The organism is Escherichia sp. E2562, from assembly GCF_005781075.1.
Lineage (GTDB): Bacteria > Pseudomonadota > Gammaproteobacteria > Enterobacterales > Enterobacteriaceae > Escherichia.
Genome location: NZ_VATM01000019.1, coordinates 1 through 57,671, shown reverse-complemented (window position 1 = coordinate 57,671; position 57,671 = coordinate 1). Strand labels below are relative to the sequence as shown.

At 50.9% G+C, this 57,671-nt stretch carries 53 protein-coding genes, 1 tRNA gene and 1 rRNA gene (1 of these 55 running past the window's edge); 27 read left to right on the top strand and 28 right to left on the bottom strand.

Annotation, left to right across the window (positions count from 1 at the left end; genetic code table 11):
• On the top strand, positions 1-1,026 hold the 3' portion of the coding sequence (locus FEK43_RS19685) for a PDDEXK nuclease domain-containing protein (RefSeq protein WP_135407976.1). The gene continues 24 nt to the left of window position 1, outside the view; the window shows 1,026 of its 1,050 coding nt (coding positions 25-1,050); its start codon lies off the left edge, out of view; its stop codon occupies positions 1,024-1,026.
• Positions 1,027-1,085: 59 nt separating this feature from the next.
• On the opposite strand, the gene nanQ is transcribed toward FEK43_RS19685, so the two are convergent.
• The 6 genes from nanQ to nanR form a co-directional block, all read right to left on the bottom strand.
• Positions 1,086-1,550: an N-acetylneuraminate anomerase gene (gene nanQ / locus FEK43_RS19680; protein WP_000979882.1), complete on the bottom strand. Its 465-nt coding sequence runs from the start codon at positions 1,548-1,550 to the stop codon at positions 1,086-1,088.
• On the bottom strand, positions 1,547-2,422 hold the full coding sequence (nanK, locus tag FEK43_RS19675) for an N-acetylmannosamine kinase (RefSeq protein WP_135407978.1): 876 nt from the start codon (positions 2,420-2,422) through the stop codon (positions 1,547-1,549). Before nanK ends, nanQ begins: the two co-directional genes overlap by 4 nt.
• The gene (locus FEK43_RS19670) at positions 2,419-3,108 is read right to left on the bottom strand and encodes an N-acetylmannosamine-6-phosphate 2-epimerase (RefSeq protein WP_000054239.1); all 690 of its coding nucleotides are present in this window, start codon (positions 3,106-3,108) and stop codon (positions 2,419-2,421) included. Before FEK43_RS19670 ends, nanK begins: the two co-directional genes overlap by 4 nt.
• 47 nt (positions 3,109-3,155) lie before the next feature.
• Positions 3,156-4,646 carry a sialic acid transporter NanT gene (gene nanT / locus FEK43_RS19665; protein ID WP_135407980.1) on the bottom strand — a complete coding sequence of 497 codons (1,491 nt, stop codon included), beginning with the start codon at positions 4,644-4,646 and terminating at the stop codon, positions 3,156-3,158.
• A 108-nt stretch (positions 4,647-4,754) separates the two neighbouring features.
• Entirely contained in the window at positions 4,755-5,648 is an 894-nt protein-coding gene (nanA, locus tag FEK43_RS19660; RefSeq protein ID WP_130260181.1) for an N-acetylneuraminate lyase, read from the bottom strand.
• 122 nt (positions 5,649-5,770) lie between these two features.
• Entirely contained in the window at positions 5,771-6,562 is a 792-nt protein-coding gene (gene nanR / locus FEK43_RS19655; protein WP_131160901.1) for a transcriptional regulator NanR, read from the bottom strand.
• Between the two features lie 380 nt (positions 6,563-6,942).
• Between nanR and dcuC the strand changes: the two genes are divergently transcribed.
• Positions 6,943-8,310 carry an anaerobic C4-dicarboxylate transporter DcuC gene (dcuC, locus tag FEK43_RS19650; protein ID WP_135407983.1) on the top strand — a complete coding sequence of 456 codons (1,368 nt, stop codon included), beginning with the start codon at positions 6,943-6,945 and terminating at the stop codon, positions 8,308-8,310.
• A gap of 43 nt (positions 8,311-8,353) precedes the next feature.
• Here the strand turns inward: dcuC and sspB are convergent, their stop codons facing one another.
• From sspB to zapE, 6 genes are all read right to left on the bottom strand, one after another.
• On the bottom strand, positions 8,354-8,851 hold the full coding sequence (gene sspB, locus FEK43_RS19645; RefSeq protein WP_064529500.1) for a ClpXP protease specificity-enhancing factor: 498 nt from the start codon (positions 8,849-8,851) through the stop codon (positions 8,354-8,356).
• A 5-nt stretch (positions 8,852-8,856) separates the two neighbouring features.
• A complete protein-coding gene (gene sspA, locus FEK43_RS19640) occupies positions 8,857-9,495 on the bottom strand; it encodes a stringent starvation protein SspA (protein WP_000257293.1) in 639 nt (212 codons plus the stop codon).
• 268 nt (positions 9,496-9,763) lie between these two features.
• The gene (locus FEK43_RS19635; protein WP_135407985.1) at positions 9,764-10,558 is read right to left on the bottom strand and encodes a DUF695 domain-containing protein; all 795 of its coding nucleotides are present in this window, start codon (positions 10,556-10,558) and stop codon (positions 9,764-9,766) included.
• 156 nt (positions 10,559-10,714) lie between these two features.
• Positions 10,715-11,107 (bottom strand): 30S ribosomal protein S9, encoded by a 393-nt coding sequence (rpsI, locus tag FEK43_RS19630; RefSeq protein ID WP_000829818.1) that lies wholly within the window; start codon positions 11,105-11,107, stop codon positions 10,715-10,717.
• Positions 11,108-11,122: 15 nt separating this feature from the next.
• Entirely contained in the window at positions 11,123-11,551 is a 429-nt protein-coding gene (gene rplM / locus FEK43_RS19625; protein ID WP_000847559.1) for a 50S ribosomal protein L13, read from the bottom strand.
• 219 nt (positions 11,552-11,770) lie between these two features.
• Complete coding sequence (gene zapE / locus FEK43_RS19620; protein WP_135407988.1) at positions 11,771-12,898, bottom strand: cell division protein ZapE; 1,128 nt, start codon at positions 12,896-12,898, stop codon at positions 11,771-11,773.
• A 193-nt stretch (positions 12,899-13,091) separates the two neighbouring features.
• Between zapE and zapG the strand changes: the two genes are divergently transcribed.
• The 3 genes from zapG (at position 13,092) to degS (ending at position 16,169) form a co-directional block, all read left to right on the top strand.
• Positions 13,092-13,490: a Z-ring associated protein ZapG gene (zapG, locus tag FEK43_RS19615; protein ID WP_010345273.1), complete on the top strand. Its 399-nt coding sequence runs from the start codon at positions 13,092-13,094 to the stop codon at positions 13,488-13,490.
• Positions 13,491-13,644: 154 nt separating this feature from the next.
• Positions 13,645-15,012: a serine endoprotease DegQ gene (gene degQ, locus FEK43_RS19610; protein WP_130204532.1), complete on the top strand. Its 1,368-nt coding sequence runs from the start codon at positions 13,645-13,647 to the stop codon at positions 15,010-15,012.
• Positions 15,013-15,101: 89 nt separating this feature from the next.
• Positions 15,102-16,169 (top strand): outer membrane-stress sensor serine endopeptidase DegS, encoded by a 1,068-nt coding sequence (gene degS / locus FEK43_RS19605; RefSeq protein ID WP_064529496.1) that lies wholly within the window; start codon positions 15,102-15,104, stop codon positions 16,167-16,169.
• A 62-nt stretch (positions 16,170-16,231) separates the two neighbouring features.
• Here degS and mdh read toward each other — a convergent pair whose 3' ends face one another.
• Positions 16,232-17,170, bottom strand: coding sequence for a malate dehydrogenase (gene mdh, locus FEK43_RS19600; protein ID WP_064529495.1), 939 nt, complete (start codon positions 17,168-17,170; stop codon positions 16,232-16,234).
• Between the two features lie 434 nt (positions 17,171-17,604).
• Here mdh and argR point away from each other — a divergent pair, with 434 nt between their 5' ends.
• Together argR and yhcN are read left to right on the top strand one after the other, a co-directional pair.
• Entirely contained in the window at positions 17,605-18,075 is a 471-nt protein-coding gene (gene argR, locus FEK43_RS19595; protein WP_064529494.1) for a transcriptional regulator ArgR, read from the top strand.
• Between the two features lie 365 nt (positions 18,076-18,440).
• Positions 18,441-18,704: a peroxide/acid stress response protein YhcN gene (gene yhcN / locus FEK43_RS19590; RefSeq protein ID WP_000695690.1), complete on the top strand. Its 264-nt coding sequence runs from the start codon at positions 18,441-18,443 to the stop codon at positions 18,702-18,704.
• Positions 18,705-18,759: 55 nt separating this feature from the next.
• Here the strand turns inward: yhcN and FEK43_RS19585 are convergent, their stop codons facing one another.
• The 4 genes from FEK43_RS19585 to aaeX form a co-directional block, all read right to left on the bottom strand.
• A complete protein-coding gene (locus tag FEK43_RS19585) occupies positions 18,760-19,032 on the bottom strand; it encodes a barstar family protein (RefSeq protein ID WP_001028998.1) in 273 nt (90 codons plus the stop codon).
• A gap of 252 nt (positions 19,033-19,284) precedes the next feature.
• Positions 19,285-21,252, bottom strand: a complete 1,968-nt coding sequence (gene aaeB, locus FEK43_RS19580; protein ID WP_130204530.1) for a p-hydroxybenzoic acid efflux pump subunit AaeB — start codon at positions 21,250-21,252, stop codon at positions 19,285-19,287.
• Between the two features lie 5 nt (positions 21,253-21,257).
• Entirely contained in the window at positions 21,258-22,190 is a 933-nt protein-coding gene (aaeA, locus tag FEK43_RS19575; RefSeq protein ID WP_130223742.1) for a p-hydroxybenzoic acid efflux pump subunit AaeA, read from the bottom strand.
• Positions 22,191-22,197: 7 nt separating this feature from the next.
• A complete protein-coding gene (gene aaeX / locus FEK43_RS19570) occupies positions 22,198-22,401 on the bottom strand; it encodes a p-hydroxybenzoic acid efflux pump operon protein AaeX (RefSeq protein WP_000051841.1) in 204 nt (67 codons plus the stop codon).
• Between the two features lie 182 nt (positions 22,402-22,583).
• Between aaeX and aaeR the strand changes: the two genes are divergently transcribed.
• The gene (gene aaeR / locus FEK43_RS19565; RefSeq protein WP_000440317.1) at positions 22,584-23,513 is read left to right on the top strand and encodes an HTH-type transcriptional activator AaeR; all 930 of its coding nucleotides are present in this window, start codon (positions 22,584-22,586) and stop codon (positions 23,511-23,513) included.
• A 79-nt stretch (positions 23,514-23,592) separates the two neighbouring features.
• Here the strand turns inward: aaeR and tldD are convergent, their stop codons facing one another.
• From tldD to csrD, 8 genes are all read right to left on the bottom strand, one after another.
• A complete protein-coding gene (gene tldD, locus FEK43_RS19560) occupies positions 23,593-25,038 on the bottom strand; it encodes a metalloprotease TldD (RefSeq protein WP_130204524.1) in 1,446 nt (481 codons plus the stop codon).
• Between the two features lie 339 nt (positions 25,039-25,377).
• Complete coding sequence (yhdP, locus tag FEK43_RS19555; RefSeq protein WP_135407992.1) at positions 25,378-29,178, bottom strand: AsmA2 domain-containing protein YhdP; 3,801 nt, start codon at positions 29,176-29,178, stop codon at positions 25,378-25,380.
• Between the two features lie 66 nt (positions 29,179-29,244).
• Positions 29,245-30,714 carry a ribonuclease G gene (rng, locus tag FEK43_RS19550; protein ID WP_000123197.1) on the bottom strand — a complete coding sequence of 490 codons (1,470 nt, stop codon included), beginning with the start codon at positions 30,712-30,714 and terminating at the stop codon, positions 29,245-29,247.
• Positions 30,704-31,297: a nucleoside triphosphate pyrophosphatase YhdE gene (gene yhdE, locus FEK43_RS19545; protein WP_135407994.1), complete on the bottom strand. Its 594-nt coding sequence runs from the start codon at positions 31,295-31,297 to the stop codon at positions 30,704-30,706. Before yhdE ends, rng begins: the two co-directional genes overlap by 11 nt.
• 8 nt (positions 31,298-31,305) lie before the next feature.
• Positions 31,306-31,794: a rod shape-determining protein MreD gene (gene mreD / locus FEK43_RS19540; protein WP_130204518.1), complete on the bottom strand. Its 489-nt coding sequence runs from the start codon at positions 31,792-31,794 to the stop codon at positions 31,306-31,308.
• Positions 31,794-32,864: a rod shape-determining protein MreC gene (gene mreC, locus FEK43_RS19535; RefSeq protein WP_135407996.1), complete on the bottom strand. Its 1,071-nt coding sequence runs from the start codon at positions 32,862-32,864 to the stop codon at positions 31,794-31,796. Before mreC ends, mreD begins: the two co-directional genes overlap by 1 nt.
• 65 nt (positions 32,865-32,929) lie before the next feature.
• Positions 32,930-33,973: a rod shape-determining protein MreB gene (gene mreB / locus FEK43_RS19530; protein ID WP_000913396.1), complete on the bottom strand. Its 1,044-nt coding sequence runs from the start codon at positions 33,971-33,973 to the stop codon at positions 32,930-32,932.
• A 305-nt stretch (positions 33,974-34,278) separates the two neighbouring features.
• Positions 34,279-36,219, bottom strand: a complete 1,941-nt coding sequence (gene csrD, locus FEK43_RS19525) for an RNase E specificity factor CsrD (protein ID WP_130260186.1) — start codon at positions 36,217-36,219, stop codon at positions 34,279-34,281.
• 151 nt (positions 36,220-36,370) lie between these two features.
• Between csrD and FEK43_RS19520 the strand changes: the two genes are divergently transcribed.
• From FEK43_RS19520 to FEK43_RS19465, 12 genes are all read left to right on the top strand, one after another.
• Positions 36,371-37,345 carry an MDR family oxidoreductase gene (locus FEK43_RS19520; protein WP_135407998.1) on the top strand — a complete coding sequence of 325 codons (975 nt, stop codon included), beginning with the start codon at positions 36,371-36,373 and terminating at the stop codon, positions 37,343-37,345.
• 97 nt (positions 37,346-37,442) lie between these two features.
• Entirely contained in the window at positions 37,443-38,447 is a 1,005-nt protein-coding gene (gene msrP / locus FEK43_RS19515) for a protein-methionine-sulfoxide reductase catalytic subunit MsrP (protein ID WP_138158694.1), read from the top strand.
• Entirely contained in the window at positions 38,448-39,047 is a 600-nt protein-coding gene (gene msrQ, locus FEK43_RS19510; protein ID WP_130204508.1) for a protein-methionine-sulfoxide reductase heme-binding subunit MsrQ, read from the top strand. It abuts the gene before it with no gap.
• Positions 39,048-39,442: 395 nt separating this feature from the next.
• Positions 39,443-39,913, top strand: a complete 471-nt coding sequence (gene accB / locus FEK43_RS19505) for an acetyl-CoA carboxylase biotin carboxyl carrier protein (RefSeq protein ID WP_130260190.1) — start codon at positions 39,443-39,445, stop codon at positions 39,911-39,913.
• A gap of 10 nt (positions 39,914-39,923) precedes the next feature.
• The gene (accC, locus tag FEK43_RS19500; RefSeq protein WP_000884639.1) at positions 39,924-41,273 is read left to right on the top strand and encodes an acetyl-CoA carboxylase biotin carboxylase subunit; all 1,350 of its coding nucleotides are present in this window, start codon (positions 39,924-39,926) and stop codon (positions 41,271-41,273) included.
• 108 nt (positions 41,274-41,381) lie between these two features.
• Complete coding sequence (locus FEK43_RS19495; RefSeq protein ID WP_000381170.1) at positions 41,382-41,624, top strand: YhdT family protein; 243 nt, start codon at positions 41,382-41,384, stop codon at positions 41,622-41,624.
• Positions 41,614-43,065, top strand: a complete 1,452-nt coding sequence (gene panF, locus FEK43_RS19490) for a sodium/pantothenate symporter (RefSeq protein WP_130204506.1) — start codon at positions 41,614-41,616, stop codon at positions 43,063-43,065. The genes FEK43_RS19495 and panF overlap by 11 nt, the downstream gene beginning before the upstream one ends.
• Before the next feature lie 11 nt (positions 43,066-43,076).
• On the top strand, positions 43,077-43,958 hold the full coding sequence (gene prmA, locus FEK43_RS19485) for a 50S ribosomal protein L11 methyltransferase (RefSeq protein WP_130260191.1): 882 nt from the start codon (positions 43,077-43,079) through the stop codon (positions 43,956-43,958).
• Positions 43,959-44,286: 328 nt separating this feature from the next.
• Entirely contained in the window at positions 44,287-45,252 is a 966-nt protein-coding gene (gene dusB / locus FEK43_RS19480; protein WP_096915168.1) for a tRNA dihydrouridine synthase DusB, read from the top strand.
• A gap of 25 nt (positions 45,253-45,277) precedes the next feature.
• Positions 45,278-45,574 (top strand): DNA-binding transcriptional regulator Fis, encoded by a 297-nt coding sequence (gene fis / locus FEK43_RS19475; RefSeq protein ID WP_000462905.1) that lies wholly within the window; start codon positions 45,278-45,280, stop codon positions 45,572-45,574.
• Positions 45,575-45,658: 84 nt separating this feature from the next.
• A complete protein-coding gene (gene yhdJ / locus FEK43_RS19470; RefSeq protein ID WP_130260192.1) occupies positions 45,659-46,543 on the top strand; it encodes an adenine-specific DNA-methyltransferase in 885 nt (294 codons plus the stop codon).
• Between the two features lie 83 nt (positions 46,544-46,626).
• A complete protein-coding gene (locus tag FEK43_RS19465) occupies positions 46,627-46,806 on the top strand; it encodes a DUF2556 family protein (protein WP_010345321.1) in 180 nt (59 codons plus the stop codon).
• A gap of 2 nt (positions 46,807-46,808) precedes the next feature.
• Here the strand turns inward: FEK43_RS19465 and envR are convergent, their stop codons facing one another.
• Positions 46,809-47,471, bottom strand: a complete 663-nt coding sequence (gene envR, locus FEK43_RS19460) for an acrEF/envCD operon transcriptional regulator (RefSeq protein WP_135408002.1) — start codon at positions 47,469-47,471, stop codon at positions 46,809-46,811.
• A gap of 395 nt (positions 47,472-47,866) precedes the next feature.
• On the opposite strand from envR, the gene acrE reads away from it, so the two are divergent.
• The 7 genes from acrE (at position 47,867) to FEK43_RS19425 (ending at position 57,184) form a co-directional block, all read left to right on the top strand.
• Positions 47,867-49,024 (top strand): multidrug efflux RND transporter periplasmic adaptor subunit AcrE, encoded by a 1,158-nt coding sequence (gene acrE / locus FEK43_RS19455; RefSeq protein WP_130204498.1) that lies wholly within the window; start codon positions 47,867-47,869, stop codon positions 49,022-49,024.
• 11 nt (positions 49,025-49,035) lie between these two features.
• Positions 49,036-52,140, top strand: a complete 3,105-nt coding sequence (gene acrF / locus FEK43_RS19450) for a multidrug efflux RND transporter permease subunit AcrF (protein WP_135408004.1) — start codon at positions 49,036-49,038, stop codon at positions 52,138-52,140.
• Positions 52,141-52,391: 251 nt separating this feature from the next.
• Positions 52,392-52,613 (top strand): membrane protein, encoded by a 222-nt coding sequence (locus FEK43_RS19445; RefSeq protein ID WP_000825639.1) that lies wholly within the window; start codon positions 52,392-52,394, stop codon positions 52,611-52,613.
• Positions 52,614-53,030: 417 nt separating this feature from the next.
• A complete protein-coding gene (locus FEK43_RS19440; RefSeq protein WP_130204494.1) occupies positions 53,031-54,056 on the top strand; it encodes an amino acid ABC transporter substrate-binding protein in 1,026 nt (341 codons plus the stop codon).
• A gap of 67 nt (positions 54,057-54,123) precedes the next feature.
• A complete protein-coding gene (locus FEK43_RS19435) occupies positions 54,124-55,305 on the top strand; it encodes an amino acid ABC transporter permease (protein WP_131160890.1) in 1,182 nt (393 codons plus the stop codon).
• A gap of 9 nt (positions 55,306-55,314) precedes the next feature.
• The gene (locus FEK43_RS19430) at positions 55,315-56,418 is read left to right on the top strand and encodes an amino acid ABC transporter permease (RefSeq protein WP_135408007.1); all 1,104 of its coding nucleotides are present in this window, start codon (positions 55,315-55,317) and stop codon (positions 56,416-56,418) included.
• 7 nt (positions 56,419-56,425) lie between these two features.
• A complete protein-coding gene (locus FEK43_RS19425) occupies positions 56,426-57,184 on the top strand; it encodes an amino acid ABC transporter ATP-binding protein (protein WP_130219134.1) in 759 nt (252 codons plus the stop codon).
• A gap of 230 nt (positions 57,185-57,414) precedes the next feature.
• On the opposite strand, the gene rrf is transcribed toward FEK43_RS19425, so the two are convergent.
• Together rrf and FEK43_RS19415 are read right to left on the bottom strand one after the other, a co-directional pair.
• Positions 57,415-57,530, bottom strand: a 5S ribosomal RNA gene (gene rrf, locus FEK43_RS19420).
• A 39-nt stretch (positions 57,531-57,569) separates the two neighbouring features.
• Positions 57,570-57,645: transfer RNA gene (locus FEK43_RS19415), tRNA-Thr, on the bottom strand.
• Positions 57,646-57,671: the final 26 nt, after the last annotated feature.

Sequence of the window (57,671 nt, the reverse complement as noted above, 5' to 3'; positions counted from 1 at the left end):
ACCGCAGGCTATCAGCAAATCCACGACGGCATTATTCACCTGGTCGATAGTGCCCGGACGGAAACGGTACGTAGTGTTAACGCGTTAATGACCGCGACGTATTGGGAAATTGGCCGACGGATAGTCGAATTTGAACAAGGTGGTGAGGCTCGGGCCGCGTATGGTACGCAGCTAATCAAGCGGCTATCAAAGGATTTAAGTCTAAGGTATAAGCGTGGGTTCTCTGCAAAAAACTTACGCCAAATGAGGCTTTTTTACCTTTTTTATCAACATATTGAAATTCGGCAGACACTGTCTGCCAAATCTTTGCCTCTGCCCTGGTCCACTTATGTCCGCTTGCTTTCCGTTAAAAACGCTGACGCCCGCAGCTTTTATGAAAAAGAGACGCTCCGCTGTGGCTGGTCTGTTCGCCAGCTAGAGCGGCAAATTGCGACCCAGTTTTATGAGCGGACATTACTGTCATATGACAAATCAGCCATGCTGCAACAACACGCTCCTGCCGAGACGCATATTCTTCCGCAGCAGGCGATACGCGATCCCTTTGTGCTCGAATTTCTGGAATTAAAAGATGAATACTCAGAATCTGATTTTGAGGAGGCGCTGATCAACCACCTGATGGATTTCATGCTGGAACTTGGGGATGATTTTGCCTTTGTCGGTCGACAACGAAGGTTACGCATTGATGACAACTGGTTTCGGGTCGATCTGTTGTTTTTCCACCGCCGTTTACGCTGCCTGCTAATCGTCGATCTAAAAGTGGGCAAATTTAGCTATAGCGATGCCGGACAAATGAATATGTATCTCAACTATGCCAAAGAGCACTGGACGCTACCGGATGAAAATCCGCCCATCGGTCTGGTTCTCTGTGCAGAGAAAGGAGCCGGAGAAGCACATTATGCCCTGGCAGGTTTGCCTAACACCGTTCTGGCAAGTGAATATAAGATGCAGCTACCTGATGAGAAACAACTCGCGGATGAACTCGTTCGAACACAGGCGGTGCTAGAGGAAGGCTATAGACGCCGTTAATTTCAGCGGTTTCGAATTCTGCAGACGGTGTCTGCAGAATCTTTAAAACGAACTAAGTTTTAAGCCATTAAATCAGCCTTAACCTTCACCACAACCTTTTTAATCTCACCAGGTTCGCCAACAACGCATCCCGGTTTATGCGGTTCTCCTGGCATAAACACGGCGAACATTCCCGGTTTTAAGATGATGGCTTGCTCGTTATCAATGGTGCTGCAAAGCTGATAATCATCCTCATGGTGGAACTCTTCACACTGGCGCGCAGTGCCTGCCATGCCAAACAGAATCCGTTCCTCACCGTTTAATAACAGCTGGATATCAATGTATTGCTCGTGCAATTCCGCTTTTTTCTCAACGGGCGATTGAGTGTTAAACGTCATGACATTCATAAAGATATTGTCGCCCTGTAATTCGTAACGACCCGGTGCTTTTTCTTGTGGTCTGGCAGCTAATGCCAGCGTTAACGCGTCCTGTAACGCAGGATGTAATCCGGCAGACGGTAATGACTGTACTTCACCCATCATCATAATTTTTCTCCCTGGGCCAACAGCGCAGCCCCAAGTAAACCTGCATCATGGCGGTAGTGCGCCGCCAGTAAATCAACATGAAATGCCGCTGGCTCCTGCGCCAGATACGTTTCCACTAACGCCAGATACCCTTCTGCCAGACCAACGCTGCCACCGACCACTACACACTGGCAATCAGTTGTGGCTTTAATATCAGCGATCAGCCTTGCAAGCGTACGTGCGGAGCGGTGAATCAGTTGCTGCGCCTGTTCGTCGCCCTGCCCGGCGCGCGTGAAAATGGTTTTCGCATCCGCGCCCATGAGTTCACCCTGCGCTGCCGCTGCAATGCCGCGACCAGAAGCAATCGCTTCCACGCAACCTGTGCGTCCACAGCCGCAGACCGGGCCGTGTGGATCGGCAAGCGTATGCCCGATATGCCCCGCCAGACCACCAGGGCCGGTCAGCAACTTGCCGCCGCTCACTACACCGCCGCCGACGCCAGTGGAAACGGTGATAAACACCATCTCGGTTACATCGCCTTCCAGCGCCTGATACTCCGCCCATGCTGCGGCCTGCGCATCATTAATGGCAATGGTCGGCAAATCAGTAAGTTGCTCCAGCGTTTTGACTAACGGAAAGTGTAGCAATCCACCGAGATTATGCGGATTCAGCGCCAATAAGCTGCCGTCGCGAATAATTCCGGTTGAAGCGATAGCAACCCGCTGCGCATGAGCTTGCAACGGAGAGACTAATGCAGATAAGGCATCACGCAGCGCCTGCGGCGTCTGGCTGGCAGGCGTAGGAAGTTCTCGACGATCGCGGATCTGCCCGTCAGCGCCAATCAGCGCGGCGGCAAGTTTAGTACCGCCGATATCAATCGCCAGTGTGGTCATAGCACCGCCTTTTTCATCGCTGTGTTGTACCACTGGCAAATGTGTTCAAGACGTGTGATAGCAGAACCTACCGTCACCGCCCACGCGCCGTGGCGCATCGCATCCGCCGCCTGAGCAGGCGTGTTGTAACGCCCTTCGGCAATCACCCGACATCCGGCGTCGCTCAACGTTTTCACCAGCGCCAGATCCGGCTCTTCTGGCGTTTCAGGCGTGGTATAGCCAGAAAGCGTAGTGCCAATAATTTCGGCTCCCAGCTTTTGGCATGCCAGGCCGTCTTCCGGCGTTGAGCAGTCGGTCATCGCCAGTAAACCGTGATGGTGAATACGTGCCAGCAGCGTTTCAACAGGCACCGGACGCGGGCGGTCGGTGCCGTCAATGGCGATAATGTCCGCGCCCGCCTGCGCCAGCGCATCGACATCTTCAATATAGGCCGTGATGCGTACCGGAGAATCCTCCAGATCGCGTTTCACAATCCCGATAATCGGCACACTCACCACCGCACGCGTGGCTTGCAGATTTGCCACACCTTCGATGCGAATGGCAACCGCACCCGCCTGCTCTGCCGCTAATGCCATGGCAGCGACGATTTCCGGTTTATCGAGTGGGCTGTCAGGCACCGGCTGGCAGGAGACAATCAGGCCGCCGTTGGCAGCGATTTTTTGATCCAGTTGTGCAAGTAACGACATACATCTTCCCTTAGCGAAAGGCCCGGTACATAGACCGGGCAACAGGATTAACTTTTGGTTTTGACTAAATCGTTTTTGGCGCGGCCAAATGGCACGGCACCACTAAATGGTTTGCCGTCGATAGCGTCATGAGTACGCAATGCTTCCGGGCGCAGCCAACGCTGAACGCGGGAAGGCATATCCAGACCAATCAGCAGGATCACCACAAATGTCAGACTGAACGAGAGCGATGCCAGCGCAGTACCCAGATCCAGACGTTGAGCGATCAACGCACCGATGATTGGGGCCAGTGCACCGCCCAATGCGCCAACGTTGTAGGTAAAGCCCAGGCCCGCTGCACGCTGGTCGGTATCGAAATAACCGCCAATCAGTTTCGGTAAGATCCCGGCGATCCCTTGTCCAAGCATTTGCTGGAAGAACAGTAACAGACCAAGTACCCAGACGTTTGCGCCGCCAATCGCAAATACCGGAATAATCAGCAATTGCGAAGCTAACAGGCTACAAACATAGGCTTTGCGCGTTCCCAGCCAGTCACCGAGGAAGCCGCCGACACAGCAACCCACCGCCGCCCCAAAGCCGCTAAAGAACAGCACATTGGCGACAGTATGCGGGTCATAAGCAAGATCGGTTTTCAGATATGTTGGCAGCAGTGCCTGAATCGGCCACGAGTAGAGGAAAGCAAATAACACAACCACCATCAGCATTACGCCTGTTGGCCAGCGTTTGCCCGTACTCTGTACCATAAAGCTGATAAAGATTGCGGCGCATAACAGCCCGAGAACAGCGACGATTGCGGCATTTTGCAGGTTACCGGCGAAGCAGAACCACAGCGCAGTAGCCGCCGCCAGCGTCATCACGATATTGGCGATGCGATGTTCACCACGGTAGAGAATATCCACCATCGTGCGCACCGGTGCTTTGCCCCCGTGTTTCTCTTTCCAGTCTTCCGCTTCCGGGATGTTTTTCCGCAACCAGAGAGCAAAGATGATCGGTAAGATGCCGATAAAGAACAGTGCACGCCAGCCCCAGACCGGGACTACCAGACTATAGACCTGGGCGGCAACGACAGCCCCCACAGAGAAGCCGGAAATCAGAAAACCACTGGCTTTATTACGCAGGTGTTTTGGCCAGCTTTCAATCACATAGGTGGCGCTGGAACCGTACTCACCCGCCATTCCCATGCCTATCACCAGACGAGCGATAAACATAGTGATGTAACCAGGCGCAAAGCCGCAGGCCAGCGTCCCGACCGAGAAGAGTACGATACTGGTGACCATTGCCAGACGACGCCCGTAGCGATCGCCCATAGCGCCAAGCATCAGGCCGCCGAACCAACGAGAGATGAAGGCTGCGGAAATCAGACTTGCCGCCTGTACCGTTGTCAGCCCGAATTCACCTTGTACTTCAGTGAGTACCAGGGCAATCAAAACGAAATCAAAACCATCAAGTAGATATCCCAACCAGGCAGCGGAAAATGCCCGCCATTGTGCACGGTTGAGATGGCGATACCACGGGATATTCTGGGTTGTAGTACTCATTGTGAGTCTCCCGCGGTGGGCGATGCCCACACGCTTTGGTTTGAAAATTGTAGGGTACAGATGCGCTTATTTCCCCTCACCCGGTAGGGGCGAGCGAGGGGAAAGAACTCACCCGCGCTCTTGCATCAACTGCTGGGCAAGCGCCTTCAGTTCTGGCAGATATTTTTCATCAACCGGACCAAACGGTTTACGGCACAGCGGAACAGACACCACATCCATATAGTGCAGGACGGTTTTCAGGCCACGGAATACGCCAGTTTTAATCAGCAAATCAATGACTTTGTTGCACTCAGTTTGCAGTTTCTGCGCGGTCTGGATATCACCTTCTTTCAGCGCCTTCACGATACCCTGATAGCGCCAGCCCATAATGTTGTAAGTGCTGCCGATACCGCCGTCTGCGCCCGCCAGCAGGCCGGAAGCGAAGATTTCGTCGTAACCGTTATAGAGCACCAGATCCGGATGCTCACGACGGATCTGCTCCATCTGATAGAGATCGCCAGAGGTCTGTTTCAGTGCACCTACGCCAGGTAACGTAACCAGTGTATTGATCTGATCCAGAGTCAGTTTTACCCCGCTCAATGCCGGAATGTTGTACACCACCATCGGCAAACCATCCGCCGAGTCAATGATTGCCCGATAGTGATCGCAGTGTTCTTCAAAGCTGAAAGGATAGTAGAACGGCGTAACGGCGGAGACGGCATCGAAGCCATAACGTTTGGCTGAAGCCGCAAGCTGTTGGCTTTCAGCAGTACTGACGCAACCTACGTGAGCGATTAATTTAATCTTGCCTTTCGCCTCTTCGGCGACGATTTCCAGTACCTGTTCACGCTCGGAAATGCTCTGCACAAAGGCTTCGCCTGTCGACCCCCCCACGTACAAACCGTCGATGCCCTGCTGAATATTGAACTGAACCAGGCGGCGCAGACTCGCTTTGTCCAGTGCTTGTTGTTGGTCAAAAGGAGTCAGGAGTGCGGCCATCACGCCACGTAAATTCGTTGCCATAAATACCTCTGAAGTGATGCTTGTCTGTTGAAACGATATACCTTTATACCTGTTATACCAGATCAAATAAGCAACACATCATACAGAACGCTTATAATGCGATCTGCTTCACTAAAGTGGCATTATTTCTTTTTGTGGATGGTTTGGCCGAAGGCGTGCCAGGTGGCAGAAACGCTGTTGAGATGCGATTGCAACGCGCGATCGGCTTCGTCGGGATCGTGGCGGCGGATCGCGTCAACGATCGCAATATGTTGTTGATAGCTGACGTTATTATGCTCATGCAATGCCTGATCGGCGACCGTTGGGCGCGCGGCGATCAACCAGTCGAGCAAGGCAACGTGGATTGCCTTAAAGATCGGATTACCCGGGATCTCCGCCAGTACGCGGTGGAAATCAACGTCTGAACGAATGAACGCGGCATTGTTATCCAGCGACTGACTGTTGATTTCCAGGGCTTTTGCCAGCAAATCAATTTGTTCATCGGTGGCATGTTCAGCCGCATAGCGCACCAGGCTGGACTCAAAGAACAGACGTAACTGTTCGAAATGGGCTATCCCTCCTGGATGAGAAAGGAAATCTTTCGCCATACCGGACAGCTCGCCGATGATAGTGTCCGCAGAAGGACGCGAGACGCGAGCGCGCTCACCGTTATTTATTTGCACCAGACCTTTACGCTTTAACGCCGCCAGCGCTTCACGCACCGAAGGACGCCCGACGTTAAAGAACGCCATGAGTTCGCGCTCAGACGGCAACTGCTCCCCTTCGCCAAACTCGCGGCGGCGAATCATCTGCTCCAGCTCTTCTTCCACCATTTCGGAGAGTTTTTTACGCGCCAGCGGACGGCTACGCAAGTTGCGACCAATTGCAGGTGAAGAATCTTCGTTTTGCGAATCAAATGCGTTCATAAGGCCCATTCTTTAAGGTCAGTGTGATTAACATCATCAATGACATCCTATCACAGGAATGAAAGCAGGGTGAAACGAAGGGTTTTACTCTTCGTACACCATCATTATCGTAATTAATTTAATAATTAACTTTTGCGAAAAATAAATATAACGCAGATAAAAACATCCCAGCCAAATTATTTACAAGAATATTCATAGACATTATGAATATTATGAATGTGTTCTTGCGAAATAATCATAAATGTATATTTTATAATGAAAAATCCTCTTTATTACGATTAAAAAATTCGACACCAACACCATAAATAGCCTTGTAAAAAATATAACATCATTGTTTTCAATCTGCCATTACTGGGATTGACCATATTCTTTTGACACGGAGTTGAACAATGTTCGGCATAATTATTTCTGTCATCGTGTTAATAACGATGGGCTATTTGATCCTTAAAAATTACAAACCACAGGTGGTGCTGGCCACAGCGGGTATCTTCCTGATGATGTGTGGTGCCTGGTTAGGGTTTGGGGGTGTACTCGACCCCGCCAAAAGCAGCGGCTATTTGATTGTTGATATTTATAATGAAATCCTGCGCATGCTGTCCAACCGCATTGCCGGGTTGGGGCTGTCGATTATGGCGGTGGGCGGTTATGCCCGTTACATGGAGCGCATAGGAGCCAGTCGGGCGATGGTGAGCTTGTTAAGCCGCCCGTTAAAGCTCATTCGCTCACCGTATCTCATACTGTCGGCAACTTACGTCATCGGTCAAATCATGGCGCAGTTTATTACCAGCGCCTCCGGTCTGGGTATGTTGCTGATGGTCACGTTATTTCCGACGCTGGTGAGTCTGGGAGTAAGTCGCCTCTCTGCGGTGGCGGTTATCGCGACCACCATGTCTATTGAATGGGGAATTCTGGAAACGAACTCCATTTTTGCCGCCCAGGTAGCGGGAATGAAAATCGCCACTTACTTCTTCCACTATCAGCTACCGGTCGCCTCTTGTGTCATTCTCTCAGTGGCAATCTCCCACTTTTTCGTGCAACGCGCTTTTGACAAAAAAGATAAAAATATCAATCACGAACAGGCGGAGCAAAAGGATCTCGACAATGTCCCGCCGCTCTATTACGCCATTTTACCGGTGATGCCGTTAATCCTGATGCTCGGCTCGCTGTTCCTCGCCCACGTTGGGCTGATGCAGTCAGAACTGCATCTGGTGGTGGTGATGTTACTGAGTTTGACGGTGACGATGTTTGTTGAGTTCATCCACAAGCATAACTTGCGCGAAACAATGGACGATGTGCAGGCGTTTTTTGACGGCATGGGTACGCAGTTTGCCAACGTGGTAACGCTGGTGGTCGCTGGTGAAATATTTGCGAAAGGCTTAACGGCGATTGGCACCGTTGATGCGGTTATCAAAGGCGCAGAGCATTCTGGCCTTGGTGGCATTGGCGTGATGATTATTATGGCGCTGGTAATTGCCATTTGTGCCATTGTGATGGGCTCCGGCAATGCGCCATTTATGTCATTTGCCAGCCTTATTCCGAATATCGCTGCTGGACTGCACGTACCTGCGGTAGTGATGATTATGCCGATGCACTTTGCCACAACGCTGGCGCGTGCGGTTTCGCCGATTACTGCGGTAGTGGTAGTAACTTCAGGAATAGCAGGCGTTTCGCCCTTTGAAGTGGTGAAGCGGACTGCGATCCCAATGGCAGTCGGATTCGTGGTGAATATGATTGCCACAATTACGCTATTTTATTAAGCCCTTAAAACGACAAAACAGGCCACCTGGGCCTGTTTTTGTTTTACTTCACAACGCGTAATGCCGGGCGACCACCACGTGGCGGTTGCGGCGGTTCATCATCAGGATGATTATCATCATCGCGATCTGGCTTATCGCCATCAATGACCGACATAACGGTTTCATTATCTGCCGATACATCTTCATCATTCATGATGCTGGCATCTTCGTCGTAGGCAGCTTCAGGCTCGAACATCGTGCCTGCGCCATTTTCACGGGCGTAGATAGCCAGCACAGCAGCCAGCGGTACTGAAACTTGCCGCGGGATACCGCCAAAGCGCGCGTTAAAGCGCACTTCATCATTCGCCAGTTCCAGGTTGCCGACCGCACGCGGAGCAATGTTGAGTACGATTTGCCCGTCACGTGCATATTCCATAGGAACCTGCACGCCAGGGAGCGTCACATCCACCACCAGGTGCGGCGTGAGCTGGTTATCCAGCAACCACTCATAGAATGCACGCAGCAGATAGGGACGACGTGGTGTTAGCTGTGACAAATCCATACAGATTAACTCCGGCCCAGACGCATTTCACGTTCAGCTTCGGTTAAGGAAGCAAGGAAAGAGTCACGCTCAAAGACGCGGGTCATATAGCCTTTCAGCTCTTTCGCACCCGGGCCGCTGAACTCGATGCCCAGTTGCGGCAGACGCCACAGCAGCGGAGCAAGGTAGCAATCGACCAGGCTGAACTCATCGCTCAGGAAGTACGGCTTCTGACCGAAGACCGGCGCAATAGCCAGCAGTTCTTCGCGCAGTTGCTTACGAGCGGCATCCGCTTCAGAGGCTGAACCGTTGATGATGGTGTTCATCAGCGTGTACCAGTCTTTTTCGATGCGGTGCATGTACAGGCGGCTTTCACCGCGAGCTACCGGGTAAACAGGCATCAGTGGCGGATGCGGGAAACGCTCATCCAGGTATTCCATAATGATGCGAGATTCCCACAGGGTCAGCTCACGATCCACCAGGGTCGGAACGCTCTGATTCGGGTTGAGGTCAATCAGATCCTGAGGCGGATTGTCCTTTTCCACGTGTTCGATCTCGAAACTTACACCTTTTTCAGCCAGCACGATGCGGACCTGATGGCTATAGATGTCAGTAGGACCGGAAAACAGCGTCATTACCGAACGTTTGTTGGCAGCGACAGCCATGAAAACCTCCAGGTATAGTCAGAATTTTTACTGCTACCAGCCACCAGGTGGCCAGTCAGAAGTTGTGTTACCCAGTAAGGAACGACTCTCTTTGTTCGAAAAACAAACAAAAAATGAGCAATACCCGACATTTGGGCAGAAAATTGGATGATAGTTTACCAGATTTTGCGACCTTTGTGGTGAGTCGATGCCGGAAATGGGGAAAAAGAGATGTTCCTTAGTCTGAAATGCTTGACTTAATCCCCACCAGAAATGTTGTCTATCTCTTTTACGCCGTTGCTATCGGTGCGCCCCAGCCATCAAAACTACCGCCATGCTTTTCAGCCAAATCGGTAAGCTGACATGTAATTTCGGTCATATGCCATTGTTCAGGAGCATCAGTGTTCGTAAATGACGCCATATACCCTGGTTGTTGGTCGTTCATCCGAATGCTCACCAGCGTAATGCCATATGGCAATTCCGTCACGTCCTCCGCAAAAGCGCGTGCAGCAGCTTCTGTCGGCAATGTCGCGTAGTAATCAATGGTGCGTGGAAGAGTCAAATCGTCACCATGTTCCAGCAGCCCACGGCATACGCGGGCATCGTGTATCCAGTTCCAGTCATATTTCGACGGGTACAGGAACTGGCGATAGTAATTTCCGTTATCGTTTTTACTCATACTATAGCTGCAAGAGACTTCCGGGCCACCCGCGAGCAATTTATCCAGCGTTCTTTCCCAGTCCAGATCTTTTTCCGACTGGAAAACAAAATCGCGCCAGCCCTCTTGTGTTACCACCCCCACCAACCAAATCGGTAATGCCTTGCCCCTCTCCTCAAGCCAGTCCTCTATACGATTTAAACGTTGTGTTTCATCAGGCTGCGGTAAACCGTTTTCATAACAATGGGTATAACGCACACGAAAGAACCATGTGTGGTTAAGTCGATCAAATCTTTCGTCCTGAATGGCGCCGATATCAACACGTATGCCCGTGACATGGTCATCCACTGTTGTAATAAAGAACTCCCATTTATTCGACAACGTTAAAGATTCTTTCTTGTTAAACAATGCATTAAATAATCCCATCGCGATATCCTTTTCTACAGTACGTGGAAAATACTATTAAAAAGAGAATAATGCTGAAGAGAGAGGGAAAAGAGGCTGGAATCGGACTTTAGCCATAAAAAAACCCGCCGAAGCGGGTTTTTTTCGCAAATTGTATTCTGCCGAAGCAGAAAGCAATTAACGTTTGGAGAACTGCGGACGACGACGTGCTTTACGCAGACCGACTTTCTTACGTTCAACCTGACGAGCGTCACGAGTAACGAAGCCAGCTTTACGCAGTTCAGAACGCAGGGATTCGTCGTACTCCATCAGAGCGCGGGTGATACCGTGACGGATCGCACCAGCCTGACCAGAGATACCACCACCTTTAACAGTGATGTACAGATCCAGTTTCTCAACCATGTCGACCAGTTCCAGCGGCTGACGAACTACCATGCGGGCAGTTTCACGACCGAAGTACTGTTCCAGAGAACGTTGGTTGATAACGATTTTACCGTTGCCCGGTTTGATGAAAACGCGAGCTGCGGAACTTTTGCGGCGACCAGTGCCGTAGTATTGATTTTCAGCCATTGCCTATAATCCCGATTAGATGTCAAGAACTTGCGGTTGCTGTGCCGCGTGGTTGTGCTCGTTACCCGCGTAAACTTTCAGTTTACGGAACATAGCACGACCCAGCGGGCCTTTTGGCAACATGCCTTTAACCGCGATTTCAATCACACGCTCAGGACGGCGAGCAATCATCTCTTCAAAGGTCGCTTGTTTGATACCACCGATGTGACCGGTGTGGTGATAGTACACTTTGTCAGTACGCTTGTTGCCGGTTACAGCAACTTTGTCAGCGTTCAGAACGATGATGTAATCACCGGTATCTACGTGCGGAGTGTATTCCGCTTTGTGCTTACCGCGCAGGCGACGAGCCAGTTCAGTAGCCAGACGGCCCAGAGTTTTACCGGTCGCGTCAACAACATACCAGTCGCGTTTTACGGTTTCTGGTTTAGCTGTAAAAGTTTTCATTAAAAGCTTACCCAATAAATAGTTACACGTTGGTGAACACCCAAACGTCTTCAATTGTTGAGGTTCACACGACAAAGTCCGGCAAACCTACCCCTTCGAATAGCCTATGCCAGCACACAAAAAGTTTCGGGAAAAAAAACTTTCTTGTAACGTGGGGTCGCAGGATTATAGAGAAGTCGGGGTCAAAGATCGACCCCTTTTTGTGATTTATGGCAGGTTTTACCCCGCCAAATGCTCGCGCTTCAAATACTCTTCGCTCTGCATCTCTTGTAGACGTGACAGGCAACGCTGGAACTCAAACTTCAGTCGCTCGCCCTGATAAATTTCATACAAAGGCACTTCTGCGCTCACCACTAATTTGACATGGCGCTCGTAAAACTCATCCACCAGCGCAATAAAACGTCGCGCTTCGCTCTCCATCAACCGCGTCATGACTGGCACATCAAACAACATCACTGTGTGAAAGAGGCGTGAGAGCGCTATATAGTCATGCTGGCTGCGGGCATCGACACACAAGGTGGTAAAAGAGACGGCAAGCGTCTGATTCTCAGCGCCCATTGTCGCCAGCGGGCGATGGTTGATTTCTAACGTCGGTGAATTTTCGCGTTTCGCTCCCGCCAGCACCAACCAAAGTTTATCCATTTGCGCACGGGTTTCATCATTGAGCGGCGACAGCCATAAATGCGCCTGGGTAAGCGTTCGTAGTCGATAATCGACGCCTGCATCGACATTCATTACATCGCAATACTGTTTAATGGCGTCGATAGCCGGTAGAAAACGCGCTCGTTGCAGGCCATTACGATAAAGCTCATCAGGCGGAATATTTGACGTTGCGACCAGCGTTATTCCGCGAGCGAACAGGGCTTTCATTAAACCGCCAAGCAACATGGCATCGGTAATATCCGAAACAAAAAATTCATCAAAACAGAGGACATCGGTTTCTGCTTTGAAGCGATCGGCAATAATTTCCAGCGGGTCAGTCTGCCCCTGTAATGCAGTCAGTTCTTCATGCACGCGCAGCATAAAACGGTGAAAGTGCAGGCGCTGTTTCCGCTCACCCGGCAAACTTTGATAGAAAAGGTCCATCAGCCAGGTTTTCCCGCGTCCTACACCGCCCCACATATATAAGCCACGCACCGGCGCACTGCTTGCCTCTTCGCGCTTACCCCACAGTTTACCGACTCGCGCCATTAACCCACTCGCCCTCGCAGTGGGCGGCGTGCTGTTGATTAATTCCTGGTAGATAATCTCCAGCCGACTGACGGCCTCTTTTTGTACGTCGTCAGGTTGATGGCTGCCCTCATTGAGCGCCTTCAGGTATTGCGATGTCGGGGTAACGCTTTGCATGATGTTCTTGTTATTCCTTGAATAATCGGTGTGCCGTTGTTCACGGTTGACGAAAAAAAGGCCGTTCTACACTACGCGATATGCAGTCGGGATTCCACTTCTGTGGAATTAACGGTTATAGTGGCATAATCAGCCGCAGGCATGGAGCCTGAAGCCAACACCCTACGGAAACAAAAGACAACGGGAGATGTTCATGACCTGGGAATATGCGCTAATTGGGTTAGTCGTCGGCATCATTATTGGTGCTGTGGCCATGCGTTTTGGTAATCGTAAACTACGCCAGCAACAGGCGTTGCAGTACGAACTGGAAAAAAATAAAGCTGAACTGGACGAGTATCGCGAAGAGTTGGTTAACCACTTTGCCCGCAGCGCGGAATTACTGGATACCATGGCGCATGACTATCGCCAGTTGTATCAACACATGGCGAAAAGCTCCAGCAGCCTGCTGCCGGAACTGTCCGCAGAAGCAAACCCGTTCCGTAATCGTCTGGCTGAGTCTGAAGCCAGCAACGATCAGGCACCGGTGCAGATGCCACGCGACTATTCTGAAGGCGCATCTGGCCTGCTGCGCACTGGCGCAAAGCGCGACTAATTTATTTTGCGGGCGCAGCCATTGCGCCCTCCTCTTCTCTCCCTCCCCGACTATCATTTAATCTGGTGTCTCATTGTTAGCCGTCTGAAAATTCAATAACATCAAACTGTTTTGAATCTCTTTTTCTTATCATTCAGGTACGAGAGCAGGAATAATGAAAAAACAAACCCAGCTGTTGAGTGCATTAGCGTTAAGTGTCGGGTTAACTCTCTCGGCGCCGTTTCAGGCTGTCGCGTCGATTCCCGGCCAGGTTGCCGGTCAGGCGCCATTGCCCAGCCTGGCCCCGATGCTGGAAAAAGTGCTTCCCGCGGTGGTAAGCGTGCGAGTTGAAGGGACTGCCAGCCAGGAACAGAAAATCCCGGAAGAATTCAAAAAATTTTTTGGCGATGATTTACCGGATCAACCTGCGCAACCCTTTGAAGGTTTAGGCTCCGGTGTCATCATCAATGCCAATAAAGGTTATGTGCTGACCAACAATCACGTCATCAATCAGGCACAAAAAATCAGTATTCAGCTCAATGACGGACGCGAGTTTGATGCGAAGTTGATTGGCAGCGACGACCAGAGCGATATCGCCCTGCTACAAATTCAGAATCCGAGCAAATTAACGCAAATCGCCATTGCCGACTCCGACAAACTACGCGTCGGTGATTTTGCCGTCGCGGTCGGTAACCCGTTTGGCCTTGGGCAAACCGCGACTTCAGGCATTGTTTCCGCATTAGGTCGCAGCGGGTTAAATCTCGAAGGTCTGGAAAACTTTATCCAGACCGATGCTTCCATTAACCGGGGTAACTCCGGCGGTGCGCTGTTAAACCTTAACGGCGAGTTGATTGGTATTAACACCGCAATTCTTGCCCCTGGCGGCGGTAGCGTCGGGATTGGCTTTGCTATACCCAGCAATATGGCGCGTACCCTGGCGCAGCAACTTATCGACTTTGGTGAAATTAAACGCGGTCTGTTAGGCATTAAAGGTACCGAAATGAGTGCCGATATCGCCAAAGCGTTTAATTTAGATGTGCAACGTGGCGCGTTTGTCAGTGAAGTACTGCCTGGTTCTGGCTCGGCGAAAGCGGGCGTAAAAGCAGGCGATATTATTACCAGCCTCAACGGCAAACCGCTCAATAGCTTCGCCGAGTTGCGTTCCCGCATCGCCACCACTGAACCTGGTACTAAAGTGAAGCTTGGCCTGTTACGTAACGGCAAGCCGCTGGAAGTGGAAGTGACGCTTGATACCAGCACATCGTCTTCAGCCAGTGCAGAGATGATTACACCGGCGCTGGAAGGCGCAACGTTGAGTGACAGTCAGCTAAAAGATGGCGGAAAAGGCATTAAGATCGACGAAGTTGTCAAAGACAGCCCCGCCGCTCAGGCAGGTTTACAGAAAGATGATGTAATTATTGGCGTGAACCGCAATCGGGTGAACTCGATTGCTGAGATGCGCAAAGTACTGGCAACCAAACCGGCAATTATTGCCCTGCAAATCATGCGCGGTAATGAGAGCATTTACCTGCTAATGCGTTAATGTCATAAACCGGGCATCAGGCTGACGTGTGATGTCCGGTTAACTCGTGATATGCTGCTGCCGTTCCCTTTTTTAATGACGCCTCCATCATGTTTGTGAAGCTCTTACGATCCGTTGCGATTGGATTAATTGTCGGTGCTATTTTGCTGGTTGCCATGCCTTCGCTGCGCAGCATTAACCCGCTTTCCACACCGCAATTCGACAGTGCCGACGAGACGCCTGCCAGTTATAATCTGGCGGTCCGCCGCGCCGCGCCAGCTGTGGTAAATGTCTATAACCGTGGTTTGAACACATCCTCACACAACCAGCTTGAGATCCGTACGCTAGGGTCAGGTGTGATCATGGATCAACGTGGTTATATCATTACCAATAAACATGTAATCAACGACGCCGATCAGATCATCGTCGCCTTACAGGATGGTCGTGTATTTGAAGCGCTGCTGGTTGGCTCTGATTCACTGACCGATCTGGCGGTGCTCAAAATTAATGCCACTGGCGGTTTACCCACCATTCCAATCAATTCTCGTCGCATACCGCACATTGGCGATGTAGTGCTGGCGATCGGTAACCCGTACAACCTCGGGCAAACCATTACCCAGGGGATTATCAGCGCCACGGGTCGCATCGGCCTGAACCCGACCGGGCGGCAAAACTTTCTGCAAACCGATGCATCCATTAACCACGGCAACTCCGGCGGTGCACTGGTGAACTCGCTGGGCGAACTGATGGGCATCAACACACTGTCGTTTGATAAGAGTAACGATGGCGAAACTCCAGAAGGCATCGGTTTTGCCATTCCCTTCCAGTTGGCAACCAAAATTATGGATAAGCTAATCCGCGATGGACGTGTTATTCGTGGCTATATCGGTATTGGCGGCCGCGAAATCGCACCATTACACGCGCAAGGTGGTGGTATCGATCAACTGCAAGGGATTGTGGTTAATGAAGTGTCACCTGATGGCCCGGCGGCTAATGCCGGTATCCAGGTCAACGATCTGATTATCTCGGTGGACAACAAACCTGCAATCTCCGCTCTGGAGACAATGGATCAAGTGGCAGAAATTCGACCAGGTTCGGTGATTCCGGTGGTGGTGATGCGTGACGATAAAAAACTGACATTGCAGGTCACTATTCAGGAATATCCAGCGACCAATTAAGTCGTGCGCTCAAAACAAAAAACCGGAGACGTTGCTCCGGTTTTTTATTATTCGTTAATCAATTACTTATTAACGAACTCTTCGCCCAGGGCGATATCTTTCTTCAGCGTATCCAGCATTCCTTCCAGCGCGTTCTGTTCAAATGCGCTCAGAGTACCGATGGATTTACGCTCTTCTACGCCATTTTTACCCAGCAGAAGCGGTTGAGAGAAGAAACGAGCATACTGGCCGTCACCTTCAACGTAGGCACATTCAACGACACCTTTTTCGCCTTGCAACGCACGAACCAGAGACAGGCCGAAGCGTGCAGCTGCCTGGCCCATGGACAGGGTTGCAGACCCGCCACCGGCTTTCGCTTCAACCACTTCCGTACCCGCGTTCTGGATACGTTTGGTCAGATCAGCAACTTCCTGCTCGGTAAAGCTTACGCCAGGAACTTGAGACAGCAGCGGCAGAATGGTAACGCCAGAGTGACCGCCAATAACCGGAACTTCAACTTCACCCGGCTGTTTGCCTTTCAGTTCAGCGACAAACGTATTAGAACGGATGATATCCAGCGTGGTGACGCCAAACAGTTTGTTCTTGTCATACACACCCGCTTTCTTCAGCACTTCCGCAGCGATTGCTACCGTGGTGTTTACCGGGTTTGTAATGATACCGATGCACGCTTTCGGGCAGGTTGTCGCAATTTGCTGTACCAGATTCTTCACGATACCGGCGTTGACGTTAAACAGGTCGGAACGATCCATCCCGGGTTTACGCGCTACACCTGCGGAGATTAGAACCACATCAGCGCCTTCCAGCGCAGGGGTCGCATCTTCACCAGAAAAACCTTTGATTTTCACAGCAGTAGGGATATGGCTCAGGTCGACGGCCACACCGGGAGTGACTGGAGCGATATCATACAGGGAGAGTTCTGAACCTGAAGGCAGTTGGGTTTTTAACAGTAATGCAAGCGCCTGGCCAATACCGCCAGCAGCGCCGAGGACTGCGACTTTCATCCTAAACTCCTTATTATATTGATAAACTAAGATATGTTGCTCCGCTGCCGCGACCTTAATCCACAAATTAACAGTTTACAATGACCACTTCTCAAGAATGTGTAGTCACGCAAATTTGGCGTTTATGCATTTAATTGACGTAATCAGGAACCTAACTTACGTAATTAACAGCCGCTTATGCATCAGAGCAACATTCCAACAGGTGGTGACAATATACCCTACCGTTCAGCCAAAACAACATCAATTTGATAACAATTAATTTACTTTTAAGCGGAATTTGCGCGCCGTGACGCAGGCATGTTTCTCAATCACGAAATTTGATAAAATCCCGCTCTTTCATAACATTATTTCAGCCTTCTCCAGGGCAGACTGTTTGCATAAAAATTCATCTGTATGCACAATAATGTTGTATCAACCACCATATCGGGTGACTTATGCGAAGCTCGTCTAAGCAAGAAGAATTAGTTAAAGCGTTTAAAGCGTTACTTAAAGAAGAGAAATTTAGCTCCCAGGGCGAAATCGTCGCCGCATTGCAGGAGCAAGGCTTTGACAATATTAATCAGTCTAAAGTCTCGCGGATGTTGACCAAATTTGGTGCTGTACGTACCCGCAATGCAAAAATGGAAATGGTTTACTGCCTGCCAGCTGAACTGGGCGTACCAACCACCTCCAGTCCGTTGAAGAATCTGGTGCTGGATATCGACTACAACGATGCTGTTGTTGTAATACATACCAGTCCTGGCGCGGCGCAGTTGATTGCGCGTCTGCTGGACTCTCTGGGCAAAGCAGAAGGTATTCTTGGCACCATCGCAGGTGATGACACCATCTTTACCACCCCTGCTAAAGGTTTCACCGTCAAAGACCTGTACGAAGCGATTTTAGAGCTGTTCGACCAGGAGCTTTAATCTCTGCCCCGTCGCTTCTGGCGGCGGGGAAAATATTGCATTCTCCATTCATCGCCCTGCTTCCCCATGCCATTCATTTAACGAATAGTGCGTTTTATAGCGACAAAACATTCACACAACGAATACACAGAGCAAAAAACGCACATTTTGCAAAAACACATATCTTATTGAAATAAATGCAATTTCCACTAAACACCCGTATTTTTAATTCACTTTTGTTATAAAAATTAATCTTTTTAACAATTCTCCCTCAATAGAAACAGTTAGCGTGGTATTAATTAGCTCAATAATTAGTGTATACTTAATTTTGTGATATGGGTCACGAAACAAAGGCCCAGCTAAAAGATTATGTCGAGGTAAAAATCATGAAAATCAAAACCACTGTTGCTGCATTAAGTGTGCTCTCTGTTCTCTCCTTCGGTGCTTTCGCTGCCGATTCCATTGATGCTGCACAAGCACAAAATCGTGAAGCCATCGGCACCGTGTCCGTCAGCGGTGTAGCATCTTCTCCAATGGATATGCGTGAAATGCTGAACAAAAAAGCGGAAGAGAAAGGCGCGACTGCTTACCAGATTACCGAAGCGCGTAGCGGCGATACCTGGCACGCCACAGCTGAACTGTACAAATAAACCCTCATCGTCTTGTCCGACGACATTGCCCCCGGTTTGGGGGCTTTTTTTTGCGCTAGTGACGAACATTAAAACGCAAATGCCCTTCCAGCTCTTCCTCCGCCTCATCAAACAGCAATATTAACGCGCCAAAACGCCGACGCGTTTTTTCTCCCAGATGAACAAATTCGATCTCCAGCGGTAGCGGCAGAACATCGTTCATTAATACATCCCACAGTGAGTCGAGATCGCGCACCTTATCTTTCGCCAGACCAAAGGTTTGGCGAAAGTCGCGATAAAAGTCCTCCTGACTCTCAATCTCATCAAAATCAAAGCTATAGATATTCATCTGTTGCCACCGTCACGTTTCGCGGCGAGTTCTGCCGTTCATCGCTAAGTATAGACATGAAAAAACCGACGCTTTTGGCATCGGTTTCTGATTACTGACAAAGTGCACTTTGTTCATGCCGGATGCGGCGTGAACGCCTTATTCGGCCTACCAGGGGGTGCAAATTCAATATAGGCCTGATAAGCGTAGCGCATCAGACAATTTGGAGTATGTCAGCAATCTCAACCGACACCTTTTGGCGTCGGCTTTGACTTAATTATCGGTTAGCGCGTGCTGGTATTTATGCAGCATACCGGTAAGCCGATGCACCGGTTCCGTGACCTGCGGCGGCGCTTGCCAGATGCGTAGTTTTTCCTGGTAGATATCCAGTTCTTCCAGCAACTGACCGAAGTAACGACGGCGTTTGTCATCGCTGCGGGCAGAAATCACATGGTCCGCTGTGCGGCGCATTTGTCGGTGAAATGCCGATAAATCATCATTCACGGGTATCGGCGCATCACGCAATCGCTGGTGAGCGATAATCATCGTTAACGCCAGGCGAAACTTCGGCAAATCGCCGGGAAATTTATTCATCAGCAAAAACAACTGCTGATAAAGCGCTGGCAGATGGTTCTCTTTACGCCGGGCGACATTGGTGGTCATCGCGGAAACAGCGGCAGAAACAAACTGATTAAGCAGCACGCGTCCTGTCCTGTCGCGCGATTTATCCCGCACCAGTAGAATGACGATGAACGCCAGCACACAGCCCACGATTTGCCCCAACGCGCTATCGAGAAACTGACTGAACTGAAAGGTCATCGGGTTATCCAACACGATAATATTAATCGTACTGGCCAGCGCGCCCATCGATCCCAACCGCCGTTTCTGCACTTCAATACCAAGGAAAAATCCCAGCACCGCCAGGCTAAGGCACAGCAGCAACATACTCTGTTGGGTATTGGGGATAATCACCAAAAAATAGAGCAGCCCTAACGGTAGCGCCGCTACCGTGCCGTAGATAAAGTCGATCGCCACCATGCGTGGATTAGGTAAACGCATTGCCAGCGACGTTACGACGGCAATCATCACCATTGCGCCACTGCCGGAGGTCCATCCGGTCCACAGCCAGAACAAAGTCCCCAGCATGCAGGACAGCGTGGTACGCCAGAAGTTGACCATTGCATGATGGCGCTCGGCGGATTCTACTTTTACTTCCGGCTCACCTTGCAGGATCTCTTCTTCAGTGGCGTTAATTTTGGTGTTACTGATAACGCCTCGCTTGAGCAACTGATAACGCGTTGCCGCCGCAACCCAGCTATAAATAGTGATGGGTGTTTCACGTTCCCCGGTCCAGGCAATCACTCGCCGCAGGCGTTTTAGCTGCTTATGGACGTCCTGCGCAGTTTCTACCGGCGTGTCAAAAAATTCGCGGAAGGTATCAGTGATCAACTCCGGGCGCGAGTTCTGAATGAGATAAGTTTCGCAGGACTGGGTGATCAGCGTCAGCGACAACGTGTTGATCGCTTTTAAACGCCGATTGGCACGCGCCCAGCGGGAAGATTCCATGTTCAGATTGCTACGCATCCCTTGCAGCGCCGTGGTGCGGCGAACCAGGTCGCCCCAGGCCTTATCAACAATCTCGCCATCACCATGTTTGATGCATAATTGCATTAGTTGATATTGCGCCACCAGCAAACTTTCCAGCTCTCGATCCACTTCTTGTTTGATCGATCGTGGAGAAAAGAGCAGATCCGCCACAATAGCACACACAATACCAATGACGATTTCACTACAACGTTCAACGGCAAACTGCGGCGTCAGCAGCGGTTCTGGCTGAATGGTGATCACAATGATCAGCGCTGTATAACCGGCAAGCCCCCACGCATAGGAGTTCTCTACTCGTACCAGCGAGGAGAGCCAGGTACAAAAACCGGCCCAGATACAGCACACCAGAATCATCAACAATGGCGCACGGATCATCGCAATGATGATCACCAGCCCGGCAATACAACCGATAAATGTACCGATGATGCGCAAAAAGCCGCGATAGCGGATGGCGCCAGAGTACGGTTCGCCACCGGCGGCAAAGGCAGGACCGGCGGCAACAATCGCCGCAGTCAGAACAGCCCAGCGTGGTGTTTCAAGCTGAAAATGAAAGCCAACAAACAGCGCCAGCACAATGGCGGTCGCCAGTTTTACCGCGAAGCGAATATGTTGGTTAGCAATGGAGAAAATACCCATCGTGATTAACCAAACTCACGCAGGCGATGGGCCATTTTACGGAAGAACGAATCCTGGCTTTCATCGCGATCTTGTTTACCCGTAACCACCACAGTAGCGGTAGTCCCCGCAGGCCAGATGTTATCTTGCTGGTTGTCGAGACGAATACGTACCGGGACACGTTGCGCCAGACGCACCCATTCAAGGTTGGAATCGATGGTCGCCATCCCTTTGTCGTCACGCGTACTGCTGGCGTTAGTGACCCCAGCGGCAACACTATCGACAGTCCCTTTCAGCACTTTATTGCTACCAAGCGGCGTAATTTCTGCGCGATACCCAGAACGTACCCCTTCCAGCTTGGTTTCTTCCATATAGGCCAGCACATAGAAGGAGTTCTGTTTCACCAGCGCTACAGCCGTTGAACCACGCGTAATAAATTCACCGGTATAGACGTTGAGGTTGGTCACCCAGCCATCTGCTGGCGCGCGGATCACGGTACGTTCAAGATCCAGTTTTGCCAGATCGCGGGTTGCCTGAGCTTTCGCTAACTGATGCAGGACTGTTTGCAGCACGTTATTGGCCTGGTCTATCTCTTCGCGAGACATCGCCTGTATGCCGAGACGGTTGCGACGTCCAGCTTCCTGGCGTTTTTCCTGCGCCAGTACCTGATAATAGGCAACATCAGCTTCTGCTTCTTCGAGGGCCTTTTGGTAGCGTGGTTGGTCGATGGTGAACAGTACCTGTCCTTTTTTCACCAGCTGGTTATCATGAACATTCACTTGGGTGATGAGTCCGGAGACATCCGGCGCAATCGCGACCACATCGGCGCTAAAGCGCGCGTCACGCGTCCACGGAGATTCGGTGTAATAGACCCAGGCATTAAAAATTGCGATGAAGGCCAGAATGACTAATACGACCGTGATGGCCGTACGGGAGAATTTTCTTATTAGCGTTTTCACTTCAACCTCAAACGAACAGTCGCGATATCAAATAAAACAAACAGCAATAGAGCGCGGTGTTGAACAGCGCCGGATGCCAGACGAAGTCGTAGATACCTGTTGGCACAAGGACCCGGCGCACCAGCCAGAAAATCGCCAGTGATAAAAGCAATTCGAAAAATATCGGTGGGAAGGACAGCCCAAACACCACGATAACGGGAAACAGACTCATGTTGACCTTGGTTGTATAGAGAGAGCAGGTGTTATTATTTTCAGCATCTGTCGCCGCAGAGAAGGGCATAGAAAGCCGGGCGAGAGCAACATTGCTGTAGATTGATATTTAATATATTAGCGTAACTGTTATGCTGTTATCTATATTATGTGATCTAAATCACTTTTAAGTCAGAGTGAATAATGGAACGACTAAAACGCATGTCGGTTTTCGCCAAAGTGGTTGAATTTGGTTCGTTTACCGCCGCCGCCAGACAGCTTCAAATGAGCGTTTCATCTATCAGTCAGACGGTGTCTAAACTGGAAGATGAGTTGCAGGTAAAGTTGTTAAACCGCAGCACACGCAGCATTGGCCTGACCGAAGCAGGTAGAATTTACTACCAGGGCTGCCGTCGGATGCTCCATGAAGTGCAGGATGTCCATGAGCAACTGTATGCCTTCAATAACACGCCTATCGGGACGCTGCGCATTGGCTGTTCTTCAACTATGGCTCAAAATGTTCTCGCTGGGCTGACGGCAAAAATGTTGAAAGAGTACCCTGGTTTAAGCGTCAATCTGGTTACCGGAATTCCTGCACCCGACCTGATTGCCGACGGTCTGGATGTCGTGATCCGCGTCGGCGCGTTGCAGGATTCCAGCCTGTTTTCCCGCCGTCTGGGAGCGATGCCGATGGTGGTGTGCGCCGCTAAAAGCTATCTCACACAGTATGGCATACCGGAAAAACCCGCCGATCTAAGTAGCCATTCATGGCTTGAGTACAGCGTGCGTCCGGACAATGAATTTGAACTGATCGCGCCAGAAGGGATCTCGACTCGCCTCATCCCACAAGGACGGTTTGTCACTAACGATCCAATGACGCTGGTGCGCTGGTTAACGGCTGGCGCTGGGATCGCGTATGTGCCGCTGATGTGGGTGATCAATGAGATCAATCGTGGGGAGCTGGAGATCCTGCTGCCGCGTTATCAGTCGGATCCACGCCCGGTTTATGCACTGTATACCGAAAAAGATAAGCTGCCACTGAAGGTGCAGGTCGTGATCAACTCACTGACGGATTATTTTGTCGAGGTCGGTAAGTTGTTTCAGGAGATGCACGGGCGCGGGAAAGAGAAGTAATTCATGTGCGTGCCGGATAAGGCGTTTACGCCGCATCCGGCAACCAATGCCTGATGCGACGCTTACCGGCCTGGATAGATTACGCGGTACCGCCAACGGTCAGGTTGTCGACTTTAAGCGTCGGCTGGCCCACGCCAACTGGCAAGCTCTGCCCTTCTTTACCACAGACACCCACGCCGTTATCCAGTTTCAGGTCGTTGCCCACCATCGAAATTTGCTGCATGGTTTCGATACCGGAACCAATCAGCGTTGCGCCTTTCACCGGTTTCGTCACTTTACCGTTTTCAATCAGATACGCTTCTGAGGTGGAGAAGACAAATTTGCCGGAGGTGATATCCACCTGACCGCCGCCGAAGTTCGGCGCATAGATGCCATACTCGACGGATTCAATGATTTCCTGCGGCGTCGATTTACCCGGCAGCATGTAGGTGTTGGTCATACGCGGCATGGGCAGGTGTGCATAGGATTCACGACGACCATTACCGGTCGGCGCCATACCCATTAAGCGAGCGTTGAGTTTATCCTGCATGTAACCTTTCAGGATCCCATTTTCAATCAGCACGTTGTACTGACCCGGCGTACCTTCGTCATCAATCGCCACCGAACCACGGCGATCAACCATCGTGCCATCATCCACTACCGTACACAGTTCAGATGCTACCAGTTCGCCGACCTGGCCACTAAAGACCGAAGTGCCACGGCGGTTGAAGTCGCCTTCCAGACCGTGACCTACCGCTTCATGTAACAGCACGCCCGGCCAACCTGCGCCAAGTACTACCGGCATGGTGCCCGCAGGCGCGGCAACGGCAGAAAGATTGACCAGCGCCATACGCACTGCTTCTTTCGCCCATGCATCCGCACGGACTTCACCGTCTAGATCGGCAAGGAAAAATTCATAACCAAAACGACCGCCGCCGCCGCTGGCACCGCGTTCGCGTTTACCATCTTCTTCGACCAGAACGCTTACTGAGAGGCGCACCAGTGGACGGACATCTGCCGCCAGGGTGCCGTCGGTGGCCGCAACCAGAATTAATTCATAGACGCCACTGAGGCTGGCAGTCACTTCCTGTACGCGTTTGTCGGCTTCACGGGCAACTTTATCGACGCGACGTAAAATATCCAGTTTCTCCTCGCGGCTCATGCTTTGCAGCGGATCAAGCGAGGTATACAGCGGGCTATGCTCTACCGCGCCCAACGTCTGTACTTTGCCATCACCACTGTCACGGACAATGGTACGCGCCGCTTGTGCGCTCTGTTCCAGGGCCAGCAGGCTGATTTGGTCGGCGTAAGCAAAACCGGTTTTTTCACCGCTGACTGCACGCACGCCGACGCCCTGATCGATGTTGTAAGAACCATCTTTGATAATGCGGTCTTCTAAAACCCAGGATTCGTGATAGCTCGACTGAAAATAGAGATCGCCGTAATCGAGGCGACGTTCGGCCAGTTGACCGAGAATCGCGAACAAATCCTGATGTTTCAGGCCGTTCGCCGCTAGCAATTGTTCACTTACCAGGTTCAGACTCATCGTTTTTGTTACTCGTTAGTTACTTCGGTAGAGGATTTTTTACGGCTGTCGGATGCGGCGTGAACGCCTTATCCGACCTACGGTTATGTTCCGGTTTGTAGACCTGATAAGACGCACAGCGCCGCATCAGGCAACGGCTGCCGGATGCGGCGTAAACGCCTTATCCGGCCTACGGTTATGTTCCGGTTTGTAGGCCTGATAAGACGCACAGCGTCGCATCAGGCAACGGCTGCCGGATGCGGCGTAAACGCCTTATCCGACCTGCGGTTATGTTCCGGCTCGTTGGCCTTTGGCAACGATTATCTAATGAGATTGGGGCAATTACGCGCCATCGTCAAATCATTGCGCTTTTTCTTTACGCGGTTGGCGCAATACTTCGTTGATTTGCGGAGCGTCCAACGGACCAGAAATGTGGTAGCGCAAAATGGAGACTTTGCTCCACAGCGGCCCCAGCACTTTACTGGCAGCAAACACCGCCGCACCGACAATGGGGTTAACCGCAAAGGCCGCAGCCACACCCACCGTCGCGGAAATTTCTGGTGCGACAACCGCCTCCATATTCAGATCGCGGCGTACCAGATTTACCGACCCTTTCATGGCGATATCCGCTTCCAGTCCATCCACCAGCGTGTCATCAGTGTGCATAACACCGTCTTTAATCCACGCCGTGCTGCGAATGGAGTCAAAATAGAAACCTTCGCCAAAGGTATCCCTGAAATCAAAGCGCAGCTTTCGCATCAGAGCATCGACGCTCAATAAGCGCAGCAATTGCCCGGCATGTCCGGTGCTGATGTCGGTAATTTCACCTTTGCCCAGTTGAGTATGGATGATGCCATTCAACGTTGCCTCATCCGGCTGCCACGGCGTTTTCCGCCAGTGTAAATCGTAGTCCACATTAAATGACGACTGGCGTATTGGCGTCGTGACACCAAAAAATTCAGCAGCGGCATCAATTTTCTGCCCGCGTAATTTTCCTTTCAGCGAGGTACGTTCATTCCCCGGAGTGTTAACCCATTCACCCTCGGCAGTAAGCCGCGAGAAACCGGTATCAATCAGTCCATTAGCCAGCGTTAACGTATCGCCAGAAATGGTGATATCGCTGTCGATGCGCCCAAATTTTTGCCCCCAGAACCAGCACTCTGCGCAACGTATTTGCGCATTCGGCCAACCACGGAAGCTAATGCGCTCCGTAGTTGGGAAAGGTGACGACGGCGTGGAGTCACCACTGGTTTTCGCCACGCTGGGGTTGTAATAGAGATATTTAATCGTCGCCAGCCACGGCGCGTTATTGCGCATTGCCAGCGTAGCGTTGATTTCACGTCCTTGCGCCTCGACCTGAGTGCCATTTGCCATCGGTTGCGAAACAATACTCAGGTTATTCCATTGCTGATTTCCCAACGACAACGCTGGCGTACGCAACGTAATGTGCTGGGGAAAACTCACCGCACTACCGACTTTATCCGTCGCGCCTTTCTGGAAAAGCGCCAGCCACTCGGCACCATCCATCGATGGCATATTTAACTCAACACCGCTTTGTTCCGGTAACGGTGGAAGCGTTTTACTGTCTGCCGCCCAGATAGCGCGATCGAGCGTCAGTTTTTGACCGAGCAACCAGCGGCTGTTGAAATGGTTATCCGCGCCAGCCTGTCCGGTTAATTCAAAGCTATTGAGGTTGCCATCGACCTTAATGTTAACCGGCAGCGATTCGCCAGCGGGTTTGGCTAACGGCGAAGGTAAGTGACTACTCACATTCTTCAGATCACCGTTCAGTTCTACGTTATACGTTGCGCCAGCATGATAAGGCAGCTCAATGCCCACTTTACCATCCCAGGCCACGCTGCCGCTTAACGCTTCATTCACCGCTTCAGGCAGAACGTCAGTTTTCGCTGGCTGCCAGTTACCGTTGAGATTCACCGCGACCTGGTAGGCTTTCGCCCCTTCTTTGGTGGAAAAATCCACGTTCAGTGGCTGATTAAACCAACTTGCTGTCAGTGGTTCGCTTTGCAGATCGCCATTGATAAAGCTGAATTTACCGCTCAAATTTTTCAGTGTGCTATCAAGTGGTTTGATAAACAGACTGTTATTACGCAGCGTCACTTCGCCTTTCGCTGTAACCAGTTCGCCGTTCAATGGGATATCGAGATGTAAGCGAGCATTCACATCGCCGTCGAGCTGGAGTTCTTGCAGGGTTGCTCCCAGAGAGTCTTTCAGCGGCGTCTCATCAAAGTAAGGACCAACCGCCTTGCCCGGACCTTTAATGTCAGCATCAATCAGCAATTTTTCTTTCGAGTAGTCAGGGATCACTGCGGTGAGATTACTCGCGCGCACGCCGCCCAGATTGACGCCATCGGTTTTCATCCATAAACCGTCGTTTATGAAGTCCAGTTCAATATCGAGATTAGTTAACGCTGGCCAGTCCGGCTGGAAGGCAAACTTCGCGTTACGCAGCGGCACCAGCACCTCAAACTGACCTTCGTTGTGTTTATAGGGGAAGAGTTGCGGATTGCCGCCATAAACCAGCGTCGCGTTATCCGCTTCACCGCCCTGAATTGCGCCACTTAAGTAATCGACTAACTCTTTCCCCATCAGATTTTCTGGGAAATAGCGCCACGCTTGTGAACCATCATCGGTGCTGATACCCGCCAGAATGCCCAGCCAGGGTTCATCATTAGTCGGTTGCAGGTAGCGGAAACCGCCACGTGCATGGACGGCTTTGGCTTTAACATCAATGTTGCGGCCATCAAGCTGGAAACCTTTGTCGTTATTCAGCCAGCTTAGGGTCGCCTTACCGTCAGCAATTTCCAGCGGTGCGCGGAAAACTGTTTCGTAAGGCATTTTCGCCTGTTTCATGGACGCGGTCAGTAAACCATTTTCTACACTACCGGAAAGCGTCCCGGAGAAATGTTCCGCGCCCGGCAGTAATTTCCATTGCTTCCAGGCCAGATCGCTCCACGATGCCTGAAAGCGAGTCTTGTCTGCTGCCTGAAGCGGGATATCCAGCGCCAGGGTGTTGATCTTGCCGCTCGGTTGCGTAGACCGCCAGATGTCGCCCAGCGCAGGTGAAAGTTTTGCTGCCAGCGGACGAATACCTTCCAGCCCCGCCAGTTCCAGATTGCTGGCGCGAATCCGCAGTTCGTCACTGCGTTTATTATTCTTTCCACCAACATCCTGTTCCGGTATCCAGGCCAGCGTCAATGCCCCACTCGGCCAGCGTTTGCCATCCATCGTGATGCGGGTATCAGGAATAGAAAACTGCCAGCCGGGATGTTCACGCGTAATGTGTGCGGTGAGATTATCTACCGCCAGTGAATGCGTTTGCTTCTCGCCCAACCAGCTGGCACCGCCCTGTTTCAGCCAGACGTCACCGCCGGTTACATCGCCTTTGTCGATCGTCATCCAGCCTTCGAGGGAGAACTGCGCCGTTTCCAGCGCAATGTTGTCCTGCATCCATTTACCCAGCCACGGCTTCAGGTCAATATCATCAGCCTGTAGCCAGACGCGACCGTTGCTTAACAGCCCTTCGTCATCACGCAAATCCATGCGAACTTGCATCACGCCGTGCTGCCCGGTGAGGCTGGAGAGACTTACCTGGCCTTCCGCACGGTGTCGACGCGGATTGTTAAGCCAGGTGAGTTGCGGGATCGCCAGTTCGGCGCGCTGACCGGATGGCGTGAGGAAACTGACTTCGCTGTCGCGGAGATCGAAGTGATCAAACTGACGAAGAAACAGGTCGCTGATGTGGCTGGCTTCCAGACCATCATTGCCACCACCGCTGGTGATGGGCGTATTGGTGCGGAAACGCAGTTGCCAGAAAGTCAGATCGCGAAACTGCCAGCGCATATGCAGCAGGCTCTGCCAGACATCCAGCGCCAGAGTGACGCGTTTGACAGAAAACTCACCGCCATCTTTCAGTTCCGCGCGAATGTCGCGCGCTTCAAGCGTGGGGCCAAAATTCTGCCAGCTGGCGGAAAGCTGGCTGGCTTCTACCGGCATGCCGGTAGCGGATTCAATTTTATTGAGGATTTCTGGACGCCAGGCATCAAGATGCGGCAAAGCAATACGCAGGCCGCTGACCAGCAGCGCAGCGATCACAACGAGCGCGGCTCCAGTAAGCAGTAAAATCCCCGGCAATCGCCTCACCCGTCACTCCTTGTCTGCTAAAAATGTGACTCAAAAAACTTTGCCGGATGGCGGCCCAGCATTTGTTTACATCATGACAACGTCAAACTGCTCCTGGTTGTAGAGCGGTTCGATTTGTACTTTAACCTGCTTACCCACAAAAATTTCCACTTCCGCCAGCGAGTGCGACTCTTCACCTTTCAAGGCCTCGGCAACTGCCGGAGAAGCATAGACCAGGAAACGGTCGGAGTCGTAAGCATGGTGCACGCGAACAATCTCGCGCATGATTTCATAGCATACCGTTTCCACGGTTTTCACCGTTCCGCGACCGTGGCAAGTTGGGCATTCGTTACACAGTACGTGCTCAATGCTTTCGCGGGTGCGTTTACGTGTCATTTCCACCAGCCCCAGCGCCGAGAAGCCGTTAACGCTGGTTTTCACCCGGTCTTTGCTCAACGCCTGTTCCAGCGAATGCAGTACGCGGCGACGGTGATCCTCATTATTCATGTCTATGAAATCAATAATGATAATCCCACCCAGGTTGCGTAACCGCAACTGACGAGCAATAGCCTGCGTCGCTTCAATATTGGTATTGAAGATGGTGTCGTCCAGATTGCGATGACCGACAAACGCCCCGGTATTGATGTCCACGGTGGTCATCGCTTCGGTCTGGTCGATAATCAGATAACCGCCAGACTTCAACTCAACTTTGCGTTCCAACGCTCGCTGAATCTCGTTTTCGACGTCAAAGAGATCGAAAATCGGCTGGCGCCCCGTGTAATGCTCCAGCTTGCTGGTCATCTCGGGGATGTATTCCGAGGTGAACTCAAGTAATGCTTCGTAAGTCAGCCGTGAATCAACGCGAATGCGGTCCAACTCGGCATCGGCAAAATCACGCAGCACACGCTGCGCCAGCGCCAGTTCACCGTACAGTTGATAACGCGTCTGTGGGCGCTTTTTACGCTCCATGACTTTGGTCCAGACACGCTTCAGATAAGCGGCATCGGAAGCTAGTTCAGCTTCGCCTACACCTTCTGCCGCGGTACGGATGATAAATCCGCCCTGCTCGTCGCAATACTCGGCGACCACTTTTTTCAGGCGTTCACGTTCGGATTCACTTTCGATACGTTGGGAAACCCCAACATGAGACGCTCCTGGCATAAACACCAGATAGCGAGATGGCAGCGTGATATCCGTGGTCAGGCGCGCGCCTTTGGTACCAAGCGGATCTTTCACCACCTGTACCATCAGATCTTGCCCCTGACGGACCAGTTCCGAGATGTCACGCACCGTAAATTGTTTTTGTTCCTCACCTGCCACACATTCGGTGTGCGGCATGATGTCAGAAGCGTGTAGAAACGCAGCTTTATCCAGCCCAATATCTACAAAAGCCGCCTGCATACCCGGAAGTACGCGACTTACACGACCCTTGTAGATATTGCCTACTATTCCGCGTCGCGCCTCACGTTCAATATGAATTTCCTGCAGAATACCGCCATCAATATACGCCACTCGTGTTTCCGAAGGCGTTACGTTTACCAACAATTCAGCCGTCATGTTTATCCCTTTTCTCACGCAGTGCGTTAAAATTACTCAATAATTCACACGTTTCAACCAGCGGTAAGCCGACTACGGCGTGATAGCTGCCATTTATCTTCCTGACAAAACAACCACCAAGCCCCTGAATACCGTATGCACCTGCTTTATCTAACGGTTCACCGCTGGCGACATAGCCCGCGATATCTTCATCTGTTAACGTTCTGAAAGTCACATCGGTCACCACCAGGCAATCGAGAATGTACTGGCTGTCGGCCATCGCCACTGCCGTCATTACCTGATGGGTCTGCCCCGATAATTTGCGCAACATCTGCCCCGCATGATCGGCATCGCGCGGTTTCTCCAGTACTTCGCCGTTCAGAATCACAATGGTATCCGCACCCAACACCGGGAGATCCTGCGCCGTTTGCGCGACGCCCGCCTGAGCTTTCTCGCGCGCCAGACGCACAACGTATTGCTGAGCGCTCTCCTGCGGAAAGCGTTGCTCCTCAATGCCCGTAACGATACGTTCGAAGGAAACGCCAAGTTGCGCAAGTAACTCCTGCCGACGCGGAGAACCGGAAGCTAAATACAGAGAAGTCATAGAAACCTTTATTGCACTGCAAACTGCTGACGAATTTTGCGCATCAGCATGAAAATCCACGGCCAGAGCACACCATTGACTACACTACTCCAGAACACTTCCGGTCTGAAAGAGACGTTGATCACTAAAAACTCTGCCCAGAAAACAATAATATCCACAACCAACGAAAGCAACATGACAACCAGCGCCTGCTGCCACAATGCCAGATTACGGAAAAGCTGGAATTTCAGCGCGACCAGATAAGCAATGATACTCATCGATAACGCCCGTACACCGAGCGTGGAGCCACTGATCAGATCCAGTATGGCACCCATCACAAAACCTGTGCCCACATTTACGCGATGGGGCAAGGCGAGGCTCCAATACAATAAGATGAGCAAAACCCAGTTAGGCCGGAAAACGATAAGATTATCCGGCCAGGGCATAATTTGCAGTAATAACGCAATGAGGAAAGAGAGCCAGATAACCCAGCGCCCCTGGCTACGATAGCTCGCCACTATTGCCCTCCTGGCGTACGCGCAGGTGGTTGAGTACCACTCTGCGGCGGCGTAGCCCTTTGTGGAGAGCGGTCAGCGGCAGTACCTGTTGCAGGTTGCTGCGGGCTTGGCTGGGTAATTCCCGATGCCGGTTCAGGCAGTTTTGGCCCCATTGCATCTGGCGAAGGCAACACCTGCGGCATCATTTGCATCAGGCGTTCATTAGCAACGCGATGCACCTCTTCCGGCGTCATCGGGTTGGCCCCGTTACGATCCGCCCCCCACAACAGAAGCAGATAACGTAAACGTTGCAGTCCCGCAGTCGGACGCGCCTGAATCACGGTATATGCGCGCTGGGTATCGAGTTTCACGGAAGAGACAACCGCCACCGGATAACCTTCCGGGAAACGACCGCCCAGACCTGAAGTCACCAATACATCACCAACACGAATATCAGTATTCGCCGGCAGGTGCTCAAGCTGTAAATCATCAGTACAGCCATTACCCGCCGCGATAACGCGGATATCATTACGCAGCACCTGAATCGGCAGCGCATGGGTCGCGTCGCAGATCAGCAGTACGCGGCTGGTCAGTTTTGCGACCGCCACCACCTGGCCGACCACACCTTTATCGCTAATGACTGGCTGGCCTTCGTAAACACCGTTGACACTGCCTTTGTCAATAACAACCTGATCGCTGTACGGATCGTTAACAGTAGAGATAACCTGGGTCACCATCTTCTGTTCGTCCTGACGCAGCGGAGAACCCAGAAGCTCACGCAAGCGCGCGTTCTCCTGTTTATATTGTCCCAACATCAGCAGATCGCTGTTTTTCAGCAGCAACTCCTGACGTAACGCCCGGTTTTCAAGTTCTAGTTGATCACGCGAGGCCAGCGTCTGCGATACGCCATCCAGCAATTCACGAGGAGCATTGGAAATAAAGTAGAAAGGACTGACAGCGGTATCCATATAGGTACGGATTTGACTGAAAGTCCCCAGGCGGCTGTCGGCAATAATAATGCCGAGCGCCACCAGCACCGCCAGAATAAGGCGAATCTGTAGCGACGGGCCACGGCTAAAAATTGGCTTCATAAGTTATGCGTATTCTCGTATCAGACCAGGCAGGATAAACAAACGCTTCCCCTGCCTGCATCCGATTACTCTTCGCTGAACAGGTCGCCGCCGTGCATGTCGATCATTTCCAGCGCCTTGCCGCCACCGCGCGCCACACAGGTCAGCGGATCTTCAGCAACAACGACTGGAATGCCGGTTTCTTCCATTAATAAACGGTCAAGGTTACGCAGCAATGCGCCACCGCCAGTGAGCACCATTCCGCGCTCAGAGATGTCGGAAGCCAGTTCCGGCGGACACTGTTCCAGCGCAACCATCACTGCGCTAACGATGCCGGTCAGCGGCTCTTGTAGCGCTTCGAGGATTTCGTTGGAGTTCAGCGTAAAGCCGCGTGGAACACCTTCAGCCAGGTTACGACCACGAACTTCAATTTCACGCACTTCATCGCCCGGATAAGCCGAACCGATTTCGTGTTTAATACGCTCTGCTGTCGCTTCACCGATCAAGGAACCGTAGTTACGACGAACATAGTTGATAATGGCTTCGTCGAAGCGGTCACCGCCGATGCGTACAGAAGAGGAGTAAACCACGCCATTCAGCGAGATTACGGCAACTTCAGTAGTACCACCGCCGATATCAACCACCATGGAACCGGTCGCTTCAGAAACCGGCAGACCGGCGCCAATTGCCGCGGCCATCGGCTCTTCAATCAGGAACACTTCACGGGCGCCAGCGCCCTGCGCGGATTCACGAATTGCGCGGCGTTCAACCTGGGTTGCGCCAACCGGCACACAGACCAGAACGCGCGGGCTTGGGCGCATAAAGCTGTTGCTGTGCACTTGCTTAATGAAGTGCTGGAGCATTTTTTCAGTCACGAAGAAGTCAGCGATTACGCCATCTTTCATTGGGCGAATAGCAGCAATATTGCCCGGCGTACGGCCCAGCATCTGCTTCGCGTCATGACCTACTGCAGCCACGCTTTTTGGTGAACCGGCACGATCCTGACGAATGGCCACCACGGAAGGCTCATTCAATACGATGCCTTGTCCTTTTACATAAATGAGGGTATTCGCAGTACCCAAGTCAATGGACAAGTCATTGGAAAACATGCCACGAAATTTTTTCAACATACTAAGGGATAATCCTGAAAGCTGGGGCGGAAAAGAAAATCCGCTTACTTTACCAACCACACGCAGCAGCGACAAGGCGCAAAAATCATCTGCTACGGTGAAAATTAGTGCAGTTCGTTTCCTTTGTTACAAATCTCTGCCTGAGTCCAGATTAGGCTAAATGCGTCAACAGCATTCCTCGCCTGTTTGCAACTGCGTAAGGTCATTCATCTGCATATGTGCTGCAACAATCTGGCGAGCAGATAAGCACACTCCCACGAAACGCAGCGCGCGTTATTCTACGTGAAAACGGATCAAACGGCAGGTTAAACCGAGTATCTTTGTGAATATTTTTTCACGTTAGTATCAAGTGGCTGTGAGGACGCGAAAAAATCCCCCTGGCCACCCAAAACCCCGCGCTGAATCAGGGTCTGCCACTCGCTTCGCGAACGTACGCCAGTCGCGTAAACCTGGGTATTGGTCCCGGAACAGGCTTCTACCATGCTCTGAACCAACAATTGGTTTTCCGTTCGCTTCTCAATATTTCTTACCAGCCCCGGATGAAGCTTGAGTAATTCGACATTCAGTTCTTTGATCCAACTGGTACTTACCAGCGTCAATCCAGCCTGGTTAACGGCAACTCGAACCCCTAAAGCATTCACCAAACGAATGACAGGTTGCAAGCGACCGATATGTTGACCAACATCAGCCTCTGCAAGTTCAATAATTATGCGTTTTCGTTGTGATTTTTCACACTGCATCAACGTATCGCGCAGCCAACGCTGGAAACGCGGCCGGATCAACGACTCAACGGTCACCTGAATCGCCAGATTTTCTTGCGGCCAATAGCGTAACAGCGGGATGAGACGACTGATTTGCAGGCGGTCATACTCTTCCGATAAACCAAACTGCAACACCATCGGCATATATTCCGCCGAGCTTACCTCTTCATTACCATCAAAGATGCGACACATAATTTCGCGATGATGAACCTGCCCTTCCCGGGTGACCGCAGGTTTTTGATAAAGCCTGGGACCGCCACGACTTAACATTTGTTCGATTAGCGTACGCCAACGAACGTTGCCGCGCCCTTTTTCTGGTAATGAGTCATCGTAAATCGCCCAGCTATTACCCCCCTGTAATCCCGCATTACGCGTGGCGGATTCGGCATGGTCCATCACTTGTTCTGTTTCCTGGCCGCTACGCCAGGCACAGATGCCGATATGAATCATATCTTCACGATCGAGCATTTTATTGCTCGGTAAGGTATCAACCGCTTTGATCAACTGCCCGGCAATGCTCTCCGCCTCTTTTAAAGTCCGATGCGGCAACAGCGCGGCAAAATCGCTACGGTGATAGCGCGCCAGCAGTGCACCTGGATAGCGCATCATAAATGTCGACAGCAGATTCGTCAGAGTGAAGAATTGTTCTTCGGCCTGGCTGTGTCCCCACGTGTCGCTCAACATATTGAAATCAGGTAGACGGATCATCATCACGATCCCGTGAGTCCCTACCTTCTCTTGATCTTCCAGCAATGTAGCCAACTGGTTGTCGAAAAAGAGACGGTTATTGAGGCCGGTTTTGATGTCCTGCGCGGCGTAAGAGCGAATCAGCGTATCAAGACGGCTGTGCTGTTCACGCGCATTCTGAATTTCTGAAAGCAGCATATCCAGCGCACTGCTGGTTCCTGGCGGCCATTCATAGATGGAGCCAAGCACATTCGGCCCACGCTCCCCGTTTAAGATACGCGCCGAGCGAGTTTCCAGTAGTTCTTGCCCGGCAAGTTGCCGCTGCAACCAGCGTACTGCAAGGAAGAGCATAATAATGATAAAACCAATTGCCCCAGTGAGCGGCGCGGTGGTCATCAGCGAGTGAAAATAGTTTCCCATCGGGTCCTGATAAACCAGATGTAGCGACATTCCTGGATGTTTAACTAACGGAACGGTCAGTTCGCGAAACAGATCGCTGGTGCCAACAGGGCGGTAACTCCCCTGGCGGGAAAGGGTATAAACCTGTTTGTTATTGTGTAACAGGTCCACGCGAACGATATCTGCTGACATCATCAATTCACTGATTTGTGGCCTCAGCGAGCTGAAATCAGACGACACCAGATGCGTATCGATCGCCGTCGCCACCGCCTGAACGCGATGGCTAAACTTATACTGAATCGCGTTATAGAAACTTAACGAGCAGCCCATCAAAGTCACAAAGATCGTTAACCCGGTGAGCAGCGTGACAAAGGCCGAAAATTTCGTCGTTAATCTCATCCTTGTGTTAACTCCGATAGTGAGGAAGCGGGCATACTAGCAAATCAGATTTATCTCGCAATTTATTGCGCTTCATCGACTTTGCTTTTCAATTAGCGAGTATAGTCTTCAGAAATTATTTTCCAATCCATCATGCACATGAGGACTTCTTATGCAGGCGTTACTTTTAGAACAGCAGGACGGCAAAACCCTCGCATCTGTACAGACTCTGGACGCAAGTCGCCTGCCGGAAGGCGATGTGACGGTCGATGTCCACTGGTCGAGCCTGAATTATAAAGATGCGCTGGCAATAACCGGTAAAGGAAAAATAATCCGCAATTTTCCGATGATTCCTGGCATCGACTTCGCCGGAACCGTACGCGACAGTGAAGATCCTCGTTTTCATGCTGGTCAAGAAGTGTTACTCACGGGCTGGGGTGTTGGTGAAAATCATTGGGGCGGGCTGGCAGAACAAGCGCGCGTAAAAGGCGACTGGTTGGTTGCCATGCCGCAAGGTCTGGACGCGCGTAAAGCAATGATTATTGGTACTGCTGGGTTTACCGCCATGCTGTGCGTGCTGGCACTGGAAGATGCCGGTATTCGTCCAGAAGATGGCGAGATTGTGGTGACGGGCGCCAGCGGCGGCGTTGGTAGTACTGCCGTGGCGCTGTTGCATAAGTTAGGTTATCAGGTGGTTGCTGTTTCCGGTCGCGAAAGTACCCATGAATATCTGAAAAGTTTAGGTGCCAGCCGAATTCTGCCGCGTGATGAATTTGCTGAATCCCGTCCACTGGAAAAACAGCTTTGGGCCGGGGCGATTGACACTGTGGGCGACAAAGTGCTGGCTAAAGTGCTGGCGCAAATGAACTACGGCGGCTGCGTGGCGGCCTGTGGTCTGGCGGGTGGTTTTACTCTGCCAACCACCGTCATGCCATTTATTCTGCGTAACGTTCGCCTGCAGGGCGTGGATTCGGTGATGACGCCACCAGCACGCCGCGCACAAGCCTGGCAGCGTCTGGTTGCCAATTTACCGGAATCATTCTATACCCAGGCGGCAAAAGAGATTTCACTGGCTGACGCACCAAAATTTGCCGAGGCCATTATTAACAATCAGATCCAGGGCCGTACGCTGGTAAAAATTAACTAAGCGTTAGCATAAAATAATTTACATATCGTTAACGAATTTTAGCAGCACTTTGACATTCTCCCTGCCATAGTAATCATGAGCATACCGGGAGTCTGTTATGAAAAAAATTCGTCAACTTACAGAAGCCGATGTCACTGCTGAATCGGCTTTTTTTATGCAACGTCGGCAAGTTTTGAAAGCATTAGGCATCAGCGCCGCCGCCCTCTCTATACCAAATGCCGCCCACGCGGATTTACTTGGCTGGTTCAAAGGGAACGATCGCCCGCCCGCGCCTGCCGGAAAACCCCTGGAGTTCAGCAAGCCTGCTGCCTGGCAAAATAACCTGCCACTGACACCGGAAGATAAAGTTTCCGGCTACAACAATTTCTATGAATTTGGGTTGGATAAAGCAGATCCCGCCGCGAATGCTGGCAGCCTGAAAACCGATCCGTGGACGTTGAAAATCAGTGGTGAAGTCAGTAAACCGTTAACCCTCGACCACGATGCGCTAACCCGTCGATTCCCGTTAGAAGAGCGGATTTACCGGATGCGCTGCGTGGAAGCGTGGTCGATGGTGGTGCCGTGGATTGGTTTTCCGCTGCATATACTGCTGGCGCTGGCAGAGCCGACCAGCAACGCGAAGTACGTCGCTTTCGAAACAATTTATGCACCGGAACAAATGCCCGGCCAGCAGGACAGGTTTATCGGCGGCGGTCTGAAATATCCCTATGTAGAAGGATTACGTCTCGACGAAGCAATGCATCCGCTCACACTGATGACCGTCGGCGTCTACGGCAAGGCGCTACCGCCGCAAAATGGCGCGCCGATACGCCTGATTGTGCCATGGAAATATGGCTTTAAAGGCATCAAGTCGATAGTGAGCATTAAGCTGACCCGAGAACGCCCACCAACCACCTGGAATCTTTCGGCCCCCAACGAATACGGCTTTTACGCCAACGTTAATCCGCATGTTGATCACCCTCGCTGGTCGCAGGCCACTGAGCGATTTATCGGTTCAGGTGGCATCCTGGATGTGCAACGCCAGCCGACACTGCTATTTAACGGCTACGCCGATGAAGTCGCGTCACTTTATCGCGGACTGGATCTACGGGAGAACTTCTAAGTGCGTTTGACTGCAAAACAGGTTACCTGGCTGAAATTTTGCCTGCATCTTGCCGGATTTTTGCCGTTTGTCTGGCTGGTTTGGGCAATCAATCATGGCGGGCTAAGTGCCGACCCGGTGAAAGATATTCAGCATTTTACCGGTCGGACTGCGCTGAAATTTTTATTGGCGACGTTGTTAATTACCCCGCTGGCGCGCTACGCTAAGCAGCCATTATTGATACGCACCCGCCGCCTGTTAGGTTTATGGTGTTTCGCCTGGGCGACGCTGCACTTAACCAGTTATGCATTGCTGGAACTTGGCGTGAACAACCTGGCGTTATTCGGTCAGGAATTAATCACCCGACCTTATTTAACCCTGGGTATTATCAGTTGGTTAATTTTGCTTGCTTTAGCATTCACGTCTACACAAGCGATGCAGCGAAAACTAGGCAAACACTGGCAACAGTTGCATAACTTCGTCTATCTTGTCGCGATCCTGGCCCCCATACATTATCTGTGGTCAGTGAAGGTTATCTCACCGCAGCCGCTCATCTACGCCGGGCTGGCATTATTGCTTTTAGCCTTACGTTATAAGAAGTTCCGTCAATGGTGGCGTTAATTTCGTGAACTGTGCGGCTTATTGCAAATTACGCGACGTTGAAAGTTATTTACATGTTAGCTGTTGATTATCTTCCCTGATAAGACCAGTATTTAGCTGCCATTTGCTACGAAATCGTTATAATGTGCGACCTCGTTCTCCCTAAGGCAGCTTTTAAGCTGCTGAAAAGGTGACAATGGCGCAACGAAGGTATATTTTGTTTTTTGCCGGAGGATAGCAGCAGATCGCTGCACAATGTCCGTCAAGTCTCACATTGACACTCTGGGGCAAAATAGACCGGCGTCCCGGCCTGCTGGAATTTACCGCTATGCATACAGCTGTCGGGGCATACGCTTTACAGACGGCGGTGAAACGCCTGTCACAATCACACTAAACAAAGAGTACGGAACCCACTCATGGATATTCGTAAGATTAAAAAACTGATCGAGCTGGTTGAAGAATCAGGCATCTCTGAACTGGAAATTTCTGAAGGCGAAGAGTCAGTACGCATCAGCCGTGCAGCACCTGCCGCAAGTTTCCCGATGATGCAACAAGCTTACGCTGCACCAGTGATGCAGCAGCCAGCTCAATCTAACGCAGCCGCTCCGGCGACCGTTCCTTCCATGGAAGCGCCAGCAGCAGCGGAAATCAGTGGTCACATCGTACGTTCCCCAATGGTTGGTACTTTCTACCGCACCCCAAGCCCGGACGCGAAAGCGTTCATCGAAGTGGGTCAGAAAGTGAACGTGGGCGATACCCTGTGCATCGTTGAAGCCATGAAAATGATGAACCAGATCGAAGCAGACAAATCCGGTACTGTGAAAGCAATTCTGGTCGAAAGTGGACAACCGGTAGAATTTGACGAGCCGCTGGTCGTCATCGAGTAACGAGGCGAACATGCTGGATAAAATTGTTATTGCCAACCGCGGCGAGATTGCATTGCGTATTCTTCGTGCCTGTAAAGAACTGGGCATCAAGACTGTCGCTGTGCACTCCAGCGCGGATCGCGATCTAAAACACGTATTACTGGCAGATGAAACGGTCTGTATCGGTCCTGCTCCGTCAGTAAAAAGTTATCTGAACATCCCGGCAATCATCAGCGCCGCTGAAATCACCGGCGCAGTAGCAATCCATCCGGGTTACGGCTTCCTTTCCGAGAACGCCAACTTTGCCGAGCAGGTTGAACGCTCCGGCTTTATCTTCATCGGCCCGAAAGCAGAAACCATTCGCCTGATGGGCGACAAAGTATCCGCAATCGCCGCGATGAAAAAAGCTGGCGTTCCTTGCGTACCAGGTTCTGACGGCCCGCTGGGCGACGATATGGATAAAAACCGCGCCATTGCTAAACGCATTGGTTATCCGGTAATTATCAAAGCCTCCGGCGGCGGCGGTGGTCGTGGTATGCGCGTAGTGCGCGGCGATGCTGAACTAGCGCAATCTATCTCCATGACTCGTGCGGAAGCGAAAGCTGCTTTCAGCAACGATATGGTTTACATGGAGAAATACCTGGAAAATCCTCGCCACGTCGAGATTCAGGTGCTGGCTGACGGTCAGGGCAACGCTATCTATCTGGCGGAACGTGACTGCTCCATGCAGCGCCGCCACCAGAAAGTGGTCGAAGAAGCGCCAGCACCGGGCATTACCCCGGAACTGCGTCGCTACATCGGCGAACGTTGTGCTAAAGCGTGTGTTGATATCGGCTATCGCGGTGCAGGTACATTCGAGTTCCTGTTCGAAAACGGCGAGTTCTATTTCATCGAAATGAACACCCGTATTCAGGTAGAACACCCGGTTACTGAAATGATCACTGGCGTTGACCTGATCAAAGAACAGCTGCGTATCGCTGCCGGTCAGCCGCTGTCTATCAAGCAAGAAGAAGTTCACGTTCGCGGCCATGCGGTAGAGTGCCGTATCAACGCCGAAGATCCGAACACCTTCCTGCCAAGCCCGGGCAAAATTACCCGTTTCCACGCGCCAGGCGGTTTTGGCGTGCGTTGGGAGTCTCATATCTACGCGGGCTACACCGTGCCGCCGTACTATGACTCAATGATCGGTAAGCTGATTTGCTACGGTGAAAACCGTGACGTGGCGATTGCTCGCATGAAGAATGCGCTGCAGGAGCTGATCATCGACGGTATCAAAACCAACGTTGATCTGCAGATCCGCATCATGAACGACGAGAACTTCCAGCATGGTGGCACTAACATCCACTATCTGGAGAAAAAACTCGGTCTTCAGGAAAAATAAGACTGCAAAAGCGTCAAAAGGCCGGATTTTCCGGCCTTTTTTATTACTGGGGATCGACAACCCCCATAAGGTACAATCCCCGCTTTCTTCACCCATCAGGGACAAAAAATGGACACTCGTTTTGTTCAGGCCCATAAAGAGGCGCGCTGGGCGCTGGGGCTGACCCTTTTGTATCTGGCGGTATGGTTAGTAGCTGCTTACTTACCTGGCGTTGCCCCCGGTTTTACCGGCTTTCCGCGCTGGTTTGAGATGGCCTGCATCCTGACGCCGCTGCTGTTTATTGGACTGTGCTGGGCGATGGTGAAATTTATCTATCGCGATATCCCGTTGGAGGATGACGATGCAGCTTGAAGTGATTCTACCGCTGGTCGCCTATCTGGTGGTGGTGTTCGGTATCTCTGTTTATGCGATGCGTAAACGGAGCACCGGCACCTTCCTCAATGAGTATTTCCTCGGCAGCCGTTCCATGGGCGGTATTGTGCTGGCGATGACGCTCACCGCGACCTATATCAGTGCCAGTTCGTTTATCGGCGGGCCAGGCGCTGCTTATAAATACGGCCTGGGTTGGGTATTGCTGGCGATGATTCAGCTGCCTGCAGTCTGGCTTTCGCTCGGTATACTCGGCAAGAAGTTCGCGATTCTTGCGCGCCGCTACAATGCGGTGACGCTGAACGATATGCTGTTTGCCCGCTACCAGAGTCGTCTTCTGGTGTGGCTGGCGAGTTTGAGTTTGCTGGTTGCGTTCGTTGGTGCGATGACCGTGCAGTTTATCGGCGGTGCGCGTCTGCTGGAAACCGCGGCGGGTATTCCTTATGAAACCGGGCTGCTGATTTTCGGTATCAGTATTGCGTTATATACCGCCTTTGGCGGCTTTCGCGCCAGTGTGCTGAACGACACTATGCAAGGTCTGGTGATGCTGGTTGGCACCATTGTGCTGCTGGTCGGCGTGGTACATGCCGCTGGCGGCTTAAGCAACGCGGTAGAGACGCTGCAAACCATCGATCCACAGCTGGTTACACCACAAGGTGCTGACGATATTCTGTCACCTGCCTTTATGACATCGTTCTGGGTACTGGTGTGCTTTGGCGTTATTGGCCTGCCGCATACTGCGGTGCGCTGTATCTCTTATAAAGACAGCAAAGCAGTGCATCGGGGGATCATCATCGGGACGATTGTAGTCGCAATCCTGATGTTCGGTATGCACCTGGCCGGAGCGTTAGGTCGGGCGGTGATCCCCGATCTCACCGTACCGGATCTGGTGATCCCGACGTTAATGGTAAAAGTGCTGCCACCGTTTGCTGCCGGGATCTTCCTGGCTGCACCGATGGCCGCGATCATGTCGACGATCAACGCCCAGTTGCTGCAAAGTTCCGCTACGATCATTAAAGATCTCTATCTGAATATCCGTCCGGATCAAATGCAAAACGAGACGCGTCTGAAGCGGATGTCGGCGGTGATTACGTTGATTCTCGGCGCGTTGCTGCTGCTTGCCGCCTGGAAGCCGCCAGAAATGATCATCTGGCTGAATTTGCTGGCCTTCGGTGGGCTGGAAGCCGTTTTCCTGTGGCCGCTGGTGCTGGGTCTTTACTGGGAACGCGCCAACGCCAAAGGTGCGCTAAGTGCGATGATCGTTGGCGGCGTGCTGTATGCCGTGCTCGCGACCCTGAATATTCAGTACCTGGGCTTCCACCCTATCGTGCCCTCGTTACTGCTAAGTTTGCTGGCTTTCCTGGTCGGAAACCGTTTCGGTACTTCCGTCTCGCAAGCTACCGTTTTGACTACTGATAAATAAAGAGTTTTGCCATGCCTTGGATCCAACTGAAACTGAACACCACCGGCGCGAACGCTGAAGATCTTAGCGATGCGCTGATGGAAGCGGGTGCCGTGTCCATTACTTTTCAGGATACCCACGATACGCCGGTGTTTGAGCCGCTGCCGGGCGAAACGCGCCTGTGGGGCGACACCGATGTGATTGGTCTGTTCGATGCTGAAACCGACATGAATGAAGTCGTGGCGATTCTGGAGGATCATCCGCTGCTCGGCGCAGGCTTCGCGCACAAAATCGAACAACTGGAAGATAAAGACTGGGAGCGCGAATGGATGGATAATTTCCACCCAATGCGCTTTGGCGAACGTCTGTGGATCTGCCCAAGCTGGCGTGATGTGCCAGACGAAAACGCCGTCAACGTGATGTTAGACCCGGGCCTGGCGTTTGGTACGGGGACTCATCCAACCACCTCTCTGTGCCTGCAATGGCTCGACAGCCTCGATTTAACCGGTAAAACGGTCATCGATTTTGGCTGTGGATCCGGCATTCTGGCAATCGCAGCGCTGAAACTGGGCGCAGCAAAAGCCATTGGTATTGATATCGATCCGCAGGCCATTCAGGCCAGCCGCGACAACGCCGAACGTAATGGCGTTTCTGACCGTCTGGAACTCTACTTACCCAAAGATCAGCCTGAAGCGATGAAAGCCGACGTGGTGGTCGCTAACATCCTCGCAGGCCCGTTACGTGAACTGGCACCGTTAATCAGCGTCCTGCCGGTTTCAGGCGGCTTGCTGGGCCTTTCCGGTATTCTGGCAAGCCAGGCGGAGAGCGTTTGTGAAGCTTATGCCGACAGCTTCGTTCTGGACCCGGTCGTGGAAAAAGAAGAGTGGTGTCGCATTACTGGTCGTAAGAATTAACCGCCAGAATGCGGCATAGTGATGTAGAGAGAAGTGCGAGCAACGTCACAAAAGGCACGTAATTTTGCTGATTATTTAGGCAAATTTGCGTGCCAAAATTTTCATTCATAAAGAAAAATTGAGAACTTACTCAAATTTCTTTGAGTGCGAATTTTAATCACTTATTTCTAATGTGATGATTTTTATGATTAATTATTCCGCCGAGTTCATTTTAAATGCAATTCTTTGATCCATCTCAGAGGATTGGTCAAAGTTTGGCCTTTCATCTCGTGCAAAAAATGCGTAATATACGCCGCCTTGCAGTCACAGTATGGTCATTTCTTAACTCATGCGCATCGGACAATATCAGCTCAGAAATCGCCTGATCGCAGCGCCCATGGCTGGCATTACAGACAGACCTTTTCGGACGTTGTGCTACGAGATGGGAGCCGGATTGACAGTATCCGAGATGATGTCTTCTAACCCTCAGGTTTGGGAAAGCGACAAATCTCGTTTACGGATGGTGCACATTGATGAACCCGGTATTCGCACCGTGCAAATTGCCGGTAGCGATCCGAAAGAAATGGCAGATGCAGCACGTATTAACGTGAAAAGCGGTGCCCAGATTATTGATATCAATATGGGTTGCCCGGCTAAAAAAGTGAATCGCAAGCTTGCAGGTTCAGCCCTCTTGCAGTACCCGGATGTCGTTAAATCGATCCTTACCGAGGTCGTTAATGCAGTGGACGTTCCTGTTACCCTGAAGATTCGCACAGGCTGGGCGCCGGAACACCGTAACTGCGAAGAGATTGCCCAACTGGCTGAAGACTGTGGCATTCAGGCTCTGACCATTCATGGCCGTACACGCGCCTGTTTGTTCAATGGAGAAGCTGAATACGACAGTATTCGGGCAGTTAAGCAGAAAGTTTCCATTCCGGTTATCGCGAATGGCGACATTACTGACCCGCTTAAAGCCAGAGCTGTGCTCGACTATACAGGGGCGGATGCTCTGATGATAGGCCGCGCAGCTCAGGGAAGACCCTGGATCTTTCGGGAAATCCAGCATTATCTGGACACTGGGGAGTTGCTGCCCCCGCTGCCTTTGGCAGAGGTTAAGCGCTTGCTTTGCGCGCACGTTCGGGAACTGCATGACTTTTATGGTCCGGCAAAAGGGTACCGAATTGCACGTAAACACGTTTCCTGGTATCTCCAGGAACACGCTCCAAATGACCAGTTTCGGCGCACATTCAACGCCATTGAGGATGCCAGCGAACAGCTGGAGGCGTTGGAGGCATACTTCGAAAATTTTGCGTAAACAGAAATAAAGAGCTGACAGAACTATGTTCGAACAACGCGTAAATTCTGACGTACTGACCGTTTCTACCGTTAACTCTCAGGATCAGGTAACCCAAAAACCCCTGCGTGACTCGGTTAAACAGGCACTGAAGAACTATTTTGCTCAACTGAACGGTCAGGATGTTAATGACCTCTATGAGCTGGTACTGGCTGAAGTAGAACAGCCCCTGTTGGACATGGTGATGCAATACACCCGTGGTAACCAGACCCGTGCTGCGCTGATGATGGGCATCAACCGTGGTACGCTGCGTAAAAAATTGAAAAAGTACGGCATGAACTAATTCAGGTTAGCTAATTGCTTGATTAAAAGGCGCTACTCGGCATGGGGAAGCGCCTTTTTTATAGGTGTCGCAAAGGGAGTGACCATGAGAACAGGATGTGAACCCACCAGGTTTGGCGACAATACAAAGACCATTATCCACGGTGATGCATTAGCTGAACTTAAAAAGATACCCGCAGAAAGTGTCGATCTAATCTTTGCTGACCCGCCTTATAACATCGGTAAAAATTTCGATGGCCTGATCGAAGCGTGGAAAGAAGATCTGTTTATTAACTGGCTATTTGAAGTGATTACAGAGTGCCACCGCGTTCTGAAAAAACAGGGCAGCATGTACATCATGAACAGCACGGAAAACATGCCCTTTATTGACCTCCAGTGCCGCCAGCTTTTTACCATCAAAAGTCGCATCGTCTGGTCGTATGACAGCTCCGGCGTTCAGGCAAAAAAATATTACGGCTCCATGTATGAACCCATCCTGATGATGGTGAAAGACGCAAAGAACTACACATTTAACAGCGATGCTATTCTGGTAGAAGCCAAAACCGGAGCACAGCGTGCATTAATCGACTATCGCAAAAATCCCCCACAACCTTACAATCATCAAAAAGTGCCAGGTAACGTCTGGGATTTTCCACGCGTACGTTATTTGATGGATGAATATGAAAACCATCCGACGCAAAAGCCTGAAGCTTTACTGAAGCGCATTATTCTCGCCTCTTCTAACCCTGGCGATGTCGTTCTCGATCCGTTTGCTGGTAGCTTCACCACCGGTGCCGTCGCCATCGCGACCGGGCGAAAATTCATTGGTATTGAGATTAACAGCGAGTACATCAAGATAGGGCTACGCCGACTGGAAGTCGCGTCACATTACTCCATGGAAGAGCTGGCGAAAGTGAAAAAAAGAAAGACCGGCAACCTGTCAAAACGAAGCCGGATCAGCGAAGTTGACCCCACTCTCATTGCAAAGTAAAGGAAGTGTAAGCCTGGTTTTCAGATTATTCATTTCGTGTATATTTCCTGCCAGACTTGGTTAAACATGCACAGGCTCAGGTAATGATTCGCAAGTATTGGTGGCTCGTCGTTTTCGCTGTCTCCGTTTTTCTGTTTGATACCTTACTGATGCAGTGGATTGAACTACTGGCAACAGAAACAGACAAATGTCGCAATATGAACTCGGTTAATCCGCTAAAACTGGTTAACTGTGACGAACTGGATTTTCACAATAGAATGTAACTTTATACGATACCTAATTCATTTGTTTTATGAATTAATTTCGTTATGTTTTCATCTGGTATAAACATTCTTAATACATTATCGACTAATGCGGGTGCTTGTTTATAAAGATCGTAACCCGCTATATTCATTAACCAGTTTTGAACAATACCGCTGAAGGCGCCATCAATAATAATCATTACGACGTCTAAGTCGAGGCTTTTAGCTATATCCCCCTGTTGCTGACATGCTTGTAATACTTCACGCAAAATCTGTGGATTAAAGCCCATCTTTTCCCGTATTACTGCCTCGGCCAGCATTTCATCACTAAATTCACACTTGTGATATAAGATTTGCAGTAACGCCTGCTGGCGGGGAATTTCGGCAATATATTGCAAGCCAACAATCAGTTTTTCACGCAATTGCAGGAAAGGATCATGTTCTAACCCTTCCGTTAAACGTTCCTGGATTAACTCACGCAATGAAGGCTGTTGCAGCCACATCTCGTTAAACAGTTGAGCCTTGTTTTCGAAGTGCCAGTAGATTGCGCCACGCGTGACGTTGGCGGCGTCGGCGATGTCATTGAGCGTCGTCTTGCTTACGCCATACTGCGCAAACTGGGCGATGGCAGTTTCAATCAGTTCTTGCCTGGTCTTCAGGGCTTCAGCTTTGGTTCTTTTTGCCATGATTAATCATTCAGGGAATAAATGTATTCGACATAAGGGAAACAACGAGAAGTAATGTATCACCTAATTTTTATTTATACGAGAAACCAATTCCCGTCTGCTATCAATCGTCAAATAATCAAAGTCTATTGTTTGACGATAATATATTTAATTAATAAATGTATATTTCACTTTGCGTTAAAATGCTTCCATTCTTTTCAACTCACATCAAATGAGAACATTAGAATATTAATCTATTTTTGTGTTTACGTGCCTTGAATAGCGACTATTCATAACTATTCCTTACATCGCAGGACGATAATTTGTAGGATAGCGAACTGTATTTTTATTTCTGCGAGTTAACGCGTTGCCTTTTTCTGGCTAATAACGCGCTTTTGGTTTTTTGAGGAATAGTAATGACGAAACATGCCAGGTTTTTCCTCCTGCCCTCCTTTATCATGATCTCCGCAGCGTTAATTGCGGGTTGTAACGATAAGGGAGAAGAGAAAGCTCACGTCGGTGAACCGCAGGTTACCGTTCATGTTGTGAATACTGCCCCGTTAGAAGTTAAAACTGAATTACCAGGCCGTACTAATGCTTTCCGTATTGCCGAGGTTCGCCCACAGGTTAGCGGGATAGTGCTGAATCGTAATTTCACTGAAGGCAGCGATGTGCAAGCTGGCCAGTCCCTGTACCAGATCGATCCAGCCACTTATCAGGCAAGTTATGACAGCGCGAAAGGCGACCTGGCGAAAAGCGAAGCTGCCGCATCCATCGCGCATTTGACGGTAAAACGTTATGTTCCGCTTGTGGGTACGAAATACATCAGCCAGCAGGAGTACGATCAGGCGATTGCTGATGCTCGTCAGGCCGATGCTACCGTCATAGCCGCAAAAGCCACGGTCGAAAGCGCCCGCATCAATCTCGCTTATACCAAAGTGACTGCGCCAATTAGCGGGCGTATCGGCAAATCTTCGGTGACCGAAGGTGCTCTCGTCACTAACGGGCAAACGACCGAACTGGCGACTGTCCAGCAACTCGATCCTATCTATGTCGATGTGACCCAATCCAGCAACGACTTCATGAGACTCAAGCAGTCCGTAGAGCAAGGTAGTTTGCATAAGGAAAACGCCACCAGCAACGTAGAGCTGGTCATGGAAAACGGTCAAACCTATCCCCTAAAAGGCACGCTGCAATTCTCTGATGTAACCGTTGATGAAAGCACCGGCTCCATTACCCTGCGCGCGGTTTTCCCTAACCCGCAACACACGCTTCTGCCAGGTATGTTTGTGCGCGCACGGATTGATGAAGGTGTACAACCTGACGCCATTCTTATCCCGCAACAGGGAGTTAGCCGCACGCCGCGTGGTGACGCTACCGTGCTGATTGTTAATGATAAAAGCCAGGTTGAGGCGCGTCCTGTTGTCGCCAGCCAGGCCATTGGCGATAAATGGCTGATTAGCGAAGGACTAAAAGCGGGTGATCAGGTCATTGTCAGCGGCCTGCAAAAAGCACGCCCGGGAGAGCAGGTTAAAGCCACTACCGATACCCCCGCAGATACTGCGTCGAAGTAAGGCAATCTGATATGGCAAACTTTTTTATTCGACGACCAATATTTGCATGGGTGCTGGCCATTATTCTGATGATGGCGGGCGTACTGGCGATCCTACAATTGCCCGTCGCCCAGTATCCAACCATTGCCCCGCCCGCTGTTTCTGTGTCGGCAAACTATCCGGGCGCTGATGCGCAAACCGTGCAGGATACGGTGACACAGGTTATCGAACAGAATATGAACGGCATCGATAATCTGATGTATATGTCCTCCACCAGCGATTCAGCCGGTAGCGTGACAATTACTCTCACCTTCCAGTCCGGGACCGATCCAGACATCGCGCAAGTGCAGGTACAAAACAAACTTCAACTCGCCACACCGTTGCTGCCGCAGGAAGTCCAGCAACAGGGGATAAGTGTCGAGAAATCAAGTAGCAGCTTTTTGATGGTGGCTGGTTTTGTTTCTGATAACCCAAGTACCACGCAAGACGATATTTCCGACTACATCGCCTCTAACGTCAAAGATACCATTAGCCGTCTGAACGGCGTTGGCGACGTACAACTGTTCGGTGCTCAGTACGCTATGCGTATCTGGCTCGATGCCGATCTGCTGAACAAATATAAACTCACATCGGTTGATGTTATTAACCAGTTGAAAGTACAGAACGACCAGATTGCGGCCGGTCAGTTAGGCGGCACGCCGGCATTACCAGGACAGCAGCTAAACGCGTCGATTATTGCCCAGACACGGTTAAAAGATCCGGAAGAGTTCGGCAAAGTCACCCTGCGCGTGAACAGCGACGGTTCGGTAGTGCGGCTGAAAGATGTCGCACGGATTGAACTCGGTGGTGAAAACTATAACGTTATCGCCCGTATCAACGGCAAACCCGCGGCTGGCCTCGGTATTAAACTGGCAACGGGAGCTAACGCACTTGATACCGCAAAAGCCATCAAGGCCAAACTGGCAGAATTGCAGCCGTTCTTCCCACAGGGAATGAAGGTTCTTTACCCTTATGACACCACGCCTTTCGTCCAGCTTTCTATCCAGGAAGTGGTGAAAACGCTGTTCGAAGCCATTATCCTGGTATTCCTGGTGATGTATCTGTTCTTGCAGAACATGCGGGCGACATTGATACCCACCATTGCTGTACCTGTCGTGTTGTTAGGGACGTTTGCCATACTCGCCGCTTTTGGTTACTCCATCAATACGCTAACGATGTTCGGGATGGTACTTGCCATCGGGCTTCTTGTTGATGATGCGATAGTCGTTGTAGAGAACGTCGAGCGCGTAATGATGGAGGATAAACTCCCCCCCAGAGAAGCGACGGAAAAATCGATGTCGCAAATCCAGGGTGCGCTGGTAGGTATCGCGATGGTACTGTCGGCGGTGTTTATTCCGATGGCATTCTTCGGTGGCTCAACAGGGGCAATTTATCGACAGTTCTCTATCACTATTGTTTCAGCAATGGCGCTTTCAGTACTGGTTGCGCTGATTCTCACCCCCGCGTTATGTGCAACATTGCTGAAACCAGTCTCTGCCGAGCATCACGAAAATAAGGGTGGTTTCTTCGGCTGGTTTAACACCACTTTCGATCATAGCGTTAATCACTACACCAATAGCGTTGGCAAAATCCTCGGTTCCACAGGGCGATATTTACTGATCTATGCGCTGATTGTCGCCGGAATGGTAGTGCTGTTTTTACGCCTCCCTTCTTCTTTCTTGCCGGAAGAAGATCAGGATGTCTTCCTGACCATGATCCAACTGCCCGCTGGCGCGACGCAAGAGCGGACACAAAAAGTACTGGATGAAGTGACGGATTACTATCTGAAGAACGAGAAGGCGAACGTTGAAAGTGTCTTTACAGTCAATGGATTTAGCTTCAGCGGTCAGGCGCAAAACGCCGGGATGGCCTTTGTCAGCCTTAAACCGTGGGAAGAGCGCAGTGGCGAAGAAAATAGCGCGGAAGCGGTAATCCAACGTGCCAAAATGGAACTGAGTAAAATCCGCGACGGTTTTGTCATTCCATTCAATATGCCAGCCATTGTTGAACTGGGTACGGCAACAGGTTTCGACTTTGAGTTAATCGATCAGGCGGGTCTTGGTCACGATGCCTTAACCCATGCCCGCAACCAATTGCTTGGCATGGCGGCGCAACATCCTGAAAGCTTAGTCAGTGTGCGCCCCAATGGCCTGGAAGATACTGCGCAGTTCAAACTTGAAGTTGACCAGGAAAAAGCACAGGCATTAGGCGTTTCGCTTTCTGACATTAATCAGACCATTTCTACGGCGTTAGGCGGGACGTATGTCAACGACTTCATCGACCGTGGCCGCGTGAAAAAAGTATATGTTCAGGCGGATGCCAAATTCCGTATGCTGCCAGAAGATGTCGATAAACTTTATGTCCGCAGTGCCAACGGCGAAATGGTGCCATTCTCCACCTTTACCACTTCACATTGGGTATATGGTTCTCCGCGTCTGGAACGCTACAACGGTCTACCTTCTATGGAGATTCAGGGGGAGGCCGCGCCAGGCACCAGTTCCGGCGATGCGATGTCGCTAATGGAAAGCCTCGCCTCACAACTACCTAACGGAATCGGTTATGACTGGACGGGTATGTCGTATCAGGAACGCTTGTCAGGCAACCAGGCCCCTGCTCTGGTAGCCATTTCATTCGTGGTCGTTTTCCTGTGCCTTGCAGCGCTCTATGAAAGCTGGTCAATTCCTGTCTCGGTTATGTTGGTCGTGCCGTTAGGGATTGTCGGCGTGCTGCTGGCGGCGACACTCTTTAATCAAAAAAATGACGTTTATTTTATGGTGGGCTTGTTAACGACAATTGGCTTATCAGCTAAAAACGCTATTTTGATTGTTGAGTTCGCCAAAGACCTGATGGAGAAAGAGGGGAAAGGTGTTATTGAAGCAACGCTGATGGCCGTACGTATGCGTCTTCGTCCTATTCTGATGACATCACTCGCCTTTATTCTCGGCGTATTGCCGCTGGCTATCAGTAATGGTGCGGGAAGCGGCGCGCAGAACGCAGTAGGGATTGGAGTCATGGGCGGCATGATTTCCGCAACATTACTGGCAATCTTCTTCGTCCCTGTGTTCTTTGTGGTGATCCGCCGTTGCTTTAAAGGGTAAATTTAAAACACAAAGGCGTCTTCGGACGCCTTTTTAATTTGCAGTTAAAACTATAAAAATTAATGAGTTAATGATTCACTAACTTTTGAATTGAGTGCATTCATTCTTTCTCCCTTCATTATTTTTACAATTAACATAATTTGTCATTATTCATCTCGCAAGAATTATAACTCCCGGTGATAAAATGGAATTCAGTACGTTAATAAGAAAGTTAGCTTATTAAGCGGTAGCGTTATTACTGAGGTAACACCATGAAAAGATTAATTCCTGTCGCATTGCTCACCGCATTGCTGGCGGGCTGCGCTCACGATTCACCCTGCGTTCCGGTTTATGACGATCAGGGCCGTCTGGTTCACACCAATACCTGTATGAAAGGTACGACTCAGGATAACTGGGAAACTGCCGGGGCTATTGCTGGCGGGGCAGCGGCTGTTGCAGGCCTGACGATGGGGATCATCGCTCTGTCGAAATAACTGAACAGAGCGCGGAGTTCCGCGCTCTGTTTAACGGTACAGAATCTCACCGTAAGATAAAATACAACTATATTCGGCTAGCTTATTCCCTTTTAATTTAGCATTTTATTTCGAACCGTCGAAATAACACATCCATTAGTTTTTCCCCTCATTTAAAACACATGCTCACGCTAACAATCATTATCCTGCTTAGTAAAATGCGAATAAATATTTTGCGCTAAAATGTGGCGTATGTTTCATTTTCGCACCATTGCGGGGCGATGTTTTTATTATTTCCTGTCTACACTCAGCTTATTGCGACACGGAATCGTGCGCAAAAACTGGCACTACTTTTGCTTATAAAAGGATGGCCACAGACAGGTAAAAGACGTTTCCCAAACGTCCTATAACGATAATTTTCGCCTCACAGGAAGCATTATGAAAAAGATGATGATAGCCACACTGGCTGCCGCCAGCGTGCTGCTTGCCGTTGCAAATCAGGCGCATGCTGGCGCGACACTTGATGCCGTAAAGAATAAAGGGTTTGTGCAATGCGGGATCAGTGACGGATTACCTGGGTTCTCTTATGCCGATGCAGACGGTAAGTTTTCAGGTATTGATGTAGATGTTTGTCGTGGTGTTGCCGCTGCTGTATTTGGCGACGACACGAAAGTGAAATATACCCCACTCACAGCAAAAGAACGCTTCACCGCTTTACAGTCAGGAGAAGTGGATTTGCTCTCCCGTAATACGACCTGGACTTCATCCCGCGACGCAGGAATGGGAATGGTATTTACTGGCGTCACTTATTACGACGGCATTGGCTTCCTGACGCACGATAAAGCGGGATTAAAAAGCGCGAAAGAACTGGATGGCGCAACCGTCTGTATTCAGGCGGGGACTGATACCGAACTTAACGTCGCCGATTACTTCAAGGCAAACAATATGAAGTACACGCCAGTGACTTTCGATCGCTCAGACGAATCAGCAAAGGCTCTGGAATCTGGCCGCTGCGATACGCTGGCCTCGGATCAGTCGCAACTGTATGCCCTGCGGATCAAATTAAGTAATCCTGCCGAATGGATTGTCCTGCCAGAAGTTATCTCTAAAGAACCGCTTGGTCCGGTCGTCCGTCGTGGCGATGATGAATGGTTCTCTATTGTGCGCTGGACGCTTTTCGCCATGCTGAATGCTGAAGAGATGGGCGTTAACTCGCAAAACGTTGATGAAAAAGCGGCTAATCCAGCTACGCCTGATATGGCGCATCTGCTGGGTAAAGAGGGCGATTACGGCAAGGATCTGAAGCTGGATAATAAATGGGCTTACAACATCATCAAACAGGTGGGTAACTACTCGGAAATTTTTGAGCGTAATGTAGGTTCAGAAAGCCCGCTGAAAATTAAACGTGGGCAAAATAATCTCTGGAATAACGGCGGTATTCAGTACGCGCCGCCCGTGCGTTAAGTCGGTGTGAGGTAACGGGCGTCGCTACGGCGGCGCTCTCTTCAGCGTTATGGTTTCCGAGGTTTATATGCCCCATCGCCGCTCAACCGTTAAAGGCTCACTCTCCTTTACCAACCCTACGGTTCGCGCCTGGTTATTCCAGATCCTCGCCGTTGTTGCCGTCGTCGGCATTGTTGGTTGGTTATTTCACAACACCATGACGAATCTAAACAATCGCGGCATTACATCAGGATTTGCCTTTCTGGATCGCGGCGCAGGCTTCGGGATCGTCCAGCATTTGATCGATTACCAGCAGGGCGATACCTACGGACGCGTTTTTATTGTCGGCTTACTCAATACGCTACTGGTTTCAGCATTGTGTATCGTATTCGCATCTGTCCTGGGCTTCTTTATCGGTCTGGCGCGACTTTCGGATAACTGGCTGCTACGAAAGCTTTCCACAATTTATATTGAGATCTTCCGTAATATTCCCCCGCTACTGCAAATCTTCTTCTGGTACTTTGCCGTGTTGCGCAATTTGCCCGGACCGCGGCAGGCAGTGAGTGCGTTTGATCTCGCCTTTTTGAGCAATCGTGGGCTCTATATTCCGTCGCCGCAGCTGGGAGATGGATTTATTGCGTTTATCCTGACTGTTGTTATTGCTATAGCCATTTCTGTTGGACTATTCCGTTTTAATAAAACGCACCAGATAAAGACCGGACAACTGCGACGAACCTGGCCTTGCGCCGTTGTGTTGCTCACTGGTTTACCTTTACTGGCGCAATGGCTTTTTGGTGCGGCACTGCACTGGGATGTTCCGGCACTACGAGGGTTTAACTTCCGCGGCGGGATGGTGCTTATCCCTGAGCTGGCAGCCTTAACATTGGCGCTTTCAGTTTATACATCTGCATTTATCGCCGAGATTATTCGCGCCGGGATCCAGGCAGTGCCTTATGGTCAACATGAAGCTGCCCGCTCGCTGGGATTGCCCAACCCAGTTACGCTACGCCAGGTCATTATTCCCCAGGCGCTACGAGTGATTATTCCGCCGTTAACCAGCCAGTATCTCAACATCGTCAAAAACTCCTCTCTTGCCGCCGCTATCGGCTATCCCGATATGGTTTCGCTGTTTGCTGGCACCGTGCTGAACCAGACGGGGCAAGCCATCGAGACGATTGCCATGACGATGTCGGTCTATCTGATTATCAGCCTGACTATCTCGCTGCTGATGAATATCTATAACCGCCGCATCGAGATCGTTGAACGCTAAGGAGTCATGATGACAAAAGTATTGCTGTCTCATCCCCCGCGCCCGGCGAGCCATAACTCAAGCCGCGCTATGGTGTGGGTGCGCAAAAACCTGTTCTCCAGCTGGAGCAATAGCCTGCTGACTATTGGCTGCTTATGGTTGATGTGGGAACTGATTCCACCGCTGCTGAACTGGGCTTTTTTACAGGCAAACTGGGTTGGTTCAACGCGTACCGACTGCACAAAAGCCGGTGCCTGTTGGGTCTTCATCCACGAACGATTCGGCCAGTTTATGTATGGGCTTTACCCGCACGACCAGCGCTGGCGAATTAACCTGGCATTACTGATTGGCCTTGTTTCTATCGCACCAATGTTCTGGAAAATACTCCCGCATCGCGGTCGCTATATTGCGGTATGGGCGGTTATCTACCCACTGATTGTCTGGTGGCTGATGTATGGCGGTTCTCTTGGTCTGGAGCGGGTTGAAACCCGGCAATGGGGCGGGCTGACACTGACGTTGATTATCGCATCTGTTGGGATTGCTGGGGCGCTGCCGTGGGGGATATTACTGGCATTAGGCCGCCGCTCCCATATGCCGATTGTGCGTATCTTATCGGTCATTTTTATCGAGTTTTGGCGTGGCGTACCGCTGATTACCGTACTGTTTATGTCTTCGGTCATGCTGCCGCTCTTTATGGCGGAAGGCACCAGTATCGACAAACTGATTCGTGCGTTGGTCGGCGTGATCCTGTTTCAGTCAGCATACGTTGCGGAAGTCGTGCGAGGCGGATTGCAGGCATTGCCCAAAGGGCAATACGAAGCGGCAGAGTCGCTGGCGTTGGGTTACTGGAAAACGCAGGGGCTGGTTATTCTGCCACAGGCACTGAAGCTGGTGATTCCTGGGCTGGTAAATACCATCATCGCACTATTCAAAGACACAAGTCTGGTGATCATCATCGGGTTGTTCGATCTTTTCAGTAGTGTGCAGCAGGCAACCGTTGATCCCGCCTGGCTAGGTATGTCGACGGAAGGGTATGTTTTCGCCGCACTGATCTACTGGATCTTCTGCTTCAGCATGTCACGTTATAGCCAACATCTGGAAAAACGTTTTAACACCGGGCGTACACCGCATTGAGGACACTATGAGCCAAATTTTACTGCAACCTGCTAACGCGATGATTACGCTGGAAAACGTCAATAAATGGTATGGGCAATTCCATGTCTTAAAAGATATAAATCTGACTGTGCAAACCGGTGAACGCATTGTTTTGTGTGGTCCTTCCGGTTCCGGGAAATCGACAACCATTCGCTGTATTAATCATCTGGAAGAACACCAACAGGGACGGATCGTGGTGGATGGCATCGAGCTTAACGAAGATATTCGCAATATTGAGCGCGTCAGGCAGGAAGTGGGAATGGTCTTTCAGCATTTCAATCTATTCCCACATTTGACCGTTTTACAGAACTGTACCCTGGCGCCGATTTGGGTGCGTAAGATGCCGAAGAAAGAAGCTGAAGCTCTGGCGATGCATTACCTTGAGCGGGTGAGAATTGCCGAACATGCACAGAAGTTTCCCGGGCAGATTTCTGGTGGTCAGCAGCAACGCGTTGCCATAGCACGTTCACTTTGTATGAAACCAAAGATCATGCTGTTTGATGAACCTACGTCGGCGCTCGATCCGGAGATGGTAAAAGAAGTGCTGGATACGATGATTGGGCTGGCTCAGTCAGGCATGACGATGCTGTGCGTAACACATGAAATGGGATTTGCGCGAACTGTCGCTGATCGAGTGATTTTTATGGATCGCGGAGAAATCGTGGAGCAAGCTGCACCGGATGAATTTTTTGCGCATCCTAAATCGGAGCGTACGAGGGCATTTTTATCGCAGGTTATCCATTAAGTTGTACATGGATTCGAAACGCAAAAAGGCCATCCTTTCGGATGGCTTTCGCTTGATTTGATGTCTGGCAGTTTATGGCGGGCTTCCTGCCCGCCCCCCTCCGGGCCGTTGCTTCGCAACGTTCAAATCCGCTCCCGGCGGATTTGTCCTACTCAGGAGAGCGTTCACCGACAAGCAACAGATAAAACAAAAGGCCCAGTCTTTCGACTGAGCCTTTTGTTTTATTTGATGCCTGGCAGTTCCCTACTCTCGCATGGGGAGACCCCACACTACCATCGGCGCTACGGCGTTTCACTTCTGAGTTCGGCATGGGGTCAGGTGGGACCACCGCGCTACGGCCGCCAGACAAATTCTTTTCTAATCTGCCGAACTTTAACCTAAAAAGTGGTGCTGATACCCAGAGTCGAACTGGGGACCTCACCCTTACCAAGGGTGCGCTCTACCAACTGAGCCATATCAGCACGCTAAATTTGATGCCTGGCAGTTC

Excerpts from the sequence above, each read along its gene's own strand:
- nanQ (WP_000979882.1), bottom strand. The coding sequence starts at position 1,550 with ATGATGATGGGTGAAGTACAGTCATTACCGTCTGCCGGATTACATCCT.
- nanK (WP_135407978.1), bottom strand. The coding sequence starts at position 2,422 with ATGACCACACTGGCGATTGATATCGGCGGTACTAAACTTGCCGCCGCG.
- FEK43_RS19670 (WP_000054239.1), bottom strand. The coding sequence starts at position 3,108 with ATGTCGTTACTTGCACAACTGGATCAAAAAATCGCTGCCAACGGCGGC.
- nanT (WP_135407980.1), bottom strand. The coding sequence starts at position 4,646 with ATGAGTACTACAACCCAGAATATCCCGTGGTATCGCCATCTCAACCGT.
- nanA (WP_130260181.1), bottom strand. The coding sequence starts at position 5,648 with ATGGCAACGAATTTACGTGGCGTGATGGCCGCACTCCTGACTCCTTTT.
- nanR (WP_131160901.1), bottom strand. The coding sequence starts at position 6,562 with ATGGGCCTTATGAACGCATTTGATTCGCAAAACGAAGATTCTTCACCT.
- dcuC (WP_135407983.1), top strand. The coding sequence starts at position 6,943 with ATGTTCGGCATAATTATTTCTGTCATCGTGTTAATAACGATGGGCTAT.
- sspB (WP_064529500.1), bottom strand. The coding sequence starts at position 8,851 with ATGGATTTGTCACAGCTAACACCACGTCGTCCCTATCTGCTGCGTGCA.
- sspA (WP_000257293.1), bottom strand. The coding sequence starts at position 9,495 with ATGGCTGTCGCTGCCAACAAACGTTCGGTAATGACGCTGTTTTCCGGT.
- FEK43_RS19635 (WP_135407985.1), bottom strand. The coding sequence starts at position 10,558 with ATGGGATTATTTAATGCATTGTTTAACAAGAAAGAATCTTTAACGTTG.
- rpsI (WP_000829818.1), bottom strand. The coding sequence starts at position 11,107 with ATGGCTGAAAATCAATACTACGGCACTGGTCGCCGCAAAAGTTCCGCA.
- rplM (WP_000847559.1), bottom strand. The coding sequence starts at position 11,551 with ATGAAAACTTTTACAGCTAAACCAGAAACCGTAAAACGCGACTGGTAT.
- zapE (WP_135407988.1), bottom strand. The coding sequence starts at position 12,898 with ATGCAAAGCGTTACCCCGACATCGCAATACCTGAAGGCGCTCAATGAG.
- zapG (WP_010345273.1), top strand. The coding sequence starts at position 13,092 with ATGACCTGGGAATATGCGCTAATTGGGTTAGTCGTCGGCATCATTATT.
- degQ (WP_130204532.1), top strand. The coding sequence starts at position 13,645 with ATGAAAAAACAAACCCAGCTGTTGAGTGCATTAGCGTTAAGTGTCGGG.
- degS (WP_064529496.1), top strand. The coding sequence starts at position 15,102 with ATGTTTGTGAAGCTCTTACGATCCGTTGCGATTGGATTAATTGTCGGT.
- mdh (WP_064529495.1), bottom strand. The coding sequence starts at position 17,170 with ATGAAAGTCGCAGTCCTCGGCGCTGCTGGCGGTATTGGCCAGGCGCTT.
- argR (WP_064529494.1), top strand. The coding sequence starts at position 17,605 with ATGCGAAGCTCGTCTAAGCAAGAAGAATTAGTTAAAGCGTTTAAAGCG.
- yhcN (WP_000695690.1), top strand. The coding sequence starts at position 18,441 with ATGAAAATCAAAACCACTGTTGCTGCATTAAGTGTGCTCTCTGTTCTC.
- FEK43_RS19585 (WP_001028998.1), bottom strand. The coding sequence starts at position 19,032 with ATGAATATCTATAGCTTTGATTTTGATGAGATTGAGAGTCAGGAGGAC.
- aaeB (WP_130204530.1), bottom strand. The coding sequence starts at position 21,252 with ATGGGTATTTTCTCCATTGCTAACCAACATATTCGCTTCGCGGTAAAA.
- aaeX (WP_000051841.1), bottom strand. The coding sequence starts at position 22,401 with ATGAGTCTGTTTCCCGTTATCGTGGTGTTTGGGCTGTCCTTCCCACCG.
- aaeR (WP_000440317.1), top strand. The coding sequence starts at position 22,584 with ATGGAACGACTAAAACGCATGTCGGTTTTCGCCAAAGTGGTTGAATTT.
- tldD (WP_130204524.1), bottom strand. The coding sequence starts at position 25,038 with ATGAGTCTGAACCTGGTAAGTGAACAATTGCTAGCGGCGAACGGCCTG.
- rng (WP_000123197.1), bottom strand. The coding sequence starts at position 30,714 with ATGACGGCTGAATTGTTGGTAAACGTAACGCCTTCGGAAACACGAGTG.
- yhdE (WP_135407994.1), bottom strand. The coding sequence starts at position 31,297 with ATGACTTCTCTGTATTTAGCTTCCGGTTCTCCGCGTCGGCAGGAGTTA.
- mreC (WP_135407996.1), bottom strand. The coding sequence starts at position 32,864 with ATGAAGCCAATTTTTAGCCGTGGCCCGTCGCTACAGATTCGCCTTATT.
- mreB (WP_000913396.1), bottom strand. The coding sequence starts at position 33,973 with ATGTTGAAAAAATTTCGTGGCATGTTTTCCAATGACTTGTCCATTGAC.
- csrD (WP_130260186.1), bottom strand. The coding sequence starts at position 36,219 with ATGAGATTAACGACGAAATTTTCGGCCTTTGTCACGCTGCTCACCGGG.
- FEK43_RS19520 (WP_135407998.1), top strand. The coding sequence starts at position 36,371 with ATGCAGGCGTTACTTTTAGAACAGCAGGACGGCAAAACCCTCGCATCT.
- msrP (WP_138158694.1), top strand. The coding sequence starts at position 37,443 with ATGAAAAAAATTCGTCAACTTACAGAAGCCGATGTCACTGCTGAATCG.
- accB (WP_130260190.1), top strand. The coding sequence starts at position 39,443 with ATGGATATTCGTAAGATTAAAAAACTGATCGAGCTGGTTGAAGAATCA.
- accC (WP_000884639.1), top strand. The coding sequence starts at position 39,924 with ATGCTGGATAAAATTGTTATTGCCAACCGCGGCGAGATTGCATTGCGT.
- FEK43_RS19495 (WP_000381170.1), top strand. The coding sequence starts at position 41,382 with ATGGACACTCGTTTTGTTCAGGCCCATAAAGAGGCGCGCTGGGCGCTG.
- panF (WP_130204506.1), top strand. The coding sequence starts at position 41,614 with ATGCAGCTTGAAGTGATTCTACCGCTGGTCGCCTATCTGGTGGTGGTG.
- prmA (WP_130260191.1), top strand. The coding sequence starts at position 43,077 with ATGCCTTGGATCCAACTGAAACTGAACACCACCGGCGCGAACGCTGAA.
- dusB (WP_096915168.1), top strand. The coding sequence starts at position 44,287 with ATGCGCATCGGACAATATCAGCTCAGAAATCGCCTGATCGCAGCGCCC.
- fis (WP_000462905.1), top strand. The coding sequence starts at position 45,278 with ATGTTCGAACAACGCGTAAATTCTGACGTACTGACCGTTTCTACCGTT.
- yhdJ (WP_130260192.1), top strand. The coding sequence starts at position 45,659 with ATGAGAACAGGATGTGAACCCACCAGGTTTGGCGACAATACAAAGACC.
- FEK43_RS19465 (WP_010345321.1), top strand. The coding sequence starts at position 46,627 with ATGATTCGCAAGTATTGGTGGCTCGTCGTTTTCGCTGTCTCCGTTTTT.
- envR (WP_135408002.1), bottom strand. The coding sequence starts at position 47,471 with ATGGCAAAAAGAACCAAAGCTGAAGCCCTGAAGACCAGGCAAGAACTG.
- acrE (WP_130204498.1), top strand. The coding sequence starts at position 47,867 with ATGACGAAACATGCCAGGTTTTTCCTCCTGCCCTCCTTTATCATGATC.
- acrF (WP_135408004.1), top strand. The coding sequence starts at position 49,036 with ATGGCAAACTTTTTTATTCGACGACCAATATTTGCATGGGTGCTGGCC.
- FEK43_RS19445 (WP_000825639.1), top strand. The coding sequence starts at position 52,392 with ATGAAAAGATTAATTCCTGTCGCATTGCTCACCGCATTGCTGGCGGGC.
- FEK43_RS19440 (WP_130204494.1), top strand. The coding sequence starts at position 53,031 with ATGAAAAAGATGATGATAGCCACACTGGCTGCCGCCAGCGTGCTGCTT.
- FEK43_RS19435 (WP_131160890.1), top strand. The coding sequence starts at position 54,124 with ATGCCCCATCGCCGCTCAACCGTTAAAGGCTCACTCTCCTTTACCAAC.
- FEK43_RS19430 (WP_135408007.1), top strand. The coding sequence starts at position 55,315 with ATGACAAAAGTATTGCTGTCTCATCCCCCGCGCCCGGCGAGCCATAAC.
- FEK43_RS19425 (WP_130219134.1), top strand. The coding sequence starts at position 56,426 with ATGAGCCAAATTTTACTGCAACCTGCTAACGCGATGATTACGCTGGAA.